The organism is Streptomyces sp. NBC_00386 (genome assembly GCF_036063235.1).
GTDB lineage: Bacteria > Actinomycetota > Actinomycetes > Streptomycetales > Streptomycetaceae > Streptomyces.
Genome location: NZ_CP107950.1, coordinates 288,358 through 344,286, shown reverse-complemented (window position 1 = coordinate 344,286; position 55,929 = coordinate 288,358). Strand labels below are relative to the sequence as shown.

53 protein-coding genes and 13 pseudogenes (2 of these 66 cut by a window edge) are annotated in these 55,929 nt (G+C 67.7%); 27 read left to right on the top strand and 39 right to left on the bottom strand.

Annotated features, from left to right (window positions below; genetic code table 11):
- Positions 1-191 (bottom strand): IS5 family transposase gene (locus OG780_RS01385; RefSeq protein WP_328443786.1) (it extends 626 nt beyond the left edge of the window). Within the gene, positions 1-191 belong to an annotated coding region that runs on past the window's edge; the region does not span the whole gene.
- A 329-nt stretch (positions 192-520) separates the two neighbouring features.
- Positions 521-1,048 carry a DUF4236 domain-containing protein gene (locus OG780_RS01380; RefSeq protein ID WP_328443784.1) on the bottom strand — a complete coding sequence of 176 codons (528 nt, stop codon included), beginning with the start codon at positions 1,046-1,048 and terminating at the stop codon, positions 521-523.
- Positions 1,049-1,259: 211 nt separating this feature from the next.
- Here OG780_RS01380 and OG780_RS01375 point away from each other — a divergent pair, with 211 nt between their 5' ends.
- The gene (locus OG780_RS01375; protein WP_328443782.1) at positions 1,260-1,508 is read left to right on the top strand and encodes a hypothetical protein; all 249 of its coding nucleotides are present in this window, start codon (positions 1,260-1,262) and stop codon (positions 1,506-1,508) included.
- A 114-nt stretch (positions 1,509-1,622) separates the two neighbouring features.
- Positions 1,623-1,904, top strand: a pseudogene (locus tag OG780_RS44485) (DUF4158 domain-containing protein); the annotation flags it as partial.
- A gap of 40 nt (positions 1,905-1,944) precedes the next feature.
- On the opposite strand, the gene OG780_RS01370 reads toward OG780_RS44485, so the two are convergent.
- Positions 1,945-2,907, bottom strand: coding sequence for a zinc-binding dehydrogenase (locus tag OG780_RS01370; protein ID WP_328443780.1), 963 nt, complete (start codon positions 2,905-2,907; stop codon positions 1,945-1,947).
- Positions 2,908-3,001: 94 nt separating this feature from the next.
- Between OG780_RS01370 and OG780_RS01365 the strand changes: the two genes are divergently transcribed.
- Positions 3,002-3,640, top strand: coding sequence for a TetR/AcrR family transcriptional regulator (locus tag OG780_RS01365; protein ID WP_328443778.1), 639 nt, complete (start codon positions 3,002-3,004; stop codon positions 3,638-3,640).
- Between the two features lie 134 nt (positions 3,641-3,774).
- Positions 3,775-4,299 (top strand): hypothetical protein, encoded by a 525-nt coding sequence (locus tag OG780_RS01360; protein WP_328443776.1) that lies wholly within the window; start codon positions 3,775-3,777, stop codon positions 4,297-4,299.
- Between the two features lie 105 nt (positions 4,300-4,404).
- Here OG780_RS01360 and OG780_RS01355 read toward each other — a convergent pair whose 3' ends face one another.
- On the bottom strand, positions 4,405-5,343 hold the full coding sequence (locus tag OG780_RS01355; RefSeq protein WP_328457816.1) for a zinc-dependent alcohol dehydrogenase family protein: 939 nt from the start codon (positions 5,341-5,343) through the stop codon (positions 4,405-4,407).
- A 132-nt stretch (positions 5,344-5,475) separates the two neighbouring features.
- Between OG780_RS01355 and OG780_RS01350 the strand changes: the two genes are divergently transcribed.
- On the top strand, positions 5,476-5,859 hold the full coding sequence (locus OG780_RS01350; RefSeq protein ID WP_328457814.1) for a winged helix-turn-helix transcriptional regulator: 384 nt from the start codon (positions 5,476-5,478) through the stop codon (positions 5,857-5,859).
- A gap of 18 nt (positions 5,860-5,877) precedes the next feature.
- On the opposite strand, the pseudogene OG780_RS01345 reads toward OG780_RS01350, so the two are convergent.
- Positions 5,878-6,567, bottom strand: a pseudogene (locus tag OG780_RS01345) (PHP domain-containing protein); the annotation flags it as partial.
- 461 nt (positions 6,568-7,028) lie between these two features.
- Between OG780_RS01345 and OG780_RS01340 the strand changes: the two are divergent.
- Together OG780_RS01340 and OG780_RS01335 are read left to right on the top strand one after the other, a co-directional pair.
- On the top strand, positions 7,029-8,210 hold the full coding sequence (locus OG780_RS01340; RefSeq protein ID WP_443062290.1) for a PP2C family protein-serine/threonine phosphatase: 1,182 nt from the start codon (positions 7,029-7,031) through the stop codon (positions 8,208-8,210).
- A 455-nt stretch (positions 8,211-8,665) separates the two neighbouring features.
- Positions 8,666-9,448: a hypothetical protein gene (locus tag OG780_RS01335; protein WP_328443772.1), complete on the top strand. Its 783-nt coding sequence runs from the start codon at positions 8,666-8,668 to the stop codon at positions 9,446-9,448.
- Between the two features lie 160 nt (positions 9,449-9,608).
- Here OG780_RS01335 and OG780_RS01330 read toward each other — a convergent pair.
- The 3 genes and pseudogenes from OG780_RS01330 to OG780_RS01320 form a co-directional block, all read right to left on the bottom strand.
- Positions 9,609-9,729, bottom strand: a pseudogene (locus tag OG780_RS01330) (helicase C-terminal domain-containing protein); the annotation flags it as partial.
- A gap of 89 nt (positions 9,730-9,818) precedes the next feature.
- On the bottom strand, positions 9,819-10,163 hold the full coding sequence (locus OG780_RS01325; RefSeq protein WP_328443770.1) for a hypothetical protein: 345 nt from the start codon (positions 10,161-10,163) through the stop codon (positions 9,819-9,821).
- A gap of 606 nt (positions 10,164-10,769) precedes the next feature.
- Positions 10,770-11,060 carry a hypothetical protein gene (locus OG780_RS01320; protein WP_328443768.1) on the bottom strand — a complete coding sequence of 97 codons (291 nt, stop codon included), beginning with the start codon at positions 11,058-11,060 and terminating at the stop codon, positions 10,770-10,772.
- 121 nt (positions 11,061-11,181) lie between these two features.
- Here OG780_RS01320 and OG780_RS01315 point away from each other — a divergent pair.
- Positions 11,182-11,613, top strand: a pseudogene (locus OG780_RS01315) (IS5 family transposase); the annotation flags it as partial.
- 150 nt (positions 11,614-11,763) lie between these two features.
- On the top strand, positions 11,764-12,300 hold the full coding sequence (locus tag OG780_RS01310; RefSeq protein WP_328443766.1) for a hypothetical protein: 537 nt from the start codon (positions 11,764-11,766) through the stop codon (positions 12,298-12,300).
- Positions 12,301-12,467: 167 nt separating this feature from the next.
- Here OG780_RS01310 and OG780_RS01305 read toward each other — a convergent pair whose 3' ends face one another.
- The 6 genes and pseudogenes from OG780_RS01305 to OG780_RS01280 form a co-directional block, all read right to left on the bottom strand.
- Positions 12,468-12,863, bottom strand: a complete 396-nt coding sequence (locus OG780_RS01305; RefSeq protein WP_328443764.1) for a contact-dependent growth inhibition system immunity protein — start codon at positions 12,861-12,863, stop codon at positions 12,468-12,470.
- A gap of 579 nt (positions 12,864-13,442) precedes the next feature.
- Positions 13,443-14,996, bottom strand: a complete 1,554-nt coding sequence (locus OG780_RS01300) for an alpha/beta hydrolase (RefSeq protein WP_328443762.1) — start codon at positions 14,994-14,996, stop codon at positions 13,443-13,445.
- Positions 14,997-15,303: 307 nt separating this feature from the next.
- Positions 15,304-16,087, bottom strand: a pseudogene (locus OG780_RS01295) (IS701 family transposase); the annotation flags it as partial.
- Positions 16,088-16,250: 163 nt separating this feature from the next.
- Positions 16,251-17,290 (bottom strand): annotated as a pseudogene (locus OG780_RS01290) (hypothetical protein).
- A gap of 428 nt (positions 17,291-17,718) precedes the next feature.
- Positions 17,719-18,837, bottom strand: coding sequence for a fatty acid desaturase family protein (locus OG780_RS01285; protein ID WP_328443760.1), 1,119 nt, complete (start codon positions 18,835-18,837; stop codon positions 17,719-17,721).
- Between the two features lie 7 nt (positions 18,838-18,844).
- Positions 18,845-19,900 (bottom strand): ferredoxin reductase, encoded by a 1,056-nt coding sequence (locus OG780_RS01280; RefSeq protein ID WP_328443758.1) that lies wholly within the window; start codon positions 19,898-19,900, stop codon positions 18,845-18,847.
- Positions 19,901-19,986: 86 nt separating this feature from the next.
- Here OG780_RS01280 and OG780_RS01275 point away from each other — a divergent pair, with 86 nt between their 5' ends.
- Both OG780_RS01275 and OG780_RS01270 read left to right on the top strand, forming a co-directional pair.
- The gene (locus OG780_RS01275; RefSeq protein WP_328443756.1) at positions 19,987-21,126 is read left to right on the top strand and encodes a PucR family transcriptional regulator; all 1,140 of its coding nucleotides are present in this window, start codon (positions 19,987-19,989) and stop codon (positions 21,124-21,126) included.
- 488 nt (positions 21,127-21,614) lie between these two features.
- On the top strand, positions 21,615-21,749 hold the full coding sequence (locus OG780_RS01270) for a hypothetical protein (protein ID WP_328443754.1): 135 nt from the start codon (positions 21,615-21,617) through the stop codon (positions 21,747-21,749).
- An 89-nt stretch (positions 21,750-21,838) separates the two neighbouring features.
- On the opposite strand, the gene OG780_RS01265 is transcribed toward OG780_RS01270, so the two are convergent.
- Positions 21,839-22,480: a uridine kinase family protein gene (locus tag OG780_RS01265; RefSeq protein ID WP_328443752.1), complete on the bottom strand. Its 642-nt coding sequence runs from the start codon at positions 22,478-22,480 to the stop codon at positions 21,839-21,841.
- A 284-nt stretch (positions 22,481-22,764) separates the two neighbouring features.
- Between OG780_RS01265 and OG780_RS01260 the strand changes: the two are divergent.
- Positions 22,765-23,031: pseudogene (locus OG780_RS01260) on the top strand (IS5 family transposase); the annotation flags it as partial.
- Here the strand turns inward: OG780_RS01260 and OG780_RS01255 are convergent.
- Positions 23,015-23,437 (bottom strand): hypothetical protein, encoded by a 423-nt coding sequence (locus OG780_RS01255; protein WP_443062086.1) that lies wholly within the window; start codon positions 23,435-23,437, stop codon positions 23,015-23,017. The pseudogene OG780_RS01260 and the gene OG780_RS01255 sit on opposite strands and share 17 nt — an antisense overlap.
- Positions 23,438-23,639: 202 nt before the next feature.
- Between OG780_RS01255 and OG780_RS01250 the strand changes: the two genes are divergently transcribed.
- Positions 23,640-24,173, top strand: a complete 534-nt coding sequence (locus OG780_RS01250) for a 2'-5' RNA ligase family protein (RefSeq protein ID WP_328443749.1) — start codon at positions 23,640-23,642, stop codon at positions 24,171-24,173.
- A 127-nt stretch (positions 24,174-24,300) separates the two neighbouring features.
- Here the strand turns inward: OG780_RS01250 and OG780_RS01245 are convergent, their stop codons facing one another.
- Positions 24,301-25,653, bottom strand: coding sequence for an MFS transporter (locus OG780_RS01245; RefSeq protein WP_328443748.1), 1,353 nt, complete (start codon positions 25,651-25,653; stop codon positions 24,301-24,303).
- Positions 25,654-26,838: 1,185 nt separating this feature from the next.
- Between OG780_RS01245 and OG780_RS01240 the strand changes: the two genes are divergently transcribed.
- On the top strand, positions 26,839-27,102 hold the full coding sequence (locus tag OG780_RS01240; RefSeq protein ID WP_328443747.1) for a hypothetical protein: 264 nt from the start codon (positions 26,839-26,841) through the stop codon (positions 27,100-27,102).
- A 252-nt stretch (positions 27,103-27,354) separates the two neighbouring features.
- Here OG780_RS01240 and OG780_RS01230 read toward each other — a convergent pair.
- Positions 27,355-27,538: pseudogene (locus OG780_RS01230) on the bottom strand (hypothetical protein); the annotation flags it as partial.
- Positions 27,539-27,707: 169 nt separating this feature from the next.
- Between OG780_RS01230 and OG780_RS01225 the strand changes: the two are divergent.
- Positions 27,708-28,199, top strand: a complete 492-nt coding sequence (locus OG780_RS01225) for a DUF2975 domain-containing protein (protein WP_328443745.1) — start codon at positions 27,708-27,710, stop codon at positions 28,197-28,199.
- Complete coding sequence (locus OG780_RS01220) at positions 28,199-28,420, top strand: helix-turn-helix domain-containing protein (protein ID WP_328443743.1); 222 nt, start codon at positions 28,199-28,201, stop codon at positions 28,418-28,420. The genes OG780_RS01225 and OG780_RS01220 overlap by 1 nt, the downstream gene beginning before the upstream one ends.
- Before the next feature lie 469 nt (positions 28,421-28,889).
- Here the strand turns inward: OG780_RS01220 and OG780_RS01215 are convergent, their stop codons facing one another.
- From OG780_RS01215 to OG780_RS01205, 3 genes are all read right to left on the bottom strand, one after another.
- Entirely contained in the window at positions 28,890-29,696 is an 807-nt protein-coding gene (locus OG780_RS01215; RefSeq protein ID WP_328443741.1) for a transposase family protein, read from the bottom strand.
- 159 nt (positions 29,697-29,855) lie between these two features.
- On the bottom strand, positions 29,856-30,224 hold the full coding sequence (locus OG780_RS01210) for a VOC family protein (RefSeq protein WP_328443739.1): 369 nt from the start codon (positions 30,222-30,224) through the stop codon (positions 29,856-29,858).
- Positions 30,225-30,309: 85 nt separating this feature from the next.
- Positions 30,310-30,531 (bottom strand): hypothetical protein, encoded by a 222-nt coding sequence (locus tag OG780_RS01205; protein ID WP_328443737.1) that lies wholly within the window; start codon positions 30,529-30,531, stop codon positions 30,310-30,312.
- 165 nt (positions 30,532-30,696) lie between these two features.
- Between OG780_RS01205 and OG780_RS01200 the strand changes: the two are divergent.
- A pseudogene (locus OG780_RS01200) lies at positions 30,697-30,831 on the top strand (NADAR family protein); the annotation flags it as partial.
- A 246-nt stretch (positions 30,832-31,077) separates the two neighbouring features.
- On the opposite strand, the gene OG780_RS01195 reads toward OG780_RS01200, so the two are convergent.
- From OG780_RS01195 to OG780_RS01185, 3 genes are read right to left on the bottom strand one after another with little or no spacing between them, the layout of a single operon-like run.
- The gene (locus tag OG780_RS01195) at positions 31,078-31,374 is read right to left on the bottom strand and encodes a hypothetical protein (protein ID WP_328443735.1); all 297 of its coding nucleotides are present in this window, start codon (positions 31,372-31,374) and stop codon (positions 31,078-31,080) included.
- A complete protein-coding gene (locus tag OG780_RS01190) occupies positions 31,332-31,796 on the bottom strand; it encodes an ATP-dependent DNA ligase (RefSeq protein WP_328443733.1) in 465 nt (154 codons plus the stop codon). The genes OG780_RS01195 and OG780_RS01190 overlap by 43 nt, the downstream gene beginning before the upstream one ends.
- Complete coding sequence (locus OG780_RS01185; RefSeq protein WP_328443731.1) at positions 31,708-32,646, bottom strand: ADP-ribosylglycohydrolase family protein; 939 nt, start codon at positions 32,644-32,646, stop codon at positions 31,708-31,710. The genes OG780_RS01190 and OG780_RS01185 overlap by 89 nt, the downstream gene beginning before the upstream one ends.
- A gap of 132 nt (positions 32,647-32,778) precedes the next feature.
- Between OG780_RS01185 and OG780_RS44480 the strand changes: the two are divergent.
- Positions 32,779-33,042, top strand: a pseudogene (locus OG780_RS44480) (recombinase family protein); the annotation flags it as partial.
- Positions 33,043-33,473: 431 nt separating this feature from the next.
- Here OG780_RS44480 and OG780_RS01180 read toward each other — a convergent pair.
- On the bottom strand, positions 33,474-35,234 hold the full coding sequence (locus OG780_RS01180) for a hypothetical protein (protein ID WP_328443729.1): 1,761 nt from the start codon (positions 35,232-35,234) through the stop codon (positions 33,474-33,476).
- A gap of 933 nt (positions 35,235-36,167) precedes the next feature.
- Here OG780_RS01180 and OG780_RS01175 point away from each other — a divergent pair.
- Positions 36,168-36,527, top strand: coding sequence for a WhiB family transcriptional regulator (locus OG780_RS01175; RefSeq protein ID WP_328443727.1), 360 nt, complete (start codon positions 36,168-36,170; stop codon positions 36,525-36,527).
- 225 nt (positions 36,528-36,752) lie between these two features.
- Positions 36,753-37,100 carry a hypothetical protein gene (locus OG780_RS01170; RefSeq protein ID WP_328443725.1) on the top strand — a complete coding sequence of 116 codons (348 nt, stop codon included), beginning with the start codon at positions 36,753-36,755 and terminating at the stop codon, positions 37,098-37,100.
- Between the two features lie 18 nt (positions 37,101-37,118).
- On the opposite strand, the gene OG780_RS01165 is transcribed toward OG780_RS01170, so the two are convergent.
- Together OG780_RS01165 and OG780_RS01160 are read right to left on the bottom strand one after the other, a co-directional pair.
- A complete protein-coding gene (locus OG780_RS01165; protein WP_328443723.1) occupies positions 37,119-37,679 on the bottom strand; it encodes a histidine phosphatase family protein in 561 nt (186 codons plus the stop codon).
- Positions 37,680-37,701: 22 nt separating this feature from the next.
- Positions 37,702-38,823 (bottom strand): IS630 family transposase, encoded by a 1,122-nt coding sequence (locus tag OG780_RS01160; RefSeq protein WP_328443721.1) that lies wholly within the window; start codon positions 38,821-38,823, stop codon positions 37,702-37,704.
- 233 nt (positions 38,824-39,056) lie between these two features.
- On the opposite strand from OG780_RS01160, the pseudogene OG780_RS01155 reads away from it, so the two are divergent.
- From OG780_RS01155 to OG780_RS01145, 3 genes and pseudogenes are all read left to right on the top strand, one after another.
- Positions 39,057-39,215, top strand: a pseudogene (locus tag OG780_RS01155) (IS5 family transposase); the annotation flags it as partial.
- A 251-nt stretch (positions 39,216-39,466) separates the two neighbouring features.
- Complete coding sequence (locus OG780_RS01150; RefSeq protein WP_328443719.1) at positions 39,467-40,567, top strand: DUF3103 family protein; 1,101 nt, start codon at positions 39,467-39,469, stop codon at positions 40,565-40,567.
- A 471-nt stretch (positions 40,568-41,038) separates the two neighbouring features.
- Positions 41,039-41,254, top strand: a complete 216-nt coding sequence (locus OG780_RS01145; RefSeq protein ID WP_328443717.1) for a hypothetical protein — start codon at positions 41,039-41,041, stop codon at positions 41,252-41,254.
- Between the two features lie 149 nt (positions 41,255-41,403).
- Here the strand turns inward: OG780_RS01145 and OG780_RS01140 are convergent, their stop codons facing one another.
- The 3 genes from OG780_RS01140 to OG780_RS01130 all read right to left on the bottom strand — a co-directional run bounded on the left by OG780_RS01140 (position 41,404) and on the right by OG780_RS01130 (position 42,410).
- Positions 41,404-41,625, bottom strand: coding sequence for a hypothetical protein (locus tag OG780_RS01140; RefSeq protein ID WP_328443716.1), 222 nt, complete (start codon positions 41,623-41,625; stop codon positions 41,404-41,406).
- Positions 41,626-41,967: 342 nt separating this feature from the next.
- Positions 41,968-42,183 (bottom strand): hypothetical protein, encoded by a 216-nt coding sequence (locus OG780_RS01135; protein WP_328443715.1) that lies wholly within the window; start codon positions 42,181-42,183, stop codon positions 41,968-41,970.
- Positions 42,171-42,410, bottom strand: coding sequence for a hypothetical protein (locus tag OG780_RS01130; protein ID WP_328443714.1), 240 nt, complete (start codon positions 42,408-42,410; stop codon positions 42,171-42,173). The genes OG780_RS01135 and OG780_RS01130 overlap by 13 nt, the downstream gene beginning before the upstream one ends.
- 522 nt (positions 42,411-42,932) lie before the next feature.
- Here OG780_RS01130 and OG780_RS01125 point away from each other — a divergent pair.
- Entirely contained in the window at positions 42,933-43,973 is a 1,041-nt protein-coding gene (locus OG780_RS01125) for a NucA/NucB deoxyribonuclease domain-containing protein (protein WP_328443713.1), read from the top strand.
- 54 nt (positions 43,974-44,027) lie between these two features.
- Here the strand turns inward: OG780_RS01125 and OG780_RS01120 are convergent, their stop codons facing one another.
- The 5 genes and pseudogenes from OG780_RS01120 to OG780_RS01100 all read right to left on the bottom strand — a co-directional run bounded on the left by OG780_RS01120 (position 44,028) and on the right by OG780_RS01100 (position 48,277).
- Entirely contained in the window at positions 44,028-44,495 is a 468-nt protein-coding gene (locus OG780_RS01120) for a hypothetical protein (RefSeq protein WP_328443712.1), read from the bottom strand.
- A 239-nt stretch (positions 44,496-44,734) separates the two neighbouring features.
- Positions 44,735-45,912, bottom strand: a pseudogene (locus tag OG780_RS01115) (IS3 family transposase); the annotation flags it as partial.
- A 53-nt stretch (positions 45,913-45,965) separates the two neighbouring features.
- Positions 45,966-46,325 (bottom strand): site-specific integrase, encoded by a 360-nt coding sequence (locus OG780_RS01110; protein ID WP_328443711.1) that lies wholly within the window; start codon positions 46,323-46,325, stop codon positions 45,966-45,968.
- Between the two features lie 228 nt (positions 46,326-46,553).
- A complete protein-coding gene (locus tag OG780_RS01105) occupies positions 46,554-47,075 on the bottom strand; it encodes a GNAT family N-acetyltransferase (protein WP_328443710.1) in 522 nt (173 codons plus the stop codon).
- 146 nt (positions 47,076-47,221) lie between these two features.
- Entirely contained in the window at positions 47,222-48,277 is a 1,056-nt protein-coding gene (locus OG780_RS01100) for a YrhB domain-containing protein (protein WP_328443709.1), read from the bottom strand.
- Between the two features lie 260 nt (positions 48,278-48,537).
- Between OG780_RS01100 and OG780_RS01095 the strand changes: the two are divergent.
- A pseudogene (locus OG780_RS01095) lies at positions 48,538-49,435 on the top strand (arginase family protein).
- A 50-nt stretch (positions 49,436-49,485) separates the two neighbouring features.
- On the opposite strand, the gene OG780_RS01090 reads toward OG780_RS01095, so the two are convergent.
- Positions 49,486-50,427, bottom strand: coding sequence for a helix-turn-helix domain-containing protein (locus OG780_RS01090; protein ID WP_328443708.1), 942 nt, complete (start codon positions 50,425-50,427; stop codon positions 49,486-49,488).
- A 246-nt stretch (positions 50,428-50,673) separates the two neighbouring features.
- On the opposite strand from OG780_RS01090, the gene OG780_RS01085 reads away from it, so the two are divergent.
- Complete coding sequence (locus OG780_RS01085) at positions 50,674-52,149, top strand: MFS transporter (RefSeq protein ID WP_328443707.1); 1,476 nt, start codon at positions 50,674-50,676, stop codon at positions 52,147-52,149.
- A gap of 28 nt (positions 52,150-52,177) precedes the next feature.
- Here the strand turns inward: OG780_RS01085 and OG780_RS01080 are convergent, their stop codons facing one another.
- Together OG780_RS01080 and OG780_RS01075 are read right to left on the bottom strand one after the other, a co-directional pair.
- On the bottom strand, positions 52,178-53,212 hold the full coding sequence (locus tag OG780_RS01080) for a helix-turn-helix transcriptional regulator (RefSeq protein ID WP_328443705.1): 1,035 nt from the start codon (positions 53,210-53,212) through the stop codon (positions 52,178-52,180).
- 194 nt (positions 53,213-53,406) lie between these two features.
- Positions 53,407-53,781, bottom strand: a complete 375-nt coding sequence (locus OG780_RS01075) for a hypothetical protein (protein ID WP_328443703.1) — start codon at positions 53,779-53,781, stop codon at positions 53,407-53,409.
- Positions 53,782-54,255: 474 nt separating this feature from the next.
- Between OG780_RS01075 and OG780_RS01070 the strand changes: the two genes are divergently transcribed.
- A complete protein-coding gene (locus tag OG780_RS01070) occupies positions 54,256-55,650 on the top strand; it encodes an MFS transporter (RefSeq protein WP_328443701.1) in 1,395 nt (464 codons plus the stop codon).
- Between the two features lie 79 nt (positions 55,651-55,729).
- On the opposite strand, the gene OG780_RS01065 is transcribed toward OG780_RS01070, so the two are convergent.
- On the bottom strand, positions 55,730-55,929 hold the end of the coding sequence (locus tag OG780_RS01065) for a hypothetical protein (RefSeq protein ID WP_328443699.1). The gene runs 460 nt beyond the window's last position; the window shows 200 of its 660 coding nt (coding positions 461-660); its start codon lies beyond the right edge, outside the window; its stop codon occupies positions 55,730-55,732.

The window sequence follows — 55,929 nt, the reverse complement described above, 5'->3', positions numbered from 1 at the left end:
CCGAAGCAGGGCGGCAGGGCCCGCCAGGCGCAGCCGCTGACCAGGACGTAGATGATGGCCGCGAACAGCGTCTCATCAGGCGTGTCCTGCGTTCCGCCGCCCTGCGGCCGCGCCTTCGAAGGTGGGATCAGCGGCTTCGCGATCTCCCACAGGCCGTCCGGAACAATCCAACTCCACGTACCCCGCCCCATGCACAGACCAACGTCCGCCTCACCACGTAGGACACGGTCTAAGTACAGGGCCACCAAGATGATCCCTCAATGCGTGGGGCTGAGTTGCTGTCATGGGCAGTTGCCGCAGTCGGCAGACAGCTTCAGGCTTCATGACCCTCAACGAAGGCGCTCTGTAGGGCTACGGATCAGAAGGTTTCTGACATCTAAGGCTGACATCAACGACGCCGGACAAGGGCGTACAGCAGCGACGTTGTCGCAGCCGTCCCGCCATTCACCGAGAGCAGCGGTAGCGGGCTCGGATCGAACTCCTAATGCGGGTGTGGCAGGAGAACAGATTGTTACTGAGGTCAGCTCTGAGTCAGTCGCGCGGCACGAGCCAAGGTCTCTACGAAGTGGAGATCTCGTGCGGCGGAGAACGTGGTCAGCATCAGGCGGTACGTCACCACGTCTGAGGTTTTCAGAGTCAGTTCCTTACCGTCCAGCTCTGCACTGACGAGCTGGACCAACGGGATACGCGCGTCGTCGAGGGCCTGCCGGTGGACGACGACGCCGTGTAGGTCTGCCGCAATCCAGCCGTCAATCGTCTTTCGGCGTGGTGCGATGAGCGGACCAAGGGGAGCGCTCACCGTAGGAGCCGCTGGGATTTCTGGAACAGAGCGGGCCAGCTTGGGCTTTGTGGGGCTAGAGCCCGCGCGAGAGGTGGAGGTGGAGTAGGACGCTCCAGGGGCAAGGCGCACTGTCGTGGTCCGGCGCCCGCGACTGTTCATGGTGACCCGCCCGGCTTTGCCTCCGATACTCAGGCTGCTCGACTTGCTGCCGAGTCGAACGCGCACGCCTGGCGCGATCTTGAACGACTTGTTGATGCGCAGTCCCATACATCCCCCAAGGCATTGGAGTAGCAGGCTAGCTCGGATACCACCAGCTTTGGGCTGATCTGCCAGAGATCGGTGGGGTCTGCTGCGTGGTCGGGTGGGGCACCCACCGTCGTGGCTGACTGTCGTCGGCTGAGGTTCAGACGGGGCGTGTCGAAAGTCCCGGCCGTCAGCCGAACGCGCCATGGCTGGGCCGTCCCTGGGCCGTCCAAGGGTGCTCAACGACGACCAAGCCGGGATGCCCGCCTCGGCCACGCCCGTGGCGGCGGGCGTGTCACTTCCCGTGGTCGGCGTGGGACTCGGGCTCGCCCGGCGGATCAGCGAGGGAAAGACTGCGAGAGACGCACAGCGCTGCCTCAAGCGGACCATCTGCCGGCAGCTCTTCAAGCTCCTCGAACGAGGAGATCACCCACGCAGCAGGCCGTCCCTGGAGATCTTCCTCAAGCAGCTTGACTTGATATAGCAGCCTCGGGGGGAGAAGCCTCGAGAGGACGATCGACGACCTTGGCCTGTACCTCTTTGGACCTGGACGACATGGTCGAGCATTGGACGCTGTTGAAGGGACGAGCAGGGGCTCGTGTCCGGCAAGCGGGGTGCGACGCTACTGGGTTTCGCCGTGCTGCTGAAGTTCTACACGCAGTACGGCCGGTTCCCCGGGGGCCGGTTCGAGCTGCCGGGCGAGGCAGTGGAGTTCGCCGCCCGGCAGGTACAGGTACCCGCGTCCGAGCTGGACGCGTATGAGTGGAGCGGTCGGACGATCGAGTACCACCGTGCGCAGAGCCGTGGGCACCTGGGCTTTCGTGAGTGCAGCGTCGCGGACGCGGACAAGCTGACGGCCTGGCTCGCCGAGCACGTCGCCTGCAAGGAGCGGCGGCCGGAGCAGAGGAGAGAGCGCGGGGCTACGGTGTCAGCACGATCCTGCCGAAGACTTCACCCGCGTCCATCTTCTGGTGCGCCAGCACAGCTTCGTCCAGCGGCAGCAGCGCATGCACCACCGCTTCGATCTCGCCGCGGCTGGCTGCGCCGAACTGCTTGCTGCGCACGGCACGCAGGTCGGCTGGGGTGACGGTAGCTGCGCTGAAAGTGGCGAAGGACATCGACTTCTGGAACGCCGCCATGATCTTCGTCCCGAAGTCCGCAGGCGGCTGACCTGCGACAGCGCCCACGGCCACCATGCGGCCGTTCGGGTTGAGCCTGTCGAAGAACGACGGCATGTCCTCACCGGCCACAACGTCGATGATGACGTCATAGCCCGCTGGAGCCTCTTTTCCTCCGTCGCCGGAGCGGTCCAGCACGTGGGTCGCGCCGAGACGGCGCAGCCGCTCGCCGCGCTCGGATGATGATGTCGTGACCGCCACCGCGGCGGCACCACCGCGAGCCGCGAGCTGCACTGCCATGATCCCGATACTGCCGGCCGCGCCACGCACCAAGACCGTCTCCCCGGGAGCGAAATGGGCGTGGCGAAGCCCGAAGTGGGCCACCGCACCGGAACTGCCGAGCGTCACCGCGGCAGCAGCGGACAGGCTGCTGGGCAGGGGAAGAATCTGCTCGACCGGCACGATGGCCTGTTCGACGTAGCCTCCGCCGGTGCCGGTGAAGCCCCACACCCGCAGGCCGATCCACGACGTGTCGACGCCGTCACCGACCGCGGTCACGGTGCCCGCCACCTCGCTACCCGGGATGTGACCCTCCTTGAAGCCGTAGGCGGCCAGAGCCCCGCTTCGGATCACGGTGTCGACACCACCGACGCCCACCGCCTCGGCGGCTATCAGTACCTGCCCGGCAGCAGGCGCGGGTATCGGCAGGTCGACAACGGCCAGACCGTCAGGACTTCCGAACGTCTGGATCGAGATTGCCTTCAACGTGGTCTCCAGGTTCCCGGACAGCTCAAGCGCGAGAGCTTCTACGTCTCGGACGGTAACGGACGCCCCCGTCCGTTTAGGTAAAGTGAGAGTGGTGACCGACCGTTTGCCTCATACGTTGCGCTCCGACGCGCTGGACAACCGCGAACGCATCCTCGACGCGGCCCGAGCGCTGTTCTCCACCGACGGCCTGGACGTGCCGATGCGGGAGGTCGCGCGGCGTGCCGGGGTGGGACCTGCCACCTTGTACCGTCGCTTCCCGACCAAGCAGATGCTGGTCACCGAGGCCTTCGCGGACCAGCTGAATGCGTGTCGCGCCATTGTCGACGAGGGGTGCGCCGATCCTGATCCGTGGCGTGGCCTGTGCCTGGTGATCGAGAGGATCTGTGAGCTGCACGCACGCGATCGGGGCTTCACCGAAGCCTTCCTGTCGACCTACCCGGAGGTGAAGGATGTCGCCGCCGGCCGTGAGTACACGGTGAAAGCAGTCGCCGAACTGGCTCAGCGAGCCAAGGAAGCGGGGCACCTGCGGTCCGACTTCGTCCTGGACGACCTGATTCTCATACTCATGGCCAACAAGGGGATCCACGCCACATCGACCGTCGGCCAGGTCAAGGCCTCCCGACGCTTTTCAGGGTTGGTGATCCAGGCGTTCGAAGCCTGCCCTCGGCACGCACCACTACCACCAGCGGCACGGCTGGCATCCGTACCACCCGACGGCCTGTCGCGGTGAACGCCGGATTCACTGCGGCAGAATCTCTACGGTGATCTTCGCGACCTGCGGCGGACCGATCCGGCCGCCGGGGCGAGGTGTACGCATTTACTGCGGCAGCGCCGAAGGGCGGGTCCGACACGGTGATCGAACCAGTGACCGAACTCGGGGGCGAGGGCGCGCTCCCACTGCCGCGCGCCCGGGTGGTGTCCCTGTCCGCCCAGCCCTCGTCGAACACTGCGGCGGTCGAGAGGCACCTCACCGGCGCGGGCATCGCGAAATCCTCCGCCCGGATCTACCGGATCGCTGACAACGTGGGGTGGATGCTCGCCGGCGAGCCGGCGCCGACCGGACCGACCCGCCGGGGCGCGAAGCCGCCCGTCTTCCCCGTCACCACGATCGACGACGCGGCGTTGCCGGAGCTCCTGGCCGAAATGGCGGCGGGGCGGGCGGACGAGACGGATGCCGACACCGTCAACCGGGAACTGTCCATCGCCCGCCTCGGCACCCAATGGCAGAGCAGGACCGGTGCCGGGCTGGTGATCGTGTCGTCCGCTCAGCCCCACCAGCAGGCCAAAGCAGGACTGTTCCCGGACCTGCTCAGCCAGGCGGTGACAGCAGAGCCACCGCCGGGCACGCACCCGCCCACCTGTCGGTGTCCACCGTGGTGCAGCAGATGAACAGCCACCCGGACAAGCCCGCCCACCAGCACATCAGCCTGTCCCTACTCGGTCTGACCGGCGAGCCACCCGACTTCCTTGAAGGCGGCTCCTTCTGGTCCGTTCCTAGACCGTGACGACGATCTTCTTCCCGGCGTGGAGCCCCTTCTCGAGGTGGCGGTGTGCCTCGACGACGTCGTTGAGGGCGAACACCTTGTCGATGGCGGGCCGCAGTGCACCGAGACGTACACCGGCGTTCAGGAAGGCCGCCATGCGTTTCACCACGACGCCGTCGAGGGTGTGCTCGAAGCTCCGGTAGCTGAAGATCGTGAGCGGCGCGCTTCTCGGGAAGGACGTGGGCCGAGGGTCCAGGAAGCCCGCGGCGACCAGTGTCCCGCCGGGGCGGGCCGCCTTCAGGAGATCCTGCTGGCCGGGGCCCATGACGACGTCGAGGACGATGTCGGCGCCGGTCCCGCCGGTGTGGTGGCGGACGGCTTCGACGACGTCCATGTGGTCGGTGGCAATGACCGCGGCGGCGCCGGCGGCGAGCAGGTCGTCCTTCCTCGCCGTGTGCCGAGTGATGGCGATGGGCACGGCGCCGATCTGATTGGCGATCTGCATTGCCGCCCGGCCGACGCCGCCGGACGCGGCAGTGATGAGGACGTGGTCGCCAGGCCGTATCCTCGCCTTCTCGACAAGCGCCCCGTAGGCGGTGGAGTACGCGACCCAGATCGCCGCCGCCTCCGTGATTCCGAGCCCGGCCGGCCGGGCGACGACCTGGCTCGCGGGGACCGTGGTGTACTCGGCATAGCTGCCCCTGGCGCTCGCGTCCGGAACGGCCGTGAGAATGACCGGATCGCCGATCTTCAGCCCGGTGTTCTCGGGGCCCAGCGCGTCGACCACGCCGGTTCCTTCGACGCCGAGGCGAGCGTGTGGCAGGGGGACGGTTGCGGGCGAGGTACCGGAACGCATCATCTGGTCGAGCGGGTTGACGGCGAACGCTTCGATCCTGACCCGTACCTCGCCGGCGGTGGGCTCGACGACCGGCTCCTCTACGACGTGCATGACATCCGGCCCGCCGAACTCATCGAACACGACGACTCGTGGCATGGTGACTCCTCCGCATCCGGTGCTGGTTTCGTTGCTCGCGGAAGACGTTACGGAGCCGTGGGTTACCTCCTGGTACCTTCGATTTTCATGCAGAACGTGGCTGGACCAGCCTTCCTCGCCGACTGCCCCACGCGTCTGGCGGTCGAGATCATCGCCGACAAATGGGCCGTGCTCGTGCTCTTCGGGCTCAGCCGTCAGCCTCGCAGGCACGGTGAGCTCGTCGACCTCATCGGCGGCATCTCGCGCAAGGTCCTCACCCAGACGCTGCGCCGGCTCCAGCAGTACGGTCTGGTCGAACGCCGTGCCGAAGCGCCACGGCGGGTCGAGTACAGCCTCACCGACCTTGGCCGGACCCTCGTCGAGCCCATCGAGGTCCTGACGAACTGGGCGAGGGACTACGGCGGGGCCATCGTCGACTTCCAGGAGGCGGCGGAAGCCGCTACTTCTGCTCGGGCCCGCACGGCGGGTTGATCTCGGCGATGGGCGGCCTCGTCGGCGGGCAGCGTCGAGGACCGCGTTGGGCAGGACCGTTCGGACACCGAGCTGGTCGCCCAGGCCCACGGTGCGCGCCGCCAGCCGCAGAGAGCCCGCCCCCGTGCCCTCCAGCCCCAGATGCACAGCTTTCAGGCGTAGCCGGTCGCCCGCGAGCTCGCGCCACGGCGCGAGCAGCCGCTCGGCGATGTCGGGGCGGCCGGGGGACAACGCCCGCATCGGCTCAGCGGACGGACCGAGCGGCACGACCAGGTCCCCGTCCGCGTACGCGCGCAGGTCCGGCCACGACACGACCGGCAGACCGTCTCCAGCCTCGGCGTGCGCGGCGGACACCAGGCGGGACAGCCGCGCCCACCCGAACAGATTCTGCGCGAGCAGCGTGACCCGCAGCGGCGACTCAAGGACGTGCGCACCGCCGTGCGCCGGTGTCCGCGAACGACCGGCAACAGGGTGCGGTGCCGTGAGCGGGGCGACGGCCACGTCGACGCCGAAGACGGGACGGACACCGGCGGCCGCGGCAGCGTTGGTGAAGAGGACCGTGCCCGCGACGGTGTCCCGGTCGGTCAAAGCGAGCGTCGTCATCCCGCGCTCGACGGCGCGCTGGACGAGAACGTCGGGGAGGGATGTGCCATAGCGGGCCGAATAGCCGGAAGCGACATGCAGATGAGTAAATCCACCGCTCCACACCCCCAGAATCCCCCGCAGCCCTCCCTGATCTATGACCTCTCCAGGTATCCACCACAACCAGCATCCGAACAAATGTGTGAATAAATGAACCTGGCCTCTCTTCACGCACTCGTGCGATGCCTGTGACTGTTCGCGCTAGGTGACGGATGTTCACGCAGCGAACCGAGCCCAGCTGAGTGGCTTGAGTCGGCGAGCCGATCGGCAAAGTTGGCGGGCAACCGTTCGGCGCGGTTGCGCCAGCGCCGTTCACGTGCGGTCCCGAGAGGTGTGGTCAGGCGGGCACGTGGAAGGTGCTTACGGGCCGAGGGCAGGCGATGGGCCCAGGTGCCGAGGACGCGGACGAACGGTAGAACGTAAGGGTGAGGCACGAGAGCAGTCCTGGTGAGGATGCACGGCTGCACCGTGTGGCAAGGCCGGCGATCGACTACCAGGCGCTGTTCTCCGTCACCCCCAGCCCCTGCATGGTGCTGGGCCCGGATCTGGTGCTCGCGGACATCAACGAGGCGGCCTGCCGGGTGACCGGCCGTACCCGGGAGGATCTGCTCGGGCGCTATCTCTTCGATGCCTTCCCTGACAATCCGGCGGACCCGGATGCCGACGGCGTGCGGAATCTGCAGGCCTCCCTGCACCGGGTCCTGCGCTCGAAAGAGCCGGACACGATGGCGCCGATGAAGTACGACATTCCCGTGGCCGCCCGGCCCGGCGTGTTCGAGGAGCGGTGGTGGTCCGCGATCAACACCCCGGTGCTCGGGCCGGACGGGCAGGTGCAGTGGATCCTCCACCGGGGGGAGGACGTGACCTCGTTCATCCGCTCCCACCCCCGCCTGCGAGAAGGCGGTGCGCTCAGCGACGTGGAGGCAAGGGAGGTCGAACTGTACGCACGGGCGCTTGAGCTCAAGCGACTGAACGAGGAACTGCGCCAAGCCCACGCCCGGGAACGCCAGGTCGCCGTCACCTTGCAGGAGGCCATGCTCCACTCGCCACATCTGGCCCGGCACCGAGACACCGCGGTGCGTTACCTGCCCGCCGCCGGGTCACTGAACGTGTGCGGCGACTGGTACGACGTGGTCGACCTGCCCGAGGACAGATTCGCCGTCGCGGTCGGCGACGTCGTCGGCCACGGCCTGGAGGCCGCCGCCGTCATGGGGATGCTCCGCAGCGCGTTGTCCGCCGTCGTCCGGGCCGTCGAACGGCCCGCGAGGGCCCTGGACGTCCTGGGCCTGTACGCACGCGACGTGGAGGGTGCGCTGGCCGCCACCGTCGTCCAAGCCGTCGTCGACACCCGCGCTCGCCGCATCATGTACAGCAGCGCCGGCCACCCGCCCCCCGTCCTGGTCCACCCGGACGGCACCTTCGACCTTCTAGACCGGGCCACCGACCCTCCTCTGGGAGCCCGCCCCGAACCCGTTCCCCACCCCCATGCCGACCTGAGCTACACCCGCGGTGACACCTTCGTGCTCTACACCGACGGCCTCATCGAACGCCGCGGCGAGGACATCGACGCCAGCCTGCAACGCCTCACCGACGCGCTCGCCCGCCATGCAGACCACGAGCCCGAAGGCCTTGCCGACGCCCTGCTCGCGGACCTCGGTGTCAGCAGCGGCGCCCGCGACGACGTCGCCTTGATCGTCATCCGCCTATGACCCGCGCGTCACCAGCGGACGCGCCACAGGTTACGTATCCCGCCAACTGAAACGCTCCGACCACGCTGCGGTTTCACCTATCGAACCGGGCGTGGCGCCCACGGATTCGCCATCTATCGCGAACACACCTCGTCGAGTGCGATGAACAGAGCCGTCGTGGCCGGCCAAGACGCACCTTCTCGCTCGCCAACTGTCGTGAACGGTCGCCATTCTTCTGGTCGCCGCGCGGATGTGAGCGCTCGGGAACCGGATCCTCCGTGAAGCCACCGGGTCCGCCCAGGAACCCGAGCCAGAGCGATGCCGTGGTGATCGAATCGTTGCCACCCCGCATACAACCGCGAACAGCCCTCCCCTGTCCCACAGTTGGCCGCTGAGGATGACCCTCTGGCCGGTGCGCCCGCAGTCCGTTTCGGGCTGCGGGGGAGAGAACGGGCTCGAAGATGGGGAAGGCGAGGATGGGGAAGAAGTCGATGTGGAGCGCGGTGGTGGCCGGTGGAGCGGCGGTCGTGTTCACAGGGGTGGCGGCGGTGCCGGCCGGGGCGGCGGAGGGCGGGGTCTCCTTCACCCGAGTCGCGGTGAACGGCGGGAAGCCGATCGTCATCGGGGTCACGGAGGAGGTCGAAGTGCCGGCGTCCTTCCGGATGACGACCAGGCTCAGATACGACTACGGGCCGACGGTGTTCCCTTACCGGGGGAAGCCCGACACGGGGGACACCCTGCACAGCTCCGTCATCACCAGCGACTGCAAGGTCGTGGACAAGGCCAACGGAGTCTGCGACTTCAAGGAGTGGCTGTACATCGACCCGCGGAACTCTGACTTCGGAAACGAGGATGCCGGCACCTGGAAAACTGCCGCTCGGGTCTTTCTCGCCGGTGACGCCCACGACACCGACGACAAGAACCTCCCCTTGCAGGTCAAGCGGGCTACACGCGTCACCGTCAACGCCTCGCCCGAGCCGGTCGCGGCAGGGAAGACGATCACCGTGACCGGCCAGGTCACCCGGGCGAACTGGGACACCCACACCTACCAGGGGTACGCGGGCCGCACGGTGAGCCTGCAGTTCAAGGCGGCGGGCGCCTCCTCGTACACCACGGTCAAGAAGGCGACCTCGAGTAACACGGGCGCGCTCAGGACCAGGGTGAAGGCCACCGGGCCGGGGACGTGGCGATGGACGTACTACGGAAACTCCACCTCCGGGGCGAAGTCGTCGACCGGGGACTACGTCGCCGTGCGGTAGGCGACGCGCGCGGACCGCATCCCCTCGAGAAGCGGCATTGCGACGTACGCCGTGCAGAACCTGAGCGCGCTACGTGGCCAGCCTGGCCACGTAGCGCGCTCAGCACGGGGCGGCTTTGTCGCATCAGGACCCGCCGCCGTTTGTCAGACAACTGCCGTAGCAGGCGCTGGTCCAGTACGGCGACCACACCGCGGTCACCGGACGCGCGGACGAGACGGCCAGCGCCCTGCGCCATCAGGGGTGACGGCGACGGCCATGAAGCCATTGCCTCCGCACTCCTCATCACCTTCTGTTTCACAGGCCGCCCTAAAGAAGGCATAAAAAAAGGGGCCGAGTTAAACTCGACACCATAGCGCAAGACGATTGGGAATTACTTATCTCCCATCTTCACCTCCACGCTATAGGCATCTCCACTGTAGTTCACCGTTCCATTCTCTACGCTAATCGCAGGCTTATTCACTACTACGTTTACTTCCACGCTAGAGCTGACACCAATAATCACCGTCAGAAGGGCACCGACAACAACACCAAGTGTGCGAATCCATGCAGTTCCTCGGTTAATCTGTGCGACTCGCAGCTCTCCATCACCCTTGACCCTGCGACTCCACCCCTTCCAGCGGCTTACAACCTGCCCCCCTTCTGGGCATCTTCCCTGTTCAGGGGCCTGGCTCTCAGTCGTCTTGTTCTCAGTCTCAATGCTGCTTCCGGTGTCCATTTTGTTCCTTTCGGTAGATGTGCGGCAAACGGTTTCCCTGTTTTTGGGTACAAAAATAGCCCGGTTTGAGCTTACTGCTCACTCCGGGCATGGGTGTTGCCTGGATTGTGCGCTAGAGGCGCGCGATTCCCCGCTTGTTCATGTGCTAAGTCTATCACGAACCAAGATCAAAAACAACAAGTCAGGCCGTCACGCGGATCGCTTGATGCCATTTCTCGCGGATGCTTCTCGGCTTTATCTTTGATGTGTCGAGACGACATTTTACGCATTCTTGCGCTCCCGTCAACCCTCCCTCTGTGCGGCGCCGGAAGGCTCCTGCAAGGAAATGAAGGAACCCCGTTCAATCGGCTCCATCCCCCATACCTGCCGGCCTTTCCTCATTGCCTTAAGCTGCGCCGGGTCAGGATGGTCAGGAGGTTCGGATCCGAGCTCGGCGGCCCCGGCACGCACGGCGGTGCGCCAGGGGACCTGTACGTCACCGTGCAGGTCCCCGACTGATCCGCCGCGCTATCAGGTTCCGGGGCGGTTTGCGGCACGGTGCGTGAGGGCGATTCCGTGGGCCGCTGCGGTGTCTGGTGGCAGTGGCCCACGTTCCGGGCTCGGCCGTCAGTGGCCTGTCAGGTCGTTCACCGTCTTTCCTGCGGCCTTCGCGGCATGGTCGATGACGTTTCCGTTCGAGCAGTTGTTGGTGTGGTCGCCGATGTAGTCGCCCAGTACGGGTACGACCGCGACTTCCTGCAGGCACACTGCGGCTGCGGTGAAGTTCCAGTTGTTGGCGGCGTTCACACCGCCGCCGAAGTTGCTGTCGTTGTCGGCGAAGGTGGGGGAGGCTCCCGCCGCAGCGGTGGCGGCCACAGCCGCGGCTACCAAGACCCCGCGCGTGATCATCTTTCTCATGTCCGGGCCAACGACTGTCTGCCAGGCAAGGCACGCCCCCGTACTCCGCTCGGCGCAGCTCCGACCGTCCCGACGGCGCGGTCTTCGCGACCACCGTCCCGCACCGATGGTGCAGGCGAACCAGTCCGCATCGAAGATCCACCTGATCACCGACAGGAACGGGCTGCCGCTGTCCCTGGGCATCTCCGGCGCGAACATGCACGACAGCCAGGGCCTTGAACCACTCGTGCGTGGCATCCCGCCCATCCCGCCCATCCGGTCCCGCCGCGGCCCCCGGCGCCGACGGCCGGCGAAACTGCACGCCGACAAGGGTTATGACTACGACCGCCTGCGCCGGGGGCTTCGAGATCGCGGCATCCGCCACCGCATCGCTCGCAGGGGCCGCGAGTCTTCCCAGCGGCTGGGCCGCCATCGCTGGGTGGTCGAGGGAACCGTGTCCTGGCTGGCCGGCTGCCGACGTCTGCACCGCCGCTATGAACGCAAAGCCGAGCACTTCCTCGCGTTCGTTGCCATCGCCGCAGCTCTCATCGGGTATCGCCGTCTCAGTAGATGAGCCGGCCTGACGGCGAGCGGATGCCGACCATCCCTGCGGTGTCAGTGGCAGCCCATAAGGTGCGCCCAACATCTCGAAGGAGGAACTTCCGTGGGATTTTCGGGTCACCTGGTCTTTGCCCGCAGCAACCGCCCTCTGCTGGAAGCTCCCGTGTTCGACAGCTTCGACGAAGAGCTCAAGGCCACCGTGCACACATGGGAGTCACGGCCGGGCGGCTGGCAGACGCTCCAGTTCGATCACGGGGTATGGGACGACGCGGACCTGCCCGCCTTGGTTGAGTGGAGCAGGGCACAGGCCTGCGTCGCCGACGTCTCCGACAGTTCCCTCGCTCTCGTGACCGGGCTGGACACCACCGGACAGCGTTGGCAGGCATGGCTGAACCTGGACATAGCAGCCAGGCTCTTGGTCAAGGAGCCTGAGGACCTCGATGATCAGCTCTTGTGGCTGGACACGCCGGAGTTCCACGACGCCGTCAGACATAAGCGTGCGGAGCTCGATGCGGAGATTTCCACCGACGCCGCGGGCGCCGTTGCCTGGGCCGCAGCCGCCGGCATCCCGGTTACGACACAGATATTCAGAATCGAAGAGCTGCTTCGCTCACACGAGGCCTTCGCAGAAGACCTCTTCAGCTCGCTGCTTGACCGGCTGGGCTTCCCCCAGACCACCCAGCCCTCACCTGCACCATAAGAAACGACCTCTCGGAGACCATGATCCGCTGGGCAATGATCGGCATCATGGCCCGTCGACTCACCCGTGGCCGACCAGCGACGCGTCCGGGCCGGCGCTTGCTCCTGCGAGATGTTCTGTAGATACGTCGGCCTTCTCTTCCACGGGGAGCGTCCTGCGTCGGTGCTCTATGGAGCCAGAAGGCGCTCAGCCCTCTGTTGCGCGTCAGAGGGCAGGCCGGTCAGCTTCGAGACGATCGCGCGAAGCTCTCGGCCGAGTTCGGGAAACTCGGTCCAGACCGCTGGGTTCCTGGTGAGGACCGCGGACAGCAGATCGCCTTCGTACATGTGCCCCTCTGCCATCGGGTTGTCCCGCAGCACCTCCAGTGCCAGTGGCAGGAGGTAGGGCAGGCCTATGTCCTGCCTGATCAACAAGCGCATGTCTTCGACGGTCAGCTCGCCGATCGGCCGACGCCGCAAGGCGAGTGCAGTAGCGACAAGGCGGGTGTCGTCGGCTGACGGGGCTGGCCAGCGGTCGTGTTCAAGCTCTTCAAGGGAGCGGTCACGATGCAAGGGGGGCGTCACCGATCGATTGTCCTACAACCAGATCTCAAACGCGGTCTGAGCCTTTTCCAAGCTGGCGGTGCTGACCGCGAGTTGGACAGTCCTGCGCAACGACGAAGCTCCTGGCGGACACGGGTGATCTCGGTCGAGAACCCGTCTACCAGGCAAGGCTTCGGCATAGTCGCTGGGCGCCCGTTTTGTGATCACGCAAGGCCAAGGAGGGCGAGGGGCCGGCGGGCGTCGCGTGCGTTGCGACGGAGGCCGGCGGCGATGTTCTTGACGCCGCTCAGCCAGAGGGCGCCGATGGCGAGGTTGCGCCCAGGTCGCCATCGCGCGGGGTGCGTTCGACTCCGACCAGGACCGCGACCCCGAACGCGGGTTCCGTCGTCCATGAGTTCGTGAGTCGACGGGGTCCTACTCGGGCAGTAGACCGCCGATGTCTCCGCCGGCTGCTGGTGACCAGCTCGTTGCAGCGCTGCGCTGGGCGGTGTGGCTCGGCTTCGCGCACGGCCAACTCCCGTTGCCACGCGGAATCGGGGTCCGCGCATGGGATCGTGAGGTGCGGTGTGCTGACGGCCGCCCGGCGGATCCGTACGAGCCTCAGGACATGCTGCCCCGGCACACCGTCCCCGGGGCCGGGGTGCGGCCCGTGCGGAGGTAGTGGTCGACCGTCTCCGTGACGCAGCGGTTCTGCGGATATGTGCCGTGGCCCTCCTCCTCGGCCGTCAGGAGGACGCCGACGCCGTCGCCCAGGGCGCGGGCCATGTGGCGGGCGCCGGGGTAGGGGGTGGTCGGGTCGCCGGTGCCGCCGACCACCAGGACGGGGGCAGCGCCGTCGGCGTTCACCTGGAGCGTGGCGCGCTCGCCGTCGAACGGCCAGCCGTAGCAGAGGTAGACGCCGATGGACCAGGCCGCGCCGAAGACGGGTGAGGCGGCTTTGACGCGGGCCTCGTCCCGGTCTAGGCGTTCGAAGCCGGGGCGCAGGCTGGAGTCCGCGCAGGTGATCGCGGTCTGGGCGATGCGGCTGTTGTCGCGCGGGGTCGCCGCGCGGTCGGCGGAGCCGATGTCGTCCGCGCCCTTGCTCAGCGGACGGCCGTCGTTGTGGTCGATCAGCGCGGTGAGGGCCTTGGCGAGCGGCGTCCAGCCGTCCGTGCCGAGTTCGAGATGGTCGCTGACGGCGTACGCGAGGTCGTCGGCGTCGAGGTTCCTTCCGGCGCCGGCCGGGGCGGGCTTCTTCTCCAGGCGGTCGGCCAGGCGCGCCATGCGCCGCGCGGCCTCCTCAGGCCCGTCGCCGGTCGGGCAGTGGCGGATACGGGCCGCGCAGTGCGCGGCGAACCGGTCGAACGCCGCCTGGACCGCCTTGACCTGCGACACCTGCTCCTCGTCGAGGTCCTCGGTCGGATCGACGGACGCTTCGAGGACGAGCCGTCCGACGTGCGACGGGTACAGGTGGGCGTAGACCGCGCCGAGCGCCGTTCCGTACGAGACGCCGAAGTAGTGCAGCCGCTCGTCGCCGAGGAGGTAGCGCATCAGGTCGAGGTCGCGCGCGGTGTGCGAGGTGCCGATGTACGGGAGGAGCGCCCCGGAGTGCTCGGCGCAGGCGTCGGCCCCGTCGTAGCCGGTGTCGTCCGCGGTCTTCCCGCATCGTACGGGGATGGTCGCGCCGACGCCGCGCGGGTCGAAGGAGACCAGGTCGTAGCGGTCGAGGAGCGGCTCGTACTGGTTGAGGCGTTCGGGCAGTCCGCTCACGCCGGACATGCCGGGGCCGCCGAAGTTGAGGACGAGCGAGCCGATGCGCCGGGCGTTCGGGCCGGTGGCCTTGCGGCGGATCAGGGCGACGTCGATCGTCCTGCCGTCCGGTTTCCGGTAGTCGAGGGGGGCCTTCATGGTGGCGCAGTCGTAGCCCGTGCGCGCGGTGGGCGGCGAGGTGCAGTTGGACCAGTGGAGGTGCTGGCCGGTGGTGAGCGCGGTGGGCAGACCGGCGGGCGGGTTGTTCGCGGTGAACTCCGTACGCGGCTCCGCATTCCGGCCGGGAGCGTCGTGCTGAAGCCAGGCGCCGACGGTCCCGATCGCGGCGAGGACGACCACCGCGATGATGCGCGCGCCGACCGAGAGGCCCGGTCTATGGCTTCGTATCGGATGTGCGTCACTCATCGAAATTCCCGCGCTCCCGCCCCTGGACGCCCGTCCCGTGCCCCGCATGCCCGCATGCCCGCATGCCCGTATCCGTGATCGTCCGATCGTCGAATGCGTGCAGGATACAAGCCGCCTCCGACAGCACGGCCGGACGCCCGGCGTGCGATGTCCGGGGAGGCGGGCTCGTCACGGCCGGTCAGCCGGTGGCGGACGGGGACACGGCTCGACCACCGGTGTGCGGGCGCCGCCCAGGCCCGACAACCTGCGGACAGGTACCGGCCCCGGCGCGGCAACCCGTCTCATGAACAAAGCCAGGCGCCTCCGCCGCGAGGGCGGAGACGGCTCGCGGCGGGATGCGGTAACGGGGAAGGGCAGGCGGTCCGAGGCCTCCATAAGCGGGCCGGTGCGGTTCGACATCCTCCGGGTGGGCGACTTCCTTCCCGTTCAGGGCCAGGACATAGGACAGTCCTCGTTCCTCGAGACCGAGCCGGAACGGGGTGCTGACGCCGTAGTCGGCGTCGGCGACCACGACCGGCGCCTTCAACTGCCACTGGACGCGTGTGTCCAGGAGGCCGAGCGTCAGACGCCGCTTCTCCCGGTGCACCACGTCGTCGGGGACTCCTGCCCTGCGGCACAGGTCCGGCTCGTCCGTCCATTCACGGGGCGGATGCAACTGCCACTCCAACGGGCACGAGGCGTTGTCGGTGGCGGCATGGACACTGGCCGCGACCTGGCAGTTCGTCCGTTTGCCGACCGTTCCGCAGTACTGGCGGGCCACCCCGACCGACGCCTTGCCGAACTTGGGGAACGACACGTCGTCGATCGCCCACACCTGGGGCCGGGCAACTCCGGTCAGTCGCTCGGCGATCCGCCGGCGAACCGGCTTCCAGTCCCATGGCACTGGTTCAGGAACTGCTGCAGGGCCTGCATGTTCCCGTCCGGCAGCCGTTCGGCCATCGGCTGGATCGACTTGCGCCGGCCGTCGAGCATCAGACCCCGCAGATAACTTCGCCCTTGGCCCGCTGATCCTTACGCGGCACCGAGGCGAAGACATCCGCCACGAACATCGCCAACGCCGCCTGTAATCGGTTCACTTCACGCGCATCCACACACCCGACATGCTATTGATCAGCGTCAACGAAAAGACCTGACGAAGCACTACCAGGGCTCGTCGTTCGGATCATCTGGTAGTTGGCCAAGGTTGCTGACTGGCGAGTCGATCGCGGTGTCGATCGCGGCGTACGCGTCGGCGCGGAGGACTTCCGCGAGGGCTCACTGGACCAGTTCGATGTGGGGATGGTCCGGGGAGTCGGGGCAGGCGTGGAGTTGCAGGTTGTGGCTGCCGGCGATGCCGATCTCCGTGAAGTGGCCGGCCGGGGTGCCCAGGGGAAGCGGGGTGGGGTTCGTCCGTTCCTCCTCGGGGATCCAGGTCTCGCTGCCGCCGTCCCATTCCGAGGAGGCGATGGTGAGGAGCGGGACCTGCTCGGTGCCGCACTCGGGGCAGGGGCGGGGCACGGGGTCGGTGGGGCTCCATCGGGTCCAGCCGCCGGTCTTCCAACCGGGGGTGGTGGAGAGGTTGTTCAGGTAGAGCTCGCCCGGGTCGTCCGCGTATGTGTTGTACCGCGCGGGGTCGATCGTCTCCCAGCGGCTCATGTCGTCCAGCTGGTCCAGAAGCTCCTTGCTCAGCTCCGAGGGGTTGGGGTAATCGGTGACCTGCTCCGGTGAGAACAGGCACGGCTCCGGGAGGTAGCAGTCCTGCTGGACGATGGGCGGCTCGGGCGGTGCGTCGAGGACGTCGGTGACGGTGGCGGAGGAGCGCCAGAAGAGGGCTGTCCGGGGGTGGGCCATCTCGTGGTCGAAGGGGCACCACAGGACCTGGAGGAGGTCCGCGTCGGGCGGGCACGGGAAGGGGACGTCGCGAGCGTAGAGCTGGGCGACGGGGAGGAGGGGGATCGGACCGTCGAACCACGGGCGGCCCGCGAGCTCCCAGGTCTCCCGTTCCTCGGGAGTCCACCAGGGTGCCTCGGGGTCGAGGCGCAGCCGCTCGGCCGCTGCGGCGCGGCCGTGACGGAAGAGCCGGATGTCGTCCGGGGAGTGGACCACCGGAGCCACGCGGCTGTCGTGCGGCTCGTCGCAGTACGGCCACGGCTCGTCGGCGGGCCACAGGAGCGGGCCGCCGACGGAGCTGTCGTGCACGGTCGGGGCCCCGGCCGCGGGTGCAGCCGGGTCGCCGTGCGCGCCAGTGGCGCCAGTTGAGGAAAGAGCGCGGTGACGTCGAACGGCCGCGGTGGGGTCGTAAAGATGGCGTTCACAGCGGTGATGCTGCCAGCAGCGTCTGACAACGGGCGTACTGATCCACGTCAGTTGACACCACACAGCTTCCCTATGTCGGCAGGCGGACCAGAGGAAGTGGCCGTCATGCCAGATCACGAGCTCGCCGTTTATGTGAGCTACCACACGTGTCTCATCAACAACCTCCTATCCGTCGGCAGATCACCGCCGGGAGTGGTTTCTGGGCGGGGAGAAGGCGCCCAGGCCTCGGCTTCGGGACGGTGGACGGATTCGACGTCAACGAGGTGATCGAAGCGGGATGAGCTGCACCCCGTTTCGTGGAGTCCCCGGCCTGCCCCGGATCCCGTGTCGTACGGTCTGACGTCGCGGTCGCCCACCGTCCGCAACGGATCTCACCGAAACCGGCGGTGCCGCCGGTACGGCCGAGAGATCTGGACCAATACCGGGATCAGGCGGCGACGAGCTCCTGCTCGCGGTCCGGCGTTTTGACCTTGGGCTTCTTGTTCGGCAGCGAGAGCCGGAAGACCTTGTGCCACGCGGAGAACACCTGCTTGGGCAGCGGGCCGGTGACGTACTCCAGCTCGTACTTCTCGAACAGCGCGCGCACCTTCACCGCGACCTCGGCGTACCGGTTGCTCGGCAGGTCCGGGAACAGGTGGTGCTCGATCTGGTGCGACAGGTTGCCGGTCATGAAGTGCATGGCCTTGCTGCCGCTGATGTTCGCCGAGCCCATCATCTGGCGCAGGTACCACTGGCCGCGCGTCTCGCCCCTGATCGACCGGCGCTCGAAGACCTGTACGCCCTCGGGGAAGTGCCCGCACATGATCACCGAGTGGGTCCAGATGTTGCGGACCAGGTTCGCGGTGAACGTGGCGGCGAGCGTGGTGAGGAACGACGGGCCCGACAGCAGCGGGTGGATCACGTAGTCCTTGAGCACCTGCTTGCGGATCTTGCGGCCCACGGCCTTGGCCCGCGCACGGAACTCCGGGCTCTTGCGGCGGCGCTTGTGCAGGTTCTTGCCGAGCTCCAGGTCGTACGCTGCGATGCCGTACTCGAAGAAGCAGGCGTTGATGAAGTTCCACAGCGGCTGGCCGAGGTGGAACGGGTGCCACTTCTGGTCCTCGTCGACGCGCATGATGCCGTAGCCGAGGTCGTTGTCCTTGCCGATCACGTTGGTGTACGTGTGGTGCAGCTCGTTGTGCGAGTGCTTCCACTGCTCGGCCGGCGAGACGTGATCCCAGTCCCAGGTGGTGGAGTGGATCTTCGGGTCCCGCATCCAGTCCCACTGGCCGTGCAGGATGTTGTGGCCGATCTCCATGTTGTCCATGATCTTCGCCACGGACAGACCGGCGGTGCCGATCAGCCACGCGGGCGGGAAGAACGAGAACAGCAGCACGCCCCGGCTGGCCAACTCGAGCTTGCGCTGCGCCGAGATGACCTTACGGATGTAGGTGGCGTCTTTCTCGCCGCGGGCGGCGATCACCTCGTCGCGGATCGCGTCCAGCTCGCGGCCGAGCTCCTCGATCTGCTCCGCGGTCAGGTGGTCGGTGGGGTCGATGGCGGTCAAGGTGCTCCTACCGTTCGATGTCGCAGGGGCCCGCCGCGGCGGACACGCAGGTCTGGATGAGGACGCCCGGCTCGGCCTCGGTGATCTCGCCGGTGCGCAGGTCTCGGACGGCGCCCGCCTTGAGCGGCGTGACGCAGCCGAAGCAGATGCCCATGCGGCACCCGGAGGGCATGAGCACGCCGGCCTCCTCGCCGATGTCCAGCAACGGCGTGGCGCCGTCCGCGTCGACGGTCTTGCCGGTGGTGCTGAACGTGACCTCGCCGCCGTCGCCGGCGACGACGATGCCGGGGCGGAAGCGTTCGGTGTGCAGGCGCTCTTGGACGCCGTGCTCGCTCCAGTGCTTTTCGGCGGCGTCGAGCAGGCCCGCGGGCCCGCAGGCCCAGGTCTCGCGCTCGGCCCAGTCGGGCACGAGTTCGTCGAGACGGGCGATGTCGAGCATGCCGTCCGTGTCGGTGTGCACCTCGGTGAGCCGCAGCTTCTTGTCCGCGACCAGGTCGTGCAGTTCGTTGCGGAAGATCACGTCTTGCGGCTGTGGCGCGCAGTGGACCATGACGACGTCGTCGAACTCGGTGTCGCGCAGCATGCCCATCACGGGCGTGATGCCGCTGCCGGCCGTCAGGTAGAGCACCTTGGCGGGCTTGGCCTGCGGCAGCACGAAGTCACCGGTCGGCTGGTCGAGCTGGATCAGTGTGCCCGGTTTGGCCCTGCGGACCAGGTGGTTGCTGACCTTTCCGTCCGGGATCGCCTTCACGGTGATCGTGACGCGGCCGTCCTGGCGGTCTGTCGGCGAGGTGAGGGAGTAGGCACGCCACAGGCGCACCCCGTCGACGTCGACCCCGATCCGCACGTACTGACCGGCCGTGTGGCCGCGCCAGCCCCGTCCCGGCCTGATCACGATGGTCGCGGCGTCACCCGTCTCGGGGTGCACGGCCTCGATGCGCCCGCGCAGGTCAGCGCCCGCACGCAGCGGGCTGACCAGGTCGAGGTAGTCCGACGGCAGCAGCGGCGTCGTGACCATCTCCAGCAGTTTCCACGCCCTGCTGCGAAGGGCTGTACTCGTCATGACTCCAGCTTGCTGCGCCTCAGGGCGTAAAGTCCTGACCGCAGGACGTAAATCTGGTCGGCTGAATTGTTCGTAGGGAACAAAACGTGAGCCATGCAATCCGGAGGGCCAGCGAACTGGCCCTGGATGAGACGACGGTCACCGCACTTCGGGCCGCGCTGAAGAGCACCGCCGACGAGGTCGTCCAGGCGATCATCGACGAGGTCCCTCCCTACGCCAACGCCCTTTCGGGTCACATGGGCGCCACCATCCGCCGCGCCGTCCGCACCGCCCTGGGGCACTACCTGGACCGCGCGAGCGGGAACGCCACAGGCGGCGACGCCGGTGACGCGGCCTATGAGCTGGGCCGCGGCGAGGTGCGCGACGGCCGTTCGATGGATGCCCTGCTCAGCGCCTACCGCGTCGGCGCCCGCGTGGCCTGGCGATGCCTGGCAGCGGGTGCCGTACCCGCAGGTCTGCCCGCCGCCGAGGTCGCCAAGTTCGCCGAACTGACCTTCGCCTACATCGACGAGCTCTCCGCCGCGAGCGCCGCGGGCCATGCCGACGAACTGGCCGCCCGGGGCAGGGACCACGAGCGCCACCTGGAACACCTGGCCCGCGACCTCCTTGCCGGCGCGAGCCCGGACGTGCTGCTGGCCTCTGCTCAACGGGCCGGGTGGCAGCCTCCGGTTTCGCTGACCGCGGTCCTGCTGCCCGCCGCCCAGGCCCGGCCTGCCTACCGCGCGCTCGACCCGAGCACCCTCGTCCTCGACGATCTGCCGGATGCCACCGGTGTGCTGCTCGTCCCCGATGCCGACCGATCACATCTCCTGCGGCAGCTGACCGGCCGCACCGCCGTGGTCGGCCCGGCCCGGCCATGGATTCGTGCGTCCGCCTCGTACGCACGAGCCGTACGCGCGCGCTCCCTCTCCTCTGATATCCGCGACACCGAGCACCACCTGCCCGAGCTGGTGCTGAGCGCCGACGCGGACGCGTTCGCAGACCTGCGTGCCCGAGCCCTCGCACCGTTGCGGACCTTGCCTGTCGCGACCGCACGGCGGCTGGAGGAGACGTTGCGGGAGTGGCTGCTGCACCAGGGTAGGCGGGACGAGGTGGCGGCGGCGCTGTTCGTCCATCCCCAGACAGTCCGGTACCGGATGTCGCAGTTGCGGGAGCTGTTTCCGGATCTCGCATCGCCACACCGGGTCCTCGAACTGACGCTGGCGGTCGGTCTTCGGGTCAGTTGACGCGTACTTCGACCGTCCACGACCGCGTCCGCGAGCGGTCCAGGAATCGTGCCTCGTTCTCGGTGCCGTCAGGTGGCTCGTGCGGCCCGGGGAAGAGCGGCATGAGTCAGCTGAGACCGGGGTTGATGTGAAGACCAGACAAGGCCTCGGGAAGCCCGTCGGGGGCGCTGTCTCTGAGAAGCGCGGTGGCGGATACGGCTTGACTGGATCCGGCGGACGATGCGCACCGGCCCGCTCGTCGACGCGCTCATCGAGCATCTGGTCGGCGATCTGGGACTCCATGCCCTGGAAAACAGCTTTCATGTCGTCGTGGAGGGCGCTGTCCTGGCACGAGCTGACCCACGGGCGCGCGGCGGGCTGCAACTGGGTGACCGGCGGGGAGGCCAGGCCGGGTCACCAGGGGCGGGGGGTGCCTCTATGTCCTTCATCAAGGCTGAGTGGTCTGCGGTGGCTGTTCCGGTGGTGCGTGGTTCGTAGAAGGTGCCGTCGTGGAGCGTTCCGAAGAGCACCCCCATGCGGTGCCGGGCGAAGCGGACGAGAGCCTGGATGCGGGTCTTCCCCTGATCCCGCCCTATGTCGCCCCTGCAGTTCGCCTGGCTGCAGGTGAACTGGATCGGTCGTGATCCACCTGAGAGCCCGCCGGGGCTTGGGCTGTGTTGCCGGAAGCGTGATCACGCGGCGTCCCTCGCCGGGGCCGGGGCCCCGGGGCACGTCACAGCGCGAACACCGGGACCCCGGGGGCACGGGTCACACCGCACACCCCCCGTGCCCGCGAGGGCGCCGCGGGCGGCGGCGCGAGGGTCGGCCCGATCAGCGGCATGACGGCCGCCAGCATCTCCGCCTCGCTCGCGGTCCCGTCCACGACCAGATCGGCCGCTGCCCGGGAGGGCGCGACGTGGGCTGCGTGGCGGTCCCTGCCGGTCTGCAGATAGTTGCTCAGGGACAGTCGGGGGTCCTGCCGCTGCACCTCGATCTTCCGAAGGATCTTGCGGGCCAGGCGTATGTCGTCGGGGGTGTCGACGTACACCCGCCACGCCGCCCGCCGGACCACGGACGGCAGTGACAGCGCGAACAGGCCCTCGACCACCACCAGCAGCACGCCGGGGCGCAGCAGCGCCGCGTCGATGGCGTGTGTCACCGCTGTCTCGTCGATCGACCCCGGATGGTTCCAGTCGAGGACGGCATGCCCGTCGGCACTGACCGTCCACACACCCCTCAGGGGGTCGTGCGCGGGCACGTAGTAGTCGTCCAGATGGACCAGCGCCACGCTCTCGGGACACTGCAGCGACAGGGCTTCGGCAAGGGTGGACTTGCCGGATGCGGTGCCGCCTGCGACCGCCAGTACACCCGTCATACGGGCGCTCCTCATGTGCTCAAAGGGGATAGACGAAGCGGCTGGACAAGCCGGGTGCAGGGAATGTACGGCGGTGTGATCGCCCATGGCAAGCAGGGAAACGAGGCCCGGTTCGGCGGAGGCCCGGGGCCGCGACCTTCGGTCGACCTGCGCACCGGTCTCGGCGATGCCGCGGACCTTCAGCGTGGTGTGACGTCGACGCGCGGGAACGAGTAGTCATGCATCCGACTCGACGTCTGCTCACCATGGCGGCCGCCGTCGCCGCCGTCCTCGCGACCGCCCTGTCCGCTGCAAACCATGCCTGCCTACAGCGGCGGGGCATCCGCTTCACCATCCCGGACAAGGCCGATCAGGCGCGCAACCGCAAGAAACGCGGCTCGTCCGCTGGCCGACTGTCGAAATTCGACCCGGTGGACTACCGCGAGCGACACGCAGTCGAGTGCGGCATCAATCGCCTCAAGAGGCACCGGGCCGTGGCCACGCGGTACGACAAGCTCGCGGTCCGCTACGAGGCGACCGTCCTCGTCGCAGCCGTCAACGAGTGGCTGTGACCAGCGCACGTGAGGCACGTCGGCAAGGAGTCCGCAACCATGGAGCTGCGGTCACTTCGCGACTGTGTCCATGAGGATCTGGGCCAGTTCGCGTGGCTGAGAGAGCATCGGCCAGTGGCCGTTCCGGCGCGGCGGGTTCGGTCAGCGCGGCGCCCGGGTGCGGCGTCGAGCCGACCACGATCCGTGTGATCTGCTCATCGGTGAGACCGTGGCCCTTGTAGTGGGCTGCGGGCGCGACCGGCCAGAATCCTCCGTTCTCGGCGATCGATGCCCTCATCATCGTCCCGCCGTCCGGCCAGGTGGAGATGAACGGTTCGCCATCGGCCGGAACGCTGGCGTCGACGAAGACCACGCGAGCCAGATGGCTGGACGGCCACAGCAGGACATCGGTGGCGATCTCGTTCACCAACAGCCCCTGGTCGCCGACCGACTGCCGGTTCGTCCGTCGCCCGGTACGGTGCTCACGAGCAGCGAACACCTTGTCGGGAGCCCGTTCCTCCGCACTGTGGTCGACTTCCCGCCTCTGGCGGTGCGACCGCGCTGCGCTCCTGATCGGCCGCCGGTCAGTGGACCGCGGAGACCGCAGGTTGCGCCGCTAAGCTGCTTCGGTGCGCACGGTTGAGGTCTTGTTGGACGAGGCGGCAGATCTCGCGGTCCGGGCGGTTTGGCGGCGGCTCGCGGATGCGGGTCTGCCCAGTCAGGTGCGCCATCGCTCACCGACCAACAGTCCGCACCTCACGCTGGCTTCCTGCCCCGAGCTGACCGCTCCGATCCGCTGGGAGCTTGGCGAGGCGGCCGCCTCGCTGCCCCTGCAAGTGCGGGTTTCCGGTGTGGTCCGTTTCGAGCGGCCCACCTCGGTGCTGGCCTGGGCCCTTGATCTCGATTCCGCCTTGGCCGGCTTGCACGGCCGGGTGTGGGACGCGGTGACCTCGGACAGCCCACCCGAGACCCTCAACCCCCTCCACGACCCCACGCACTGGAGCCCGCACATCACCCTCGGCCGTTCCCGGCGGGCGGGCGTGTTCGCCGACCGGCGGATCCCCGCTCTGCTGCCGGCGCCGCCGCTGTCGGTCCGGCTCACCACTCTGCGCAGTTACGACACCGAGACGGGTGCTGTGGAGGTGTTGGAGTCCCGTTCCTGAGGCGGCTGTACCCCTCGATGATCGGTGTACGCCGATGGGGTGGCCCGAGTCGACGTTGTCGGTGGATGACCGGGCGGGAGGCGTGTGTTCGCGCGGGCAGGGCGGGGTGACCATTGAGCAGGCCGATCTACGGGCCGGGAACGTTGTGTTCGGATTTCGGGGGTACGCATCGCCATGCGAGGCCGGCGGCGGTCAGGTAGGCGAGTGCGCCGATGGCCATGCTGACGCGGATTCCCTGGCCGTAGGTGGTGGCGGTGGCGAGGAGGGTGCCGCCGAGGGCGACACCTGTGGCGCTGCCCACCTGGCGGGCGGTGTTGAAGAGGGCGGAAGCCGTCCCTGAGTAGGCCGGTGGTGCGGCGCCCATGACGGTGGAGGTTGTGCCGGTGAGTGCGAAGGAGGTGCCGAATCCCGCTGCCATCATGGGGAGGATGAGCAGGGGGTAGGCGGGTTCGGCTCCTGCTGCGGTCCAGCTCGCCAGGCCCGCGGAAGCCAGGAGCATCCCGGTGATCACCAGGGGCCGGTCTCCGGTGCGGCGAGCGAGTCGGGCCGACACGACGGAGGCGAACATAGTCATGGCAACCGCGGGGAGCAGCGCCACCCCGGTTTCGAGCGCGCTGAAGCCGCGCTGGTGCTGGAAGTACAGGCTGGCGGTGAACACCATGGCGTAGAAGCCGAAGTTGAACAGCAGGCCGATGGCGGTGCCGCCGCCCAGTGTGCGGGAACACAGCAGGTCCAGCGGGACGGCGGGAGATCGCGCGAGCCGTTCGCGAACGACGAAGGCGGCGGCTGCCAGGACGGACAGGCTTGCCGCGGCGAGGACGGCCGGTGCGGTCCAGCCGCGTCGTCCGGCCTCGTTGAGTGCGGCCGTCAGGAAGGCCACGGCGGTCACCACCGCACACTGCGCGGGCCAGTCGATGGCGCGGGAGACCAGCTGGGGGGAATTCTCCACGTGGCGCAGCGTCAGCACCAGGCAGACGATGCCGACCGGCAGATTGATCAGGAACACCCATCGCCAGCCCACTGTGGAGACGAGTAGTCCGCCCAGCAGCGGCCCGGCCGAGGCCGCGATGCCGGCCATGGATCCCCACAGGCCGAAGGCTCTCGAACGAGCCGCCGGAGCGTGATACGCCTGCCGGAGCAGCGCCAGCGACCCGGGCACGATCAACGCCGCACCCAGTCCCTCCACCAGACGGGCCGTGGTAAGGAATGGAGCATTGGGAGCGAGAGCGCAGGCGGCGGAGGACAGCGTGAACACGGCCACGCCCGTGCAGAAGATCCGGCGGTTTCCCCATCGGTCACCCATTGCGCCGCCCAGCAGCAGAAAGCCGGCGAACACCAGGGTGTATCCGTCGGTGATCCACTGGATGCCCGTGACGGAAGCCGACATCTCCCGGCCGATCGCCGGCGCCGCGACGCTGATGACGGTGACGTCGAGGATCACCATGAAATACCCGGCGCATACAGCGAGCAGCGGGGCCAAGGACTGCTCCTTGTTGTGCCTGCCGGGTCGGCCGGGGGAGGCGGAGGCTCCATCATCGACCGGTTCCGCGAACGCCATACGCTCGGCCCCATCCTGTACATAATTGGATGAAGGCCACAATAATTTGGAGACAGTGGCATATCCCGTTCCGTGCGTGTGGCGCACGGTGTTGATGGGGCGTAGGGAAGCGACGCGTCCCAGTGACCAGGGCAGTGAATCGATCTTTAATGGCGTGTCCTTGGCATCCCCGGATCGGGGCGCCAGACATTGGGGTCCCTGGGGAGGAACAGCGCCCCCGCTACCGCCCCGACTCCCGTTCCGGCGCCACGCGCCCTCAATCGAAGCGTTTGTACAGGTCAGTCCCGGCACCCGGAATTCCGGGTGCCGGGACTGACAGAGGCCCGGGATCACGCCGGTTCATGGTCTTCCGGCTGAGGGAAGACCGGGCAGCCGTCATACCCGTCGGCCCGCGGGGCGGACCGGCCCGCTCACCGTGAGCCGGATCTGGCCCACCCTGCAGACCGGCACGCCAACTCCCGTCCCGCCTCTGGGGTTTCCCGGCCGGTCCTGCTGAGATCGCCCCTGTCCGAGTGACCCTTCACCTCGTCGAGGAGCCTTCGATGTCTCAGCGCCCGTCCGCGATCCGCGCCCCCGTTCGCCCCGGCAGCTCCACCCATTCCGGCGAGGACCTCGCCGCGCGCCCGTAACAGCGCCGAACGCCAGCACGACATACACCGCCTGGACTCTGGGCGGGCGTCGCCATCTCCGGGCCACAACAGCACCGCCCCGTCGCGCCATTCGCACTCCCCAGGCGCAGGGCATCACACGCCGCGCCGCGGCCTACGGGACGGGGTGACGCTTCCGCTCGAGGGACCGCCCGGCGGCCCCGCCACTGTCCGGTGTCCGGCAGCCTGGGCCTCCATCGGCATACCGTCGTCACCGGCACGAAGGGAGAGCGCGCGTGCCCGGCACCGCCCGCCTGTACGCCCTGTGAACGACGGCCGGGTGACACTGTGGCGCTTATATAACCATTTACGCTCAATGAGAAATTAATTTGCATTCCTTAAGAGTCCGGTGTTCTGTGCCGATTCGGCTCAGTCCGAGAGTGAGGATCAGTGCATGCCCGGCCGAACGGTCCGGGCGGTGCCGGGGCGTCAACTCCGGTACGTACGGAAAGGTCTGAACATGATCAACGGGTTGAAGAGGGTCGCGGCCCTGGGCGCGGTGACAGTGGCCCTGGCCGCGGGCGCGGTCGTCGGAACGGTCGGAACCGCGTCGGCCGCCCCGCAGGACCACCACCGGCCGTCGACGGCGCCGCACCACTGCGTGAAGGTGGCGGGCCACTGGGCACGGCAGTGGCACCCGGCCTACCGGGACCGGCACCACCACTGGCACCCCGGCCACTGGACCCGCGTCTGGGTCCCCGCCCACAAGGAGTGCCGCCGCTGACCCCGTAACCGACACCGGCATCCGCCCCTGAAGCGGATGCGATCCAAACCGGAACCGGCCCCGACGCGCCCTTCGAAGGCGCGCCGGGGCCGGTTCCGTCAGGTCGCAGCCGCACTTCGGGCTGGCCGCGCATGTGTTGTGTTCCGCTTTCCAGCCCGGGAGTTCAGCCTGCAAAGCGCTCGCGGCGGTGCCGGACGATGAGTCCGGTGCCGGATAGCCGCCGTCAGCGATCGCAAGTGTCTTGCTGACGACGGCGCCATCGTGCTTCACGTTCCGGTCCCGCGCGATCCGGACCGCGTAGTCCTCGTTGAGAACCGGGTAGAAGATCGGCTGCTCGGGCAGCCGGGGCGGCCAGGCGCGCCAGTTCAGCTCGCGAACCAGATCCCTTGGGGCCGACAGGGCGCCGCAGGACCGTCGTTGCTCGCCGGCTGGTCATCTGTATCGCTCTCTGGACAAAGGCCGCCGGTACGGCGGCTCGGGAGACCGGGCGATACCGACACCGGCGAACCATGGGGCGAAACCGCTGCCCACCCTCACGCCCGACCCGTTGATCCACCCATCGATATTCGATAGATTCCCATCGAAGCTCGATGGAAGGATCGGTCATGGGAAACCTGGCAGTGCGCGCGCTGCGCGCCGTGCTCGTGGTGGTGCTCACCGGCAGCGCGTTCGTGCAGACAATGATGGTGTGGGCGTTGGTCAGCGGAAACGACCCGGAGGACGGGTCGCTCCCGCTGACCCCGCTGCGCGTGATCACGGTCCTGGGCATCGGGGCGGCCCAGGTTGCCCTGGTCTGTGTATGGCGGCTGGTCACGATGGTGCGACGCGGAACCGTGTTCTCCCATGCCGCCTTCCGGTACGTGGACGTCATCATCGGTGCGATCGTCGCGGCCGCTCTCGTGTGGTTCGCGGTTACGGCCCTGAACGCGCCCGGCCAGCGGGACGACCCGGGGGTCACCCTCATCATGGGCGGGATCGGCCTGGCCATCCTGGGAGTCGCGCTCATCGTGCTCGTACTGCGGATGCTCCTCGCTCAGGCCGTCGCCCGCGACGTCGAAGCGGCACAGTTGCAGGCCGACTTGGACGAGGTGATCTGATGCCGATCGCCGTCGACATCGACGTGATGCTGGCCAGGCGGAAGATGTCCGTGGGCGAACTCGCGGACCGCGTAGGGATCACGCCCGCCAACCTGGCGGTACTCAAGAACGGCCGCGCCAAAGCGGTGCGCTTCACGACGCTCGCCGCACTCTGCGAGGTACTCAGGTGCCAGCCAGGCGACCTGCTGCGCTGGGAGGCCGAGGACACCACGGGCGAATGAACGCGCCGGCCGACGCGTCACCACCCCCGCCGTGTTCTGAACCGCAGAGACTGCCGCCCCCTGTGACACCCATGCCGGTGGTGGCGGCGCCTGCCCGTGACGGCCGCGACGGAGTCTCGACAGCGCGGGAATCCCTGTTCTGTCACGCAGCGGGACCACGCTCCCAAGTCATCCTGGGACATCGACCATCCGTGACACGGTCACGGCCGGGTGGTCGACCGCAACCATGGCCAGTTGTGCGGCGTGTGATCCGGTGGGACGGCTTTCGTCTGTTCCCGACCGGAAGGCGAGGGGGTCCGATGACGCAGGAGCGGACCGGGGACACGACGTCGCGGACGAGACCGGGCACGAGGCGGCCCAGGACAGTGAGCCTCCGCCAACCTGAATTCGCAGGTCAAAGTGCTGGCGTGACCGGTTCTCGGAGTCCTCGTGCTGGTTGCGGGCGGCTGTCTGAGGAGTAGATCGTCTGTCAGCGGTTGATTTCGAGGTTCGTCAGAACGAGCAGGGCGCGCAGGAGGTGGGTGGCGCGAGGGGGATCGGTGCGCAGCTTGGTCAGGATCCGCCAGTTCTTGAGGTGGGCGAAGCCGTGTTCAACCGGTGCGCGGCCGACGGCGAGGACGCGGTTGGCGGTCTTCTGGCCGGGGGTGAGCTTGTGGGTGCGGCTGGCGTGGAAGTCGGTGACGACCACGGGGTCGAGTACGTCGTTGTCCAGGTCGCGAAAGCCGAGGTCCGCCAAGGCTCGAGGCTCGAGGCCGGCGGCGCGCAGGTGGGCCAGGAGGTGGTCCTGGCGGGCGGCGGTGTTGTCGTGGGTGCGGCCGGGCCGGGCGGCGGATATCCAGATCAGGCGGCCCCTCTCGTCGGTCAGGGCGAGGAAGTGCAGGCCGTGATGGTGGTGCTTGCCGGAGTGGTTGCGCCGGTCGGCCTTTCCGGTTCGGCGCTGGGTGGCGATGAGAGTGCCGTCGATCAGGACTACCTCTCCGCCTTGCCTGGCGACCTTCTTCAGGGCGCGGTCCAGTCGCGGCGCCTGCGCGGCCAGGAGGGTGATCAGCTCGTCGCGCCAGCGGCGGACGGTGGACTCGGACACGTTGTTACCGTCGGCCGTGTCGGCCGTGTCGGCCAGGCGCTGGTCGTGGCGCAGCGCGGCCAGGACGATTACCGCGATCTTCCCGGGCGGCAGAATCCGCCACCTGGACCGGATCACCTTCAGGTGACGTCGCAGGAGATCGGCGAGGTGGTTGGCGGTACGCGTGGACAGAGGAAGGGCATTGGTAGACAAGCAGGCAGGTGTCCTCGGCGTGCTTTCTGGTTTTCGTCACACAAATCCAACGGCCGCCGGGGGCACCGTGCAGCGCTGTTCGCCTGGCATCGAGGCCACTACCGGCAAATGATCTCTAGCGCAGGCAGCCCACGATCAGCACAAGCACCTGGAACAGCGTCACTGGGCCGGGATCGGCTGGGTCAGGTTCACCGGGTTGCCGTCGGGGTCCTGAATGTGGGCGACGCGCTGTCCCCACGGCATGTCGTTGGGGCCGCTGAGGACCGAGCCGCCCAGAGCCTCCACGCGGCCGAGCGTCTCGACGACGTCGTCGACACCGATGCTGAGCAGCATCCGCGGCGCCACCCTGGTCCCCAGATCCGTCTTGGCCACCAGCCCGAGGTCGGTGTCGCCGATGCGCAAGCCGCGGTAGAAGACCGGTCCTTCCTCCGGTACCCGGAAGATCTCCTCGGCGCCGAACAACTTCGTATAGAAGCCGAGCAGGACGTCCTGGTCGGCAGTCAGGATCACTGGCTGGATGGTGGACATGGCACTCCTATCGAGAACGGTCGTGTCGCTGGGTAGACCGTTCGCGGACGATGAACTCATCGGCAAAGCCGACCTGCCAGACGATCTACGCCCCAGACTGCCGCCCCCGACCAGCGTGAGCACCCCGAGAACAGCCCTCGAACATGTCGCCGTCGACCGTCACGGTCAGGATGCCGGGCAGATTCGAGGGCTGCCCCATGTCCGGGTCGTCGGCCAGCTGGCCAGCCAGAACCTTCAGCGCGTAGGGAACGCCTGCCCCGAGCCGGGCGGCTATATCGCGTATGTCCGGCTGGATTTCGACCTTCACAGCATGGTGCTCCTTGGCGGTCGGATGGAGGACAGTGCCCCTCACACAGTAGGCCCCCACGTTCACCGCTGGGCGGCGCAGCGGGCCGCGCGCTCTAGCAAGAGGGCCCGTATGAGGCAGTTATGCAGCGCGCAGCCAACACTGGCGGTGCGACAGACGACGACAACCGTGATCTACGACGACATGGACTCCGTCTTCTGGGGTGACAACGCCGGCCGAGGCCGCAACTGGACCGGCCCTCTCCTCGAACTTGTCCGCTCCGAACTGCACGCGCGGCGAGCTGGGATCTCCAGGTTGTGACCGGACCCGGCGTGTGACCCCACAAGGCGGTCAAACTTCGCTGTCCAAGGACACCCACGACGTGGGCACCCTGATCCGATGAACGGATGCTCGCCCCAAAGGCCGGTGCTCCCTGTTGCGTTCGCAGGGAGCATCGGCCTTTGTGTTTTCGTCTGCTGTCGGGCCGTCCGTTGCTTCGGCCGGAGGCGTCGCGAGCGACGTCGACACCGACTTCCACCACCAGCTAGGGCTCCACCAGCGTGACGTTCAGCGTCTTCCGGCTGCCCACCCGGCGGAGAACGACCAGCCTGTCCACGGATGCCCGCACCACTCCGCAGCGAGCAGACCGGCTAACGCCGCACCTGCTGCCTGGGCGAGGGTGGTGGTGCGGCCGACGTACTGAAGGCGGCCTTCGGTGTCGTATCTGCCGAGCAGTAGCGTGCGGGGAGCGGCCAGAGAGCCGGTGATCGCGCTGACGATCGCCTCGCTCGTCTCGCGGACCTTGTATTTCTGCCAGCCCCTCACCGAGGGCTGGTAGGCATCGTCCAGCCTCTTGAAGACCACCCCCCTTCCATCCCGACCGACGCCCACGTCAGCCACTCGCGCACGATGTCGGCCTCGGTGGTCGACGGACACAGCGCCCACGACGCCGACAGTCGGTGTGCGGCGAACACGGACTCCAGCGCGGCCCTGCGCCGCTGATACGGCCAAGAGTTGGTGTCCGTCCCGGACAGCCTGAGCAGATCGAACGCGACGAAGTGGGCCGGCCACTCCTCCGCCGCCCGGGCCGCCCCGGCACCACGCCGGGCAAGCCGGTTCTGTAGCCGCTCGAACGCGAGGCGGCCCGCGGCGTCCCATACGACCAGCTCACTGTTTATACGAGCTTGCACACCTGTTTCATGGACGGCCGTCGCTGAGGCGGTGTGCAAGGTGGAGCAGCTCTGGCAGGTGCAGCACGCGTCCGTTGAAGCCTGGGAGGGGAACATGGAGCGGCTGGGTCCAGTGGGCGGGGATGGCGTCCAGCCCGTAGTACGCCCCCGCGAGGCTTCCGGTCACCGCGGCGACGGTGTCCGTGTCACCGCCGAGGTCGATCGCCGCGCGTATCGCGTCTTCGAAGCCGGTGGTGGTGCGCAGGGCCCAGACGGCGGAGCCCAGGCAGGGCCAGACGGCACCGTTGAACTCGGTCGCCTGATCGGGATGCCAGTCGGGCGCGAGGACTGTGGCATAGCGGCCGCGGTGGTCGGGGTGGACGAGAGCAAGGATGTCCGGGAGCGCGGTGAGGGGGTCGGTGTCCTCGAATGTGAGGCGGATGAGTTCGTGGAAGATCGCGGTGCCTTCCCAGGCCGCGCGGTCGCCGTGGGTCAGGGCAGCGATGCGGCGGCCCGCGTCCATGGTGGCTTCTTGTCCTGCGGCTGCGAAGTGGACCGCGGAGGTCGATGCCCGCATCAAGGAGCCGTTTCCCGCTGCTCGTTGGTTGACCTGGAAATGGATTGCGGCGGCGAGGTCCCAGGGCATGCCGTTGGTCAGGACATCTTCGGTCTGCAGGCCGATGTCCTTGGGCTCTGATGCTGCCCACCGCTGGAAGCGGACGAAGATGTCCGGCAGATCCAGTCCGCCCCGCTCCAGCAGCGACTCCGCGACCAGGACGGCCATCTGAGTGTCGTCAGTGGCCTCGCCAGGGTCCCAGCCACCGCCTCCGCACATCTCGCCACCGGCACCAGGCGCGGGAAACCGCGCGGAGAATACTCCCTGGGGACCGAACTCGAAGGGGCCGCCCAGTGCGTCACCCACCGCTGAGCCGACGACCGCGCCGGCGGCCCGCTGAATCCGCTTCATTCGCGCAGGTTATCTGTGCCGCGCCGACGGCCGCCCTGTTCCTTCTTCGGCTCCCCGAATCATCGGCGGCGAACGCGTCTCGTCTACGGAGGTGCGCTGCCTGAGACACCCCGCCCATCCGCACACCCAAGAATGTCTGCTCAGACAGCGGGATGCGTCGATCCCCTGTACGTCGAGACGATCAGCACGCGCCAGCCCGAACGACCCCGGTTCGCGGCGGCCCTGGCTGCCCTGCGACCGAACGACATCCTGACCGTCACCATGCTCGACCGACTCGGCCGCAACACCCTGGAATTGATCACGTCAGCCCAGGACATCGAGCACCGCGGCAATCGGCTGGAGATCCTGCAAGGCCCCCTGGTCGGTATCTACGACCCGCGCGGCGCAGGCAAGATCGTGTTCGCCGCGTCCGCCGCGACTGAAATCGAACCAGTGACCGAACTCGACAGTGGGGGTGCACTCCGGCTGCCGCGCGCCCGGGTGGTGCCCCTGTCCGCCCCTCCCGCGTCGTACACCGCGGTGGTCGAGCGGTACCTCACCGGCGCGGGCATCGCGAAGTCCTCCGTCCGCATCTACCGGATCTCGCTGACGACATGGGGGTGGATGCTCACCGGCGAACCGGCGCCGACCGGACCCTCCCGCCGGGGCGCGAAGCCGCCCGTCTTCCCCGCTCCCGTAGCCACGAGATGGCGCCCGTGGCCGCCGCGGACAAGAGGCGTGCCCCTATCGCCGGCAGATCACGAACAACAGCGGTGCACGGCATCACCACCTCACTGCAGAAGAGTCCCACCCGTTCGGTTTGAGGTGGTCCTGACCAGCCTGAGATCTCACACCACAGCCGGCTCGATGAGGAGGCCGCTCGGACGCCTGGGAACGACGTCGGCGGCCGCACTCAGAGGATCGAATCGGCTCGTCACTTCCGGAACAGTCGAGAAGGTCCGGCCTAAGGTGGTCGCGGTCCGGAGCCGCACGTTCATTTGGCGGGCCTGGTTGGCGTATCCGCCGTGCTGGGCGACAATCTGCTGGAAACGCCGTACTGCGTCGTCGAGCATCCCGCGATCTCTCGAGGCGGTTGCGTACAGAACGGCCAAGTCGCAGGCCACCAGTTCTCGGTTGGCTTTGCCGATCCGTAGTGACAGATCGATGAACCGCTCAAGCGCCCTGTCAATGCGGCGGAGCACCTCGGGCCGAGACGGATCCAGGGTCAAATCAGAACGGCGGACACTGAATCCCAGTTCGACCTCCAGTTGAGTGCGTGCCAGCGTGTAGTGGATCTCCGGATCTTCCTGAGTCGCGGCGATGCGTTCCATTCGGGCGACGGCTCGATGGGCACGTTCCCGGTTTCCACCGCGCAGCGCCTCGTGATGGGCGATCCGTCCGTACGCGTCGCTGAGATCGGGAAGGTATGTTGCCTCGTACGGACGATGACGCTCCAGGTGGCGGGTGGCGGCGAGGTAGCCCTGCACAGCAGCACCGTGGTGGCCGAGCGCGCCCAGCATGAAGGCACGGCCGGCCATGCCCTTGAAGACGCTCCAATCCTGGACTCCCCTGGGGCTGTACCGAAGTGCTTCGTCCTGCCGCGCTCGGGCGAAGCGCAGAGCGTGGACATTCTGCGGTTCGAACGTGGCGAAGTAGGCGAGACCGAGGTAGCGCAATCGGGTGTCCACTCCGGCCGCGGCAACGTCCGGAATCAAACGTCCTGCATGGTGGAGCAGCAGTGGCAGCACCTCACGCTGATTGCTGTTGATGGATCTCTCCAGCTGGTCGAGTGACTCGTGCGGGTCATCAGTGAGTTCCACGGCTTCGGCCGTCACGAGACTGCCGGTCAGCTCCGCCGGGTCCCGTAACGGCGCGAGCGGTGGTCGATGCGCGGTCGTCGCAAGCCAGTTGGCGGCACGTCCCGCATCTCGATATCGCGCATCCTTGTTCCCTGCTCGATACACGGGGGTGTCGTCATCTCTCCGCGACGATGGTGTGCCACGGCTGCCTGAACGATTTCGCGACAAGGCCAGCAGGGCGTCCGCTGCCCGGTCCGGATCCCGCGACATCAGGCACTCGGCCCGTACGGCCTCCCAGAGTTCTTGCGTATCGAGTCTGTCAGGTGCAAGCGTTCCCTCGACAACCGACACCACATCGGTACTCGTGAGCAACTGCGCCATTGATGCGTCGACGGCGAGGATCCGGCGATGAACCTGGCGCGTTGACAGTCCCATTTCTCGCGCAAGACTCCGCACGTCCGTTCGCTCGCCACGCAGTCCGGCTGCGTCGATCCAGAGCGCGGCGTCCAAGGCGGTGACGCCGGCAGAGGCTCTCTCACTCACCAGCAGGTGCGCGAGGCGTGCCCGCACGGCGGGCGGCTCAGCCGGGCCGAACACCTTCCTTGCCAGTTCGGGCCTGGGCACCTCGTTCAAGCCGATGACCTCAGCCCCGTTCAGGGCACGTACACAGCGCAAGTCCAGCAGGAGCCACTCACGAATCGCCCTGACGTCAGCAGCCACCAGCGCAATCACCTCGGGGTCGGTCACGCGCGCCTCCAGGCTCACCAGGCTCTTGTACGGACGTTCTCCGAGTGCCTTGCCGTCCGTCATCGCATCAGCAGGGTCAGTATCGTTCCGGCCGCGGTGACGACCGCAGCAACGGCCGTGAGGTACGCAGCGACTACGTGATGGTGTGCAAGGTTCCTACCAGCATCTGGCCGAGTGGGATCCGAAGCAGGAGTGCGGTCTGCCTGGTTGCCGGGTGCCTGGACGCGCACGCCACCCCTCGTTCCAGCAGCGTTTCGACCCCGAGCGTTCGATGACTCCATCGTGATCCACCCCATCTGTCTGGCGGGAAAGTGCCTAAGACAGAGCGAACCAGGGCCGGATGAGCAGTGGTTGACAGTTCGCGATTGTGCGACATGGCAGGACAGCGAGATCTCATTGGGTGCGGCTCTTCTGCAGTGAGCTGGTGATGCCGTGCGCCGCTGTCGTTCGTGGTCGGCCAGCGGATCGTCGTGTCCTCTTGGAGGCGGCGATGTTGTTGGAGGAGCTTGACCGGCGGGAGGCTGCCGCGCGGGAGGAGATCGCCGAACTGCGGGGCCAGTTCGCGGAATTGACCAGACGCCTCGCTGAGAACGTCCTGGAACGTTCGTCTAAGCATCACCCTCAATCCCCTCAAACATCCGCTTTGGCGACATTTGGGCGTGAGGTACTGCGAGTTGCGTGAAGAAATCCGGCGCATGAGGTCACGTGCGGACGGGGTGAACGGCACTTCTCTGTGAGTACTTCACCCCAGCGGTGAACGGAGCACCCAGCGATGCCGGAGTATGTAGTGGTGGCAGGAGTCACAGCGATGGGATATCTGGCCATGGTGCTGCGTACGTGGGTGCGCGTGAGAGGGACCGTCCAGCGAGAGAAGGCCCATGGAGCCTTCCGCCGCGACGTGGTGCGTGAACTTCCCCAAGGTAGCCGCCTCGTCGACACGGCGGACCAACTGATCATCGAGGTCGGGGCAGGGCGCAGGACACCAAGGCGGTCGGTGTGAGCGGGCGAACGGAGTGGTCAACGCGTGCGGCCTGCCGCACAGTTGACCCCGGGGACATGTTCGTTCCCGTGCGGGCGCGCGAACGCCGCCGGACCGACCGCCTCGGCTGCCCGGTCCGTATCTCGTGCCTCGCCCACGCGCTCGATCACCGCATCAAGGACGGCATCTTCGGCGGCTGGTCGGAACGAGAACGCCGCACACTCTTACAGATGGCGCCAACCGTCAGCTCCTGGCACGGGATCCTCGAAGAAGCCGGAACGGATTTCGAGAAGGCGGCGGCCCTCGCACAGCAGCAGCGGCGTCGCGACGGAACCCGGACGACGACGCCGATCTCTTCGAGATCTGGACGAAGCTGAGGACGAACAACTCGTTCACCATCGCGACCGTGCCGTTCGTCCACATGTACCATGCCTCCCTGATCGATGTCGCGGGACCGAATGTCAACTCGTCGGAAGCAGACACCGAAAAGGTTCTGATCCGCTATCAGGGACCACGGGGGACGCGAAGACGGAGGGGAGGAAGCACATGGGCCTGTATCGGATCTTCGAGAAGTACTACGTGCCGATGCGTGAACACGCCTGATGAAGAGTCTGCGGACAGCATGGCCGGCGCTGCTGGTCAACCTCCTCGTCGGGATCCCGGCCATGGTGCCCCTGTACAGCCTGTGGTGGCTTTCCGAACGCCGATGGGGCCGATCGGTCATCGACCGCTCCAGCACGATCATCGAAGTATGCGGGGCCGACTGCGACCGGGCCGGCGTGGCCACCTGGACCGTGGCCGCATCCGGACTGCTGGTCCTGCTGCTGCTGGCGTTGGCGGACGGCCTGGTCCCGTTGCGTCGGGACCGGCCCGTGGGGCCGTGGCTCAAGGCCATGCCGGCCGTTCTCGTTCCCTTCTTCATCTTCCAAGCAGTCTCTTCGGCTCTCTAGTGCCGTGACTCAGAAGGTTTACCGGGTTGGGGCAGGCCAGTCGGCGGGAAGCGTATAGCGCCAGCCCGGGCGCCACGCAGGTGGGGCTTCGAGCAGGTCATCCAGTGATGCTCCGGTGAGTAGACAGTCCAGAGCCCATCGGTTGGCCGAGTGGGCGATCAGCAGGATCCGGCAGCCGTCCCAGTCAGTGGCCAGGTCATGGAGGAATGCGTCGGTGGCCGCCAGGACCTGGCGGTAGCTCTGTCCGCCTGGGAAGGGCTCGTCGATCCGGCGGGCCCGTTGGGCGGCGATGAGGATGGCGGATGTTCCGTTGAGGTCACCGTAGTTGCACTCGCGTAGTCGGATGTCCTGATGGATCGCGGGCTTGCCGCCGGGGAACGCGATCCGGGCGGTTTCCACGGCGCGGTGAAGGTCGGAGGTGAACACGGCCGCGAGCGCGTCGCCGCGTCGGCGCTCGCCCAGTTCCCCGGCCTGGCGGCGGCCCAGTTCCGAGAGCCGGCCCGGGAGCCAGCCGGTAGCGATGCCCGCCTGGTTGTCGGTGGTGGTGGCGTGAGTCTCGTAGATGATCTCTATTGCCATCGGAGGCTCTCTTCTCGGTGGGTCAGGCCGCTTCGGCGAGTGGGCGGCCTCCCCAGCGGATGCCCTTCTCGCTTCGGATACGGGCTCGCTCGCGGCGCTGGGCTGCCAGCACGTCGGGGTGACGGGCATTCATATTGCGCCAACGCAGATAGGACTGCAGGGCCCGGGTCTGCACGGTGTGGTTGCGGTGGTCGGAGTTCGTGATGGTGAACTGCCGCAGCGGCCCGAAGTGCGCCTCGATCGGGTTAGCCCAGGACGCGTAGGTCGGCGTGAAGCACAGCTCGACGCGGTTCTTCTTCGCCCAGCGGCGGATCGTCTCACCCTTGTGGGCAGACAGGTTATCCAGGATGACGTAGATGGGGGCGCTGTCCGGGCGGGCGGCCCGGATCGACCTGAGCGCGGCCAGCGTGTTCGCGGCACCCTTCTTCCGGCGGTTGATGCCCCAGAGCGTGTCGTCGCCGATCGAGTAGCACCCGTGGAAGTACCTGACGCCGTGGGTGCGATGGTAGGTCGCCGGGTGCCGCTCGGGGTGACTGGCGGGGGTCCAGCCCGCACCGCCGGTGGGGCGGATGCCGAGCGGGCCGAACTCGTCGAACGCGAAGACCCGGTCCGGGAAGCGCTCCAGGACATGCTCGATGCGGTCCAGCTTCGCCTCACGGTCGGGGTCCGGGAACTCCTTCCACGTCTTGGTGCGCTGGAAGGTGATGCCGCGGCGGGCCAGCAGGCGGCGTAGGGCCTCGCGGCCGATGCGGATGACCCGGCCATGGAATTTCCGCAGGTAGGCGGCGAGTTTGCGGATGGACCAGCGGGTGAAGGGCTGGCCAAGCTTGGTCGGGCGGGTGGTGGCCGTCTGGACGACGAAGTCCTCGTCGTTAGTACTGAGAAGGCGGGGACGGCCTCCCGCCCATCGAGGGTCCAGGCAGGCCAGGCCGATCTCATTGAACCGGTGGATCACATCCCGGACGGTGTCCTCGTCGGCCTGCACCAGTTGGGCGATCACCGGGACCCGGTTCCCGCCGGCAGACGCCAGCAGCATCATCGCGCGTCGGAAGCGCACCGAACTGGTGCTGCCCCGGCGCACGATCTGCTGAAGCCTCTGCCCCTCCTGGTCAGTCAACCTGCGCACGCGGACAGGCTCAGCCACCGCACCCCCAGCACTCCGATCGGACGTCACCGCACATCCAACCGCCCCGACCACCAACCCGGCGAACCAATGTGGTCAGAGCACTAGCCACCTGTGGAGTTACGCACGTGAGCGCTGACTTAGAGGGCGTTTCCTCCTGTTGTTTCATCCCGGATTGCTTGGTTTGAGGTAGTTCATGTCCCGCGCCATGTGGGGGTGGATTCGGCGGTGAGCCTGCGGGTCATGAGGTTGATCATCGCGAGGTGGATCATGGCTTCGAAACCCTGCCCGCCCGCTCCGAAGCCGTGATCCACATCGCCATGACCGACCTCATGGCTCGCCGCCTCACCGGTGAGAACACCATCTCCTGGCGCGACCCGACACCAGCACACCAAAGCCGCATTCGGGGATGAAACAACAGGATGAAACGACCTCTTAGCAGGTTCCGCTGACGCGGTGGAGAAGCCGCGCTGGCTCAACTGCTCTTCCGCGGTGCGCTCCTCTTGTCCAATGTGTCATGGACCCGCCATGCTTTCCGTGAGTCTACTCGCATAGATTCACATTTTGATGCTCCACCTGCCAGCGCGTCCGTCCGCACTCTCTCCCGGAGGATCGCCCAGTGAGACCTCGTGAAGCGCGCCGCCGTGGCGCTGTAGCCGTCGTAGTGTCCTTACTTGCCCTGTCCGTCGGTCAGACCGTTGCCGTTCTGCCGGCAGCCGCCGCTGTTCCGGCTGCCGCCTCCACGGTCGCTGCGGCGCAGGACCAGGCAGCGCGTGCCATAGCCCGTTCCCTCTCCGACTCCGCTTGGCGTGCCCGCGTTCAGCATGCCGCCCTGACCACCGACGAGGTGTCCGTCACCGCTCTGGCTGACCGTGCCGACAACGGTCTGAAGTCCACGCTGGCCACGGCAGATCAGCGGATCGCCGCCGCCAAGGGTCTTGATGCCGGAATCGGTTCGCTGCTCCGGCTGCGACTCGGGGACCACGCGATGCGTGGCGCCTTGTCTGCCGGAACGGTGCCCTGGGTGGTCCCCGCCACCGCGGATGATCACGTCACCACGATCGTCGCCTATGACGTCCGGGGCCGGGCCCATGTACTTGACGCCCGCCATGCACCCGCCCGTCCCGTGTACGTCGTGGACATCGACGGTTCCAAGGCGCTGGCTGCCGGTCTGGGTGTCCTGAACAGGCAACTGCGCCACTACGGCGTGGACTCCGCCGCGCCGGCACCGAAGGTGGGTACCACCAGGAAGCCGCAGGCCCAGGCGGCAGCCGGGGGCTTCTGGACCACCCGCATCAGCGCGGTGGAACTCTCGGACGACGAAGAGCCCTGGGTCAAGGGCGACGCCGAGATCTACACGCTGGTCACCGGCTTCGGACAGGACGGCGCCGTACGTGTCGACCCCGTCGACATGCCCTACCTCGACAATGACGGCAAGGTCTACCGGCCCGGCCAGATCCTGGTCAACTGGTCGAACTACAAGTACAACCTGGCCGATGCCGTGATGATGGAAGAGGATGGCAGCACCAACTACCGCGACCTCGCCAAGGCCATCGCCACCGCCCTGCTCACCATCACCGACCAGGGCGCCTACATCCCCCTGGTGAACGCCATCCTGGACGCCATCCCGAACGACTGGTGGACGGACGATCCCGACTACGTCGACTCCTGGTACACCCTGGCCAGCAGTGACAACGGCACCCGCTACGGCGCTCGTGGCAACGGCTGGATGACTGTCGAACCGTACTTCGTCCAGCAGTTCTGAACCGCACGGCGGACGTCCGAAGCGCACGACGGTGACAAAGGGGTGCGGGCCGGTGCATCACACCACCGGCCCCATCCGCGCGCCCGTCGGCACGTGGAGGGCTGCCGTCCCGACCGCGTGCAGGGGGACAGTGGGTGACTGCGCCAGGCGGTGGTGGAAGCCGTGCAGGCCGACGGTGGTGCTGTCATTACTCAGCTTGTGCGGATGGGTGGATCGCTATGAGCACCGAATTCTCGTTCCCGCCACAGGCACGGGCGTTGTGGAGCCCGTGCTGTCATCACCGGACCCTGGCGGTCTGCCGGACAGACCGTCTGTAGTTCGGCCCGTGGCGGTCTGATGGGCGTTGGCCGGGGCTGCCTGTCTGGGCTGCGGCCATCCGAGTGTGCTGAAGCCGTGTCAGGCGACCGACCGAAAGCCGATTGACCATGCTGGGCGGGAATCAACACGCTGTCCAGCGAAGAGGAGTACGGCATGCCGATGGACTCGGTGGCTAGATTTCTGGCGGCTCTGAACCCGGAGGATCGGCAGACTGTCGACGCCGCACCACGCGATGAGCAGGAGCGCCTCGCTGCGGCCTGGGAAAGCGAGTTGGAGGCAGACACCGAACTCGACACGCTCGACGAGTTGTCGCCGCCTGCGGCAGAGGCAGAGGCGGCCCGTCGTGTCCTGGAGCGCAGAGAAGGCTGACCCTCTGTGGCATCCGTCCCGGCGGCGGCCCTTGCAGGTGACGTCCGCGACGGCGGTGGCCCGCTTCCGGCGCGTATGCCGGGTGTTGCCGTCACTGTTCCGCTGCCAGGCGGTGCCCGGGTACGCCGGCGCCACGGCCCGCAACTGGGTCAAGCCTTCGGCACCGCCGCCAAGGGGGACGTGAGAGCGGACTTCCATGACGAGGCTCCGTACGGCAGGTCGTGGTCCTCTACTTCGCCCAGAGCGGCCAGATCAAGGAGACCGAGGCCCGCATAGGAGAGGACGACGACTCCTGGGCACTCACCCGTCCGCAGCGCCGCCGTCCGGGTGCCGAGGTCCTCGCCCTGCACGATCACCTTGTCCGCCCCCATCGGCAGGGCACACTGCCAGCCCGGACGCGCGAGCGTCGATGCGAAGCAGCGCTGCCAGTCGATGCTCCAGGCCGGACACCGCCCGGGTCGATGGCATCCAATGCGTCCATACGCCTCTCGGAGAGCTCTGCGCTGTACGGAACGCCCGTTTCCCCGGCGGCACGCCGTGCTGTGACGGAGCGTTGATGTTCGGGGGGTTGGGCTGTCTGGTCTGCTGTCGGGCCTTCGGTTTGGTGGCCTCACTTCCTTGCGAGCGGCGTTGACGGTCCGGGACGAGTCGGCTCGGCCCGCTCGATGCGGAGCGGTCCGAGCCGACGGACCAGGAGCGGTCAAGCGCTGTGGTCAGTCGCGCCGGATCAGTTCCGGGTCGATGCGCCGTCCCACGAGCGGGAGTGCGCCGACGGCGGAAACGGCCGCCACGCCCGCTGCTGCGAGCGTGAGCATCGGGACGCCGGCGAAGTCCCAGTAGATCTCGCTGCCCCCGGTGACCAGGTAGCAGGACTCGGCGACCTTGCCCGTCACGAGCGCCAGTGCGAGCCCGATGCTCAGGGGGAGCACGACCTCTGTACGCACTGCACGGCTCGCATCGTCCGGGCCCGTGCTCCGATCAGTGTGATGGCGGTGACCTGTGCGCGCCGCTCCACCGCCCGGTCGGTCGCCGAGACGACGAAGGCCGCAGTTCCGATGGCCAGACCCATGATCATGCCGACGGCGAGCAGGGTCTCTAGGACGGCGATCTGCTGGAGGCCCTCGATTGCCGTTGTCGAGTTGTCCCGATGTAGCAAGGCTTTCGGTCTCGGCCAATGATCCATCCTCATTCCGCCATCCCGGCGATGCTGCGGCAATTTGCGGTCATTCGTTCGATAGATCTCTTCTCGACCAGGTGTTCGGGCAGGGGGTCCGGCACCGACTGAGTTCGGGGGTTCAACCGTGAACGGAGTCCTGTTCCGCCGTGCCCGCAGGCGGGCACTGACGATGATGGCGACTGCCGCCCTGCTGTCGGCGGCGGCGCCATCCATGGCGAGGGCCGAAAGGCCACGGATCTGCACGTGGAGTCCTACATGCTGCCTGCGGGAACAGCGGCACCGTCACTCAAGGAGCTACGGAGCGAGGGCGGTACGGAGCGGCTGCGCGAGCTTGCCCGGAGCGCAGAGCCGGGTGCGCGGACGGCACAGGAGACGGTCGGGCCTGCCCGCTCGTACGCGCCGCTGGCGCGCCGTGCGTCCGCTGCTGCACCGGACGCAAAGAGCGGACTCTCACCCACGGGGCCGGGCGCGCAGATCACGGCACCGGAGCCGTCGCGGACGATGACTTTCGATGAATGCAAAAGAGGACTGGGCAGCACCACGAACTTCTTCCTGAAATCCAGGTTCGCGGCCTGTTCAGGAGCCTCGTTCGTCCAGACCTGGGTCGTCAACCGCAGGCCCGTCGGCGTGAGCCAGTTCAACGTCCGCGTCGTGGGAACCATCGCCAAGAACAGCCGCACGATCAACTTCCAGTACTACTTCACCGAGATGGTGGCCCAGGGCGAAACCGAAGTGGCCGCCATGAAAATCACGACAAAGGCCGGCATACCCCAGAGCTGGCCCTCCGGCACCCGCTACACCCGCGGCGGCCACATGCCCGGAACGAAGACCTTCACCGAACTCTCCGCCCAGCGCACCTTCAACGACACCGTCAACGCCAAGCCCGGCCAAGGCAGCGGCTCCGCCGACCAACTGTTCGCCGTCTACCAGCCGTCCATCTCCATCACTCCGCCGCCCAACGCCACGCTGACCGGTGACCTCAAGGGCAACATATTCATGCTCGCACCGCGCTGGGACGCCGCGAAGTACCTCGCCAACTCAACCGGCGGCGGCAACCCGGCCAGGAAAGGCGCCGCCACGTTCAGCTACCTGACAGCGCTCACCCTGAGCGCGAAGCAGGGCGCTGAGGAGCGCGCCGAAGCGCAGCACATCAACCAGGCATTCCTCGTCCCGCAGGACACCAAGCCGTACATGTCGGCGAAGAAGGTGCCCGGGCAGACGGCGGCGGATCCGCTCCACCGCACGGTGAGTACACGCCGCATCGACGACAACCGCAAGGCGGCAGTCAAGCAGTGCAAGCGGTACTGGGGACCCAACTACACCAGCGGCGGCAAGGAGTGCGACGAGTACCCCTTCGCGAGCACCTATGAAGGGGCTGCGGAGCACTCCTACGACCCAGAAGTAAGAGAGTTCAACTTCTCCGCGAAGCCGATCCCGGGCGACGACAACCAGGCCGGCGGCTCCCTCCTGAAGAGCTTCTACGCCAAGAACCGTGTAATCGACGGACTGGATGACGGCTTTATCGTCAAGATCGTCACCTGACCTGTGCTGCGGCGGGAGCGGCCCCTGGCACAAATCGCTCCCGCCGCAGCCGGTTCACGATTTGGCGGGCCAGAACTGCACGAGGTAGCGCTCCACACCGTGGCCGGTGCCCTCGCCTTCCGACAGGGCTGCGGCCTCGGCCCGGCCTGCACAGTGGACACGAACGTGCCACGAACCGCCGGAATCCGCCAGCGTGATCAGGTCGTCCATCCGGCCCGTGTGCATGGACCACACGGCAACCTGACCACTGGTCGACTCGAATTCAGCCTCGGCCACCTCATCCCATTCGGACCGGTTCTGCTCGGGCGGCGGCCCGTCCCACACTTCGACGCTGACCACGGCGGTGTGGGTATGGCCGCCGCTGGTGATGTCTAGACGTCCCGGGTGAGTGCTGAGGAACGCATGCCGGTTGAAGTCGTCCGGGAAGGGGACCGGCAGGTCCGCGTCATCGGATTCCTGCAGCCCGAAGGCGTGAAAACCGATGTACGCATCCACATCCTGCTGCCGCACAAGCTCTGCCATGAGCTCCCCTTCGACATCACACACGACTGGCCATCCCCGAGATCGTAGATCCGTGCCGTCCGACGGGCACAGGGCACGGTCGGTCAACAGGCGGACGCCAGGGTGACTGTGGCCGCTCCCAGCCAGCCTCGGTATCCGGAGCCGTAAGGTGCATAGAGGGCGGTCTCCAAGATCAGCACCCTTCCGGCGTTGGAAGCCGCTGAGGGGGCCTTCCCCGTGATCGTGGACACCGGTTGGCATGCGGCGGTGGCCAGCGTAGTTGATCGCTGTTCGTAGGCGATCGGGCTGATCTGGCCGAGGCGGGAGTGCCGTCGGCGGGTGTTGTAGCGGGTCGCCCAGCGGAAGACCGCGAGGCGGGCCTCACCCGCCCCGTTCCACCGCTTGCGGCCCTGAAGCATCTCGCGTTTCATGGTCGCGTTCAGACTCTCCGCGGCGGCGTTGTCCGCACTCGTGCCGACCGCGCCGCGCGATCTGATCACGCCCAGTTCCGAGCAGACCTGAGCGAACTCCTTCGACACGTATTGCGCTCCGTTGTCGCTGTGAAATATCGCCCCGTGCAGACCGTCCCCGCCGCGGGCCCTCGCGGCGGCCCTGAGCGCGTCGGTGACCAGCTCCGTGCGCATGTGGTCGGCGATCGACCAGCCCGCCAGCCTCTTCGAGCACAGGTCCAACACCGTTGCCAGATAAAGGAATTGGCCGTTGCCGATCGGAAGATAGGTGCTGTCTCCCACGTACTTGGTGTTCGGTGCCTGGGCGGCAAAGTCCCGCTGGAGCAGGTCCGGCACCGGTGTCACCGACGGCTCGGGAATGGTGGTGCGGACCTTCTTGCGCAGGTGCAGCCCAACGATGTGGAACGTGCGCATGACGCGCTCGACCCGCTTGCGATTGACCCGCCGACCGGAGTCCTTCAGCTCGGCGGTGACGCGCGGAACCCCATAGGTGCCGTCCGAATCCTGATGAATCCGGTTGATGTGCTCGGCGAGCTCGGCATCCGCCCTCGCCCGACCGGCCCGCGCGGATGCACCGGCCAGTCACCGGTAGAAGCCGGAACGCGAGACCTGCAGCATCCGGCACAGCCGCTTGACGCCGAAGGCGCCACGGTGATCCTCGACGAACTGGAAGCGGCTGCTCACCAACTGGTCTCGGCCGCAAAATACTTCGCGGCCCTCCGCAGGATCTCCCGCTCGAGCTCGAGTTCCTTCACCCGCGCCCGCAGCTGCCGGTTCTCCTTCTCCATCGCGGTGGCCGCCACCGCCCCGGGCCGGGCGGCCTGCTCGGCATCCCGCACCCACGTGCGGAGCGTCTCGTGGTTGACGCCCAGGTCCTTGGCCACCGACGCGTACGTCCCACCCGGGCTGGCGTGGTACAGCGCGACGGCATCGGCCCGGAACTCAGGCGAGTACTTCGACGTCCCCAACGGGAACTCCTGTCCTATGGATCATCACGATCCAATGATCAGGGTGTCCACGCTCAAGGGGAAACGCCCGCCCGGCCTCGGTGACGCCAATGGACGCGTACCGGTTTGTCCGCCCCCTTCATCCACAACATGAAGTCCCGGGCCTCCTCCCGGGTCGCGCGGTCCCACTCGATCCCGAGCACCCACAAGAACCGGAACCAGCGCAGCAGATCCATGCCGTACGAGCGTGGTGTCAGCGGCGAGCTGTCCCTCGCCATCAGCTCCTTGAGATACAGCACGGCGGGCTCGACCGGTCTCCCGAACGGATCCAGCACCCTGTAGGGCTCCCAGGGATCTCCCGTCTCCAGCAACTGGCCCAACTCGGGCAGGACAAAGCCCCTCAGGTCCCTTCCGGGACGTTGCTCATCAAGCACGTCGGGAAGCTAGCAGATACATGATCTGACCTGCGAATACTCATGACTTAGTTCGGTCAACAGGCCTGGAATGCCACGGTGGCACTCCCACCGATCCCAGCACCTACGTGCACGACGACATCGCTCTGCCCTGCCTTGGCGGTCCTTCATCCGCTGGATGAGTACGACCGGCGATGGCGGTACTGAACGTCCTGGGGGCTGCGTTAGCTTCAGAAGGACGTCCACACGCTACTGGATCTTGATCCAGTAGCGTCTCGCGGCGCCGAACATGGTGTCCCGGACGCTTTCCAGGATGCCGCCATGGCGCACGATCGTCTTTGCCGAGGCGACGTTGTCGATCGCACAAACCAGCAGCACGCGAGCCAGCCCGAGCGACCGAGCCTCGTCGAGTATTTGGTCCAGCGCCCAACCGGCCAGTCCGCGTCGACGCGCTGACGGGCGGATGCCATAGCCGATGTGACCGGTCTCCAGTACCGCATCGTCGAGCCCGTGACGCAGAGCAATCCCGCCCAGCACCCGGTCGCCTTCAACGATCCATCGATAGATGCAACTCACCCGAGGGGCCTGCTCTGTCACCGAATCCGACTCGGCAGCCAGCCGTGTCACCCAGGCCGCGAACCCGTTCGGTGAGTCGACATCGTCGGAGGGCAACAGCCCGAACCCGTCCTCATGTACACCAGGTCCCCACTCTTCATGCGCTTCGAGCCAAGCGGACTGCAGGCGGACAGTCGGTGCGATCAGTTCAGGCATGAGACGACGGTACTGATGCAGACGATCACGATCTACATCTCGAAGCACTTCGCGAGATCGCTGCCGCGCGGTGAGTAGCGCACCCAGAGAACAAGTGCTCTGCACCGATAGGGCGCGTCGTGCCCGGCTCAGCTCGTGCCTGACAGTCATTCGGTCGGGCTGGGCACACCGTGTCGAATGGTCTCCACGGCGAGGACCGGATCGAGAGGCTCCACGAGCTCCTTGGTGGCTACTCCCACGAGGCCCGCTGGGATGTCACCGTCCAGCAACGTGCTCACGTACTCGATGGCCTCCGCCGGCGACAGAACGGGCAACTTCTGACGCAGGGTTCGCACAGCATGTACGCGGCCGCGGGTAGTGGCGACTCCGCATATAACGTCATGTAGATCGTCTACGGCGGTGCGTACCGGCAGCTTACGTATCCGGGCTCGGTAGTCCGCCTCCCACTCTCCGGTTACCGCGGAGACGACGCCGATCTGGTGCAATCCTCCGTCGACGCGGTCGACCAGGTACGGCCCATTGCCGATCAGCATGTGATCCGCGTCCCGAGTGCGTACGAACTCCTCGGACTGCCAGGAGACGATCCACACCAGTTCGTGCTTCTTGACACGGACCACAGCCATCCGCATTGCGTCCACACTCACGGCTCGCCACTGCTGATAGTCGCGCTCCAGTTGTTCTTCGACAGCCCGAACGGCGGCTTCTCGCTCGATCACACGGGCAGCATCCCGTATCGGCCCCTCTGCCCTCCACCAAATACGCATGGCCCAGGGCCACATGCGAGGGCGCTGACGGGCGTCTTGCTCAGGAATACGGCAGCTGCGGAACAAGTGCTCTGCGCCAGTAGCGTTGGTGTGCTCCACGCAGATCCGCGCGGAGGACTGGCGGCGTCGCTGCTCGCGCCAGGCGTGCTGATCGCCCAGCGGTGCGTCGTCTTTCGGCTTCTTCGGCGGGGCGCTGACCTGGCCGGGGAACTTGTTGGCCAGGCCCCGGTAGCCCTCGTCGACCTCGGCCTTGACTCTGAGGTGCCGGTGAAACTGCTCGACGATGCCCTCGATGCGCACGGCGGTTTGGTCGTGCATGCGACCCGGCCGGACCACACCGCTGAACAGGGTGCGGCCCTGCGGGTCACTGAAAGTGGTGGTCTTGATGGTGTTCTGCTTCTTCTTGCCGGAGACGAACGTCTGGCGGCCTAGACTCATCTACAACGACGACGAAGACGTCTCGGAAGCGTGCCAGCAGGCTGCCCGGCAGGGACTATGGCTGTTCTACGCCGAGATCGCAGCCGCACGAGGGCCCGACACCGTTGCCTACGCCTGCGACATTTTGAAGATCATCGAGCCCGATCGCACCCGCCTGTCGGACTACGGGGCTTCCGGTCGCTTCGACGTCCGCCCCTCTTGGATCGGTTCGTAGCCAAGCGATCCACAGGCTTTCTCCCGGTGCGGTCAAAAATGGCCGGATGCGCTGTCTCGTCGTCATCGACGCCCCGTCCAATCTCGGCCTCCGGCCGCCCGCGGAGGGCACTGTTCCCGGGTGCTACAAGCTGGCGGGCGCGTTGCGGGAGCAACGGCTGGTACAGCGGCTCGGGGCGTACGAGGGTGGAGTCGTCGTGCCGCCCCGCTATGACCGTGGCGGATGGGCGGAGGGCGACGGTGTGTTCAACGCCGGGGCGATCGCCGCGTACAGCCGCAAGCTCGCGGACCGCGTCGAGCACCATGTCCGGGCGGGCGACTTCCCGGTCGTCCTGGGCGGGGACTGTTCCATCCAGCTCGGTGCCTCGCTCGCCCTGCGCCGCATCGGACGGTACGGACTCGTCGTCATCGACGGGTCCGCGGACTTCCGGCACCCGGGCAACTCCGACCGGGTCGGTGCCGCGGGCGGCGAGGAGCTGGCCCTCGCGACCGGTCGTGGCCAGCGGGACCTGACCGACCTCGAAGGGCTGCGGCCGTATGTCAGGGACGAGGATGTACGGGTTCTCGGTATCCGGGACTACGACGACGAGCGGGCCGAGCTCACCGAGTTGAAGATCATGAACGCGACGGTCGGGGAGATCCGGCAGTGGGGCGCCGGGGAACTGGCGGGCGCGGTCCTGCAGACTCTCGAAGTGCCCGTGACCGAGGGGTTCTGGGTCCATCTGGACGCGGACGTGCTGGACCCGTCCGTCATGCCCGCCGTCGACAGCCCCGACCCCGGCGGACTCCTGCCCGACGAACTCGCCGCGCTGCTGCGGACCGTTGCTGCGATCGAAGCGGTGCGTCGGCTTCAACCTCACCGTCTACGACCCCGATCTCGACCCCGACGGCACCTGCGCGGCGCTCCTCGCCGACCTCCTCCAGGCGGCCTTCACCGGCGCCTGACCGGAACGGGCCCGCACGGCCCACGTGCCCCAGGCCGTGCGGAGGCAGGCTCAGCCGGCCGAGTCATGGGCCGGGGACAACGTGCCGGCGGGGCACGGTTCACCGGCCGGCTCCGGATGCTCCGAGCGCGCCGACCGCGGTCGCGCGTCCGCGGAATCGAGGCGCAGCATGGCGGTCTCGTCCAGGGTGCCGGGTGCCGCCTGGTAGACCACCATCCGCTGGCCGCCCGTCCGGGCCAGACGCATGACCTCGTAGGTCAGCGTCATCGCTCCGACCCTCGGATGCCGGAAGGACTTCTGTCCGCCCCCGCGTTCGCAGACGTCGTACTGCTCCCAGAGCCGGGCGAACTCCGGTGACTTCAAGACCAGTTCACCGACGAGCGTGGTCAGCTCGGGGTCGTCCGGGTCCGCTCCGGCGACCGCCCGCAGATGGGCCACCGAGAGGGCGACCGTCTCCTCCCACGGCTCGTAGAGCGTCCGGCCGACCGGGTGGAGGAAGAGGTAGCGGGTCAGATTGCGCTGCTCCTGGGGCCAGTCCCAGAGTCCGGGCAGCAGCAGCTGGCCGGGCGGATTCGCGGCCAGTACACGGTTGTAGCGGCTCACCACATAGGCGGGGAGCGGACGCACCGACTCCAGCATCCGCATCACCGAGTCACGAACCGTGTGATCGGAGGAGGCGGGCAGCTCGCCGACCCGCCCGGACGCCAACTCCACCAGTTCATAGAGGCGTTCGTAACCGTCGCCGCGCAACCGCAGGGCACGGCCGAGGCCGTCTACGACGGCGGGGGAGGGATTGGTCTCCCGGCCACGCTCCAGGCGGATGTAGTAGTCGACGCTCACTCCGGCCAGCGCGGCCAGCTCCTCCCGGCGCAGTCCGGGAGTGCGGCGCAGCCCCGCGCCGGCCGGCAGGCCGACGTCCTCCGGCCGGACCTGCGCCCTGCGGGCCTTCAGATATCTGCCGAGTTCGGTGCCCCGTGCGTCCGTTGCTGACATTCGGCCCATTCTGGCAGGCCGACCGGGAACGTGGGGGGCCCTGTCAGACCCTGGAACACCGCACCCCGGGAACAGCCCGGTCTGCCGGACCGCCGTGCGGAGGCGGAGAGTTGAACCCGAAGCGGGCGGCCCGACCGCCGAGGCCCAGGGCGTGCGAGGCACAGGACCGCAGCCCCGGCAGTCCGGAGCCGCCCGCCGACTCTCCCCGACCACCGTCGATTCCTTTTGCCTGCCGAGGAGTTCATCATGCGCACCCCTGTTCCTTCAGCGGCCATCGCGACGGCCCGTGACCACGGCCAGCGGTCGTCGACGCTCACGCTCCGGCGAGAGGGGCCGCACGGGTCCCGACCAGCGATGCCGGCCGTCGGCGTGGCCACCGCGCCGCCGCGGGGCGGCGTCGCCCTGATCGCCGCGCTGCTCGGCTTCACCGTGATCACCATCGACGTCTCGGCCGTCAACATCGCCCTGCCCGCCATCGGCACGTCCCTGAGAGGCGGGATGACCGGACTCCAATGGGTGGTGGACGCGTACACCCTGATGTTCGCGGCCCTGATGATCTCCGCCGGCGCCCTCGCCGACCGTGCGGGCGCCCGTCGCGCCTACGCCTGGGGCGTGGCCTTGTTCACCCTCGCCTCCCTGGGCTGCGCACTGGCGCCCGGCATTGGTGTGCTGGTCGCCGCGCGCGTGGCGCAGGGCGGCGCCGCCGCGATCGTGATGCCGGCCTCGCTGGCACTGATCCGCCAGGCGTACGACGACGCCCGGGCGCGCGCCCGCGCCATCGCGCTGTGGACCGTCGGCGGTTCGGTGGCGATGGCCGCGGGTCCGGTCCTTGGCGGGCTGCTCACCGACTCGGCCGGCTGGCGAGCGGTCTTCCTCCTCAACCTCCCCGTGGGCGCGGTGATCCTGGGCCTGCTGGTCCGGGTGCCGCGTTCCGCGCGCCGGCCCGCCGCGGTGGACGCCGGCGGACAACTCACCGCCGTACTGGCCCTGGCCGGGCTGGCCTTCGCGGTGATCGAAGGCGGCCACCTGGGCTGGACCAGCGGCACCGTGGCGGCGGCCGCCGCGCTCGCCGTCGCCTCCGGATGTGCCTTCGTCATGGTGGAGGCCCGGCACCGTCGGCCCATGGTCCCACTGGGCATGCTGACGGACCGGAGGGTGGCCGTCCCGCTGGCGGTCGGCTTCGCCGTCAACGCCGCCTTCTACGGCGGGATCTTCCTTCTCGGCCTGTACTACCAGCAGTTGCGCGGAATGTCGGCGATCGAGGCGGGGCTGATGTTCGTCCCGATGTCCGCGGTGGTGACGGCGACCAACCTCGTCTCACCGCGACTGGCGGAGCGCGTCGGACGACGGCCGGTGATCGTCGCCGGTCAGCTGATCTTCACGGGAGCGATGCTGGCCTTGCTGCCGCTCGCCGCGCACACCCCCGTATGGCTGGTACTGGTCCTGCTGCTGCCGCTGAGCATCGGCGGGGCACTCGTGGTGCCCGCGTTGACCGCGCTGCTGATGGACGCCGTTCCCGGAGAATGCGCGGGGACGGCGTCGGGGCTGCTCAACTCCTTCCGCCAGACCGGCGGCGCGCTCGCGGTCGCCCTCTTCGGCGGCCTGCTCGCCGCCTCCGGCGCGGACTTCTCCCTGCCGGGCATGCACATCGGCCTGCTCGCCGTCGCCGCCCTCCTCATCGTCACCGCCGCGCTGTCCCGCCTCCTCCTGCCCCGCGGCTGACCGGAGTTGGATACGCGGGACGGCCGGATCATCGCGAAAGGCTCGACAAGAGTTCCTCACGACTATTGACACCCGTCTTTCGATAGATCGACTTGAAATGATCGTTGACGGTATGCAGAGAAAGATTCATGCTGCGCGCGATCTGCTTGACGGCCAGTCCGTCGAGAGCCCGCCTGATCACCTCCTGTTCCCGCGAGGTGATCCCGTACAGAACGGCCGCGGCGGGCAGCAGTACGTCGGAGGAGGCGGATTGGATGGTCACCGCGACACCGCCGAGGTCCGAATCGTCGAGCCGCTGGGCCTCCAGCACGATCCAGCCGTCAGGGCCGGGGATACGGCTCAGTGCTTGACGGCCCGGCTGCCGTGCCATGAGGGCTATGTTCCAGACGTGGGCGAATATCTCGCTCTCGTCAGCGGTCTCGGCGTCCTGCACGAGTTTGCTCACCCATTCATGACCGGTTCGGGTCACCGCCCTTATCGTGTCGCTGCCGTCGATCACCACAATTCCGGGTGGGGGCGCGCTGCGAACGGGACGCAGGAAACGACCGGCGACATACTGCTTCAGCGCCTCCGCCATGGGGCCGGCCAGTCGGCCGGCGTTCACCGCGTCGGCCGTCGAGAAGGGTCTGCTGCCTCTTGCTCTCAGCAGTACCAGCAGACCCCAGGTCATCCCTTTGAGGGTCAGGGCGACCCGCATCTCGCTGCTGACGTCGGTCGTGTTCATGATCTCCTGGTGCCGGACACGGTGCTGTCTGCCCGGTGGGTCGGATGCCAGGACCGCCACAGGACGGCCACGTCCGACCAGTGCGGTCAAGGTGTGCTGCCCGTGGCCGAGGATTTCCGCGGATTCCAGTTCGCGATAGAAGTCCGCCGCATAACCATGTTCCTTCGTAAGGAAACATGCCGCACCCGTGATCGGGTCGACTCCTCTCAACATGTATCCGTCGTGCGGTACGAGTTCCGCGATGTGCCGTGAGATCACCGAACCCAGTTCAGGGATTGTCGTGGCCTCCGCCACCGCAGGCGCCAGAGTGCGGGCTGTCTGTTCCACGTCCGGATTCATGGAAGGAGTGTGGATCTGCGTCGCTCGACGAACACGGATTCGCGGCACGTTGGCCGAGAGGTGACACTCCTTGGCGTGTATACGGCAGCCACCGAGAAATCGGAATTGGAACTTTCTATTCCCGTCCTTTCCGCTTTTTCCGCGCGGTCGCCCGGTCCCGAGTGGTCAAGGACCGGGCGACCGGGTTCATTCCGTCAGCACTCCGGAACGGCCCCGTCGTGGAACGCCTCGTTGCTGTCCACGTACGCCCCGTAGGTCCACCCCGTGACGAAGGTTTCCTGGCCGGTGGTGGCGGTGTACCGCTCGGACACCGTGTGGTACCAGACGTTCCCGCGGTTGCTGATGTTGTCACCGCGGTCCCAGCAGTCGGCGACGATGGAGTCTCCGAACCTCAGGTCCGGCACCCCCACCTTGCCGTCGCGGGTGTGCGGGGTGTTGAAGACGCCCGCACTATCACCCACGTGGATCAGCGCGTTCGCGGCGGACGCGCTGCCGACCCCCAGGAACAGCACGCCGGCGCTCAGCGCCGCGACGACGGCGCTACGACGCGGCAGGACTCTCTTCATCATGGTTTCCCCCTGATGGTTGGCCGGCTATGAGGTGCCGGGCGGGTGCACCGTGGTCCGGAGCACACCCAGGACGATGCCCTGGACGGAAAACCGAGTGAATCCCCCAGAAATCGGGGGGTGACAAGCGGACGCGGATGAGCCTGCCGGTCCAAAGAGCGCGGTGAAATGATCTCCGGGCCCGGTGTACTGTCAGAGCACTGGAAGTAGAAACGTGTGTTCACCGCAGAACATCGACGCGAGTCGACGGAGCGGGGGACACACGCGCATACGCGGTACCGGACGGGCCGCCACTTCTTCACATCGAAGGAGTGCGCAGTGAATGTCCGTCGTCCTGGAACCGTAGAGAAGGCCGGTGCTCCCACCGAAGCCTCTCGCTCACCACGATCCCTCCGCGAACCGTCGCCAGATTCCTTCCGTCCTGCCTCGCCACGTTCCCTCCGTGAAGCGGGGACAGCCCTCGCAGGCCTGTCAGCGGTGTTCCTGTTCGAGATGCTCGACAACTCGATCCTCAACGTCGCCTTGCCGACCATCGGCCGTGAGCTGTCGGCGTCGACGACTGTTCTGCAGTGGGTCACAGGCGTGTACGCCGTCGTGTTCGGTGGACTGATGCTGGCCCTCGGCGCGCTGGCCGACCGGGTCGGCCGCCGCAAGGTCATGTTGGTCGGGCTGGTGCTGCTGGGTGGGGCAAGTCTGGCGACCGCGTTCGTCACGACGGCGGAGCAACTCGTCGCCGTCCGGGCGGCCATGGGCGTCGCGGCGGCGATGACGACACCGGGTTCCCTCGCGCTGGCGTTCCGCCTGTTCGACGAGGACGCGCTCCGCGTCCGTGCGACCACGCTGATCTCGACCGTCGGCCTGGTCGGACTCGCGATCGGACCCATGGTCGGCGGCTTCGTGCTCGCGTTCGCTCCGTGGCAGATGCTGCTGCTGGTGAACGTGCCGATCGCTGCACTCGCGTTCGTCGGCATCCGGCGCGGCATCCCCGCCGACAAGGCGGACGAGTTGCACCGGGACCCGATCGACGGTGCTGGTGCCCTGCTCGGCACGGCCGCGATCGTGCTGACGCTCGTCGCGCCCACGCTGTTCGTCGACGCGGGTACCGCGTCGCTTCTCCCGTGGCTGACCACGGCGGCGGCCGTCCTGACGGCCGTGCTGTTCGTCGTCCGCCAGCGTGTCGCCCGCCATCCGCTGCTCGACCTCGAACTCGTCGCCCGCCCCCTCGTGTCGAGCGGCCTGGCCTTCAAGGCCGCCGCAAGCCTCGCGACCGCCGGACTCGGCTACCTCGTGACCCTGCAGCTCCAGCTCGACCTGGGCTGGACACCCGCCCAGGCGGCCCTGGGCATGCTGCCGCAGGTCGTCGTGCTCATCGCGGGCGGTGCGCTCATCGGCCCGCTGGTCACGCGTGTCGGCCTCGACAAGGCATCCTGGCTCAGCGCGGGAGCCGTCGTATGCGGGCTCGCCGTCTACGGGCTCCTGGGCCGCTTCGGCTACGGGTGGATCGCTCTCGCGCTCATGCTCGTCGCCGCCGGTATGCGCGTCGTGGGTGTCGTCGCCGGGACCAACGTGATGCGCGGCCTCCCGGCCAACCGCACCACCATCGGATCGGCGCTGGTGGACACCGCGGGCGAAGTCAGCACCGGCATCGGCATCGCAGTCGGCGGAACCATCCTCGCGGCACTCTTCACCGGCGACATCACCACGTCGCACTGGAGCACGCACCAGACCACGCAGTTCCGCGACGCGATCACCTGGGCCGGCCTCGTTCTCACGCTCCTGACCGCGGCGCTGGTGGGATGGGGCATCGCGCGGGCCCGCCGCGTCACGGACAGCACGACACCGTCGCCGGCGACGGCTCCGGAAGGAACTTGAGGGAGACGGGCATCGGCCCTCTCCCCGCCCCGCTCTCGGGCTGCCGAGGACCAGCGCTCACCGCGCGCGGACGCATCGGTCAGCCCCCGTCGCCCCGGCGTGCCTGGCGGGCGAGGGCCCGGAAGTCCTGCCAGCGCGCCTGAGGCCGCTCAAGCCCGCGGCGGCGCGGATAGCGGGCGGCGGCCCGTCGGGTCGTGCGCAGCACGGACACCGCCTCGCTCGCGCGGCCCGAGCCCATCGGTTCCACCACGCCCGCCGGGACCAGCAGCAACCCGCCGT

Coding starts and splice junctions, on each gene's coding strand:
- OG780_RS01140 (WP_328443716.1), bottom strand. CDS start 41,625: ATGGGGGCGGACAAGGTGATCGTGCAGGGCGAGGACCTCGGCACCCGG.
- OG780_RS01300 (WP_328443762.1), bottom strand. CDS start 14,996: ATGAGTGACGCACATCCGATACGAAGCCATAGACCGGGCCTCTCGGTC.
- OG780_RS01075 (WP_328443703.1), bottom strand. CDS start 53,781: ATGATGAAGAGAGTCCTGCCGCGTCGTAGCGCCGTCGTCGCGGCGCTG.
- OG780_RS01120 (WP_328443712.1), bottom strand. CDS start 44,495: ATGGCAGAGCTTGTGCGGCAGCAGGATGTGGATGCGTACATCGGTTTT.
- OG780_RS01180 (WP_328443729.1), bottom strand. CDS start 35,234: ATGACGGACGGCAAGGCACTCGGAGAACGTCCGTACAAGAGCCTGGTG.
- OG780_RS01335 (WP_328443772.1), top strand. CDS start 8,666: ATGGGGAAGAAGTCGATGTGGAGCGCGGTGGTGGCCGGTGGAGCGGCG.
- OG780_RS01105 (WP_328443710.1), bottom strand. CDS start 47,075: ATGCCTGAACTGATCGCACCGACTGTCCGCCTGCAGTCCGCTTGGCTC.
- OG780_RS01325 (WP_328443770.1), bottom strand. CDS start 10,163: ATGGACACCGGAAGCAGCATTGAGACTGAGAACAAGACGACTGAGAGC.
- OG780_RS01125 (WP_328443713.1), top strand. CDS start 42,933: ATGACTTTCGATGAATGCAAAAGAGGACTGGGCAGCACCACGAACTTC.
- OG780_RS01190 (WP_328443733.1), bottom strand. CDS start 31,796: ATGTTCCCCTCCCAGGCTTCAACGGACGCGTGCTGCACCTGCCAGAGC.
- OG780_RS01080 (WP_328443705.1), bottom strand. CDS start 53,212: ATGAATCCGGACGTGGAACAGACAGCCCGCACTCTGGCGCCTGCGGTG.
- OG780_RS01320 (WP_328443768.1), bottom strand. CDS start 11,060: ATGAGAAAGATGATCACGCGCGGGGTCTTGGTAGCCGCGGCTGTGGCC.
- OG780_RS01220 (WP_328443743.1), top strand. CDS start 28,199: ATGCCGATCGCCGTCGACATCGACGTGATGCTGGCCAGGCGGAAGATG.
- OG780_RS01280 (WP_328443758.1), bottom strand. CDS start 19,900: ATGACGAGTACAGCCCTTCGCAGCAGGGCGTGGAAACTGCTGGAGATG.
- OG780_RS01225 (WP_328443745.1), top strand. CDS start 27,708: ATGGGAAACCTGGCAGTGCGCGCGCTGCGCGCCGTGCTCGTGGTGGTG.
- OG780_RS01265 (WP_328443752.1), bottom strand. CDS start 22,480: ATGACGGGTGTACTGGCGGTCGCAGGCGGCACCGCATCCGGCAAGTCC.
- OG780_RS01380 (WP_328443784.1), bottom strand. CDS start 1,048: ATGGGACTGCGCATCAACAAGTCGTTCAAGATCGCGCCAGGCGTGCGC.
- OG780_RS01355 (WP_328457816.1), bottom strand. CDS start 5,343: ATGCACGTCGTAGAGGAGCCGGTCGTCGAGCCCACCGCCGGCGAGGTA.
- OG780_RS01350 (WP_328457814.1), top strand. CDS start 5,476: ATGCAGAACGTGGCTGGACCAGCCTTCCTCGCCGACTGCCCCACGCGT.
- OG780_RS01085 (WP_328443707.1), top strand. CDS start 50,674: ATGCGCACCCCTGTTCCTTCAGCGGCCATCGCGACGGCCCGTGACCAC.
- OG780_RS01090 (WP_328443708.1), bottom strand. CDS start 50,427: ATGTCAGCAACGGACGCACGGGGCACCGAACTCGGCAGATATCTGAAG.
- OG780_RS01100 (WP_328443709.1), bottom strand. CDS start 48,277: ATGAGTCTAGGCCGCCAGACGTTCGTCTCCGGCAAGAAGAAGCAGAAC.
- OG780_RS01170 (WP_328443725.1), top strand. CDS start 36,753: ATGAAGAGTCTGCGGACAGCATGGCCGGCGCTGCTGGTCAACCTCCTC.
- OG780_RS01240 (WP_328443747.1), top strand. CDS start 26,839: ATGATCAACGGGTTGAAGAGGGTCGCGGCCCTGGGCGCGGTGACAGTG.
- OG780_RS01165 (WP_328443723.1), bottom strand. CDS start 37,679: ATGGCAATAGAGATCATCTACGAGACTCACGCCACCACCACCGACAAC.
- OG780_RS01185 (WP_328443731.1), bottom strand. CDS start 32,646: ATGAAGCGGATTCAGCGGGCCGCCGGCGCGGTCGTCGGCTCAGCGGTG.
- OG780_RS01145 (WP_328443717.1), top strand. CDS start 41,039: ATGCCGATGGACTCGGTGGCTAGATTTCTGGCGGCTCTGAACCCGGAG.
- OG780_RS01340 (WP_443062290.1), top strand. CDS start 7,029: ATGGTGCTGGGCCCGGATCTGGTGCTCGCGGACATCAACGAGGCGGCC.
- OG780_RS01210 (WP_328443739.1), bottom strand. CDS start 30,224: ATGTCCACCATCCAGCCAGTGATCCTGACTGCCGACCAGGACGTCCTG.